Source organism: Paenibacillus sp. NPDC056579, assembly GCF_042793215.1.
GTDB lineage: Bacteria > Bacillota > Bacilli > Paenibacillales > NBRC-103111 > Paenibacillus_S.
Genome location: NZ_JBHTVD010000002.1, coordinates 1,029,861 through 1,087,531 on the forward strand (window position 1 = coordinate 1,029,861; position 57,671 = coordinate 1,087,531).

Annotated in this window: 41 protein-coding genes (2 of these 41 cut by a window edge); 30 read left to right on the plus strand and 11 right to left on the minus strand. The window is 51.1% G+C overall.

The window, feature by feature from the left end; translation table 11 throughout:
* The 4 genes in view from ACFQ88_RS12020 to ACFQ88_RS12035 are tightly spaced (at most 46 nt apart) and all read left to right on the plus strand, a layout consistent with a single transcriptional unit that may run on beyond the window.
* A protein-coding gene (locus tag ACFQ88_RS12020; RefSeq protein WP_379454289.1) for a sugar phosphate isomerase/epimerase family protein crosses the window boundary here: on the plus strand, positions 1-163 show its 3' portion. It extends 869 nt beyond the left edge of the window; 163 of the gene's 1,032 nt are visible here — the last part of the coding sequence; its start codon lies beyond the left edge, outside the window; the stop codon is at positions 161-163.
* A 46-nt stretch (positions 164-209) separates the two neighbouring features.
* Positions 210-1,082: a PIG-L deacetylase family protein gene (locus ACFQ88_RS12025; RefSeq protein ID WP_379454290.1), complete on the plus strand. Its 873-nt coding sequence runs from the start codon at positions 210-212 to the stop codon at positions 1,080-1,082.
* A gap of 22 nt (positions 1,083-1,104) precedes the next feature.
* Positions 1,105-1,947 carry a PIG-L deacetylase family protein gene (locus ACFQ88_RS12030; protein WP_379454291.1) on the plus strand — a complete coding sequence of 281 codons (843 nt, stop codon included), beginning with the start codon at positions 1,105-1,107 and terminating at the stop codon, positions 1,945-1,947.
* A gap of 9 nt (positions 1,948-1,956) precedes the next feature.
* Positions 1,957-2,976: a Gfo/Idh/MocA family protein gene (locus ACFQ88_RS12035; protein ID WP_379454292.1), complete on the plus strand. Its 1,020-nt coding sequence runs from the start codon at positions 1,957-1,959 to the stop codon at positions 2,974-2,976.
* A 443-nt stretch (positions 2,977-3,419) separates the two neighbouring features.
* Here the strand turns inward: ACFQ88_RS12035 and ACFQ88_RS12040 are convergent, their stop codons facing one another.
* On the minus strand, positions 3,420-4,244 hold the full coding sequence (locus ACFQ88_RS12040) for a helix-turn-helix domain-containing protein (protein ID WP_379454293.1): 825 nt from the start codon (positions 4,242-4,244) through the stop codon (positions 3,420-3,422).
* A gap of 125 nt (positions 4,245-4,369) precedes the next feature.
* On the opposite strand from ACFQ88_RS12040, the gene ACFQ88_RS12045 reads away from it, so the two are divergent.
* The 6 genes from ACFQ88_RS12045 to ACFQ88_RS12070 all read left to right on the plus strand — a co-directional run bounded on the left by ACFQ88_RS12045 (position 4,370) and on the right by ACFQ88_RS12070 (position 14,198).
* Positions 4,370-5,605, plus strand: a complete 1,236-nt coding sequence (locus tag ACFQ88_RS12045; protein WP_379454294.1) for an alpha-L-fucosidase — start codon at positions 4,370-4,372, stop codon at positions 5,603-5,605.
* Between the two features lie 172 nt (positions 5,606-5,777).
* Complete coding sequence (locus tag ACFQ88_RS12050; protein ID WP_239633783.1) at positions 5,778-6,803, plus strand: ROK family transcriptional regulator; 1,026 nt, start codon at positions 5,778-5,780, stop codon at positions 6,801-6,803.
* A gap of 13 nt (positions 6,804-6,816) precedes the next feature.
* Positions 6,817-8,046, plus strand: coding sequence for an MFS transporter (locus ACFQ88_RS12055; protein ID WP_379454295.1), 1,230 nt, complete (start codon positions 6,817-6,819; stop codon positions 8,044-8,046).
* A gap of 146 nt (positions 8,047-8,192) precedes the next feature.
* Positions 8,193-10,214 carry a LuxR C-terminal-related transcriptional regulator gene (locus ACFQ88_RS12060; RefSeq protein ID WP_379454296.1) on the plus strand — a complete coding sequence of 674 codons (2,022 nt, stop codon included), beginning with the start codon at positions 8,193-8,195 and terminating at the stop codon, positions 10,212-10,214.
* Positions 10,215-10,437: 223 nt separating this feature from the next.
* The gene (locus ACFQ88_RS12065; RefSeq protein ID WP_379454297.1) at positions 10,438-12,918 is read left to right on the plus strand and encodes a trypsin-like peptidase domain-containing protein; all 2,481 of its coding nucleotides are present in this window, start codon (positions 10,438-10,440) and stop codon (positions 12,916-12,918) included.
* 104 nt (positions 12,919-13,022) lie between these two features.
* Positions 13,023-14,198, plus strand: a complete 1,176-nt coding sequence (locus ACFQ88_RS12070; RefSeq protein ID WP_379454373.1) for a MalY/PatB family protein — start codon at positions 13,023-13,025, stop codon at positions 14,196-14,198.
* A gap of 50 nt (positions 14,199-14,248) precedes the next feature.
* Here the strand turns inward: ACFQ88_RS12070 and ACFQ88_RS12075 are convergent, their stop codons facing one another.
* Complete coding sequence (locus ACFQ88_RS12075) at positions 14,249-15,217, minus strand: GntR family transcriptional regulator (RefSeq protein WP_379454298.1); 969 nt, start codon at positions 15,215-15,217, stop codon at positions 14,249-14,251.
* A 181-nt stretch (positions 15,218-15,398) separates the two neighbouring features.
* Here ACFQ88_RS12075 and ACFQ88_RS12080 point away from each other — a divergent pair, with 181 nt between their 5' ends.
* The 6 genes from ACFQ88_RS12080 to ACFQ88_RS12105 all read left to right on the plus strand — a co-directional run bounded on the left by ACFQ88_RS12080 (position 15,399) and on the right by ACFQ88_RS12105 (position 20,400).
* Entirely contained in the window at positions 15,399-15,812 is a 414-nt protein-coding gene (locus tag ACFQ88_RS12080; RefSeq protein ID WP_239633788.1) for a nuclear transport factor 2 family protein, read from the plus strand.
* Between the two features lie 226 nt (positions 15,813-16,038).
* On the plus strand, positions 16,039-16,947 hold the full coding sequence (cyoA, locus tag ACFQ88_RS12085) for a ubiquinol oxidase subunit II (protein WP_379454299.1): 909 nt from the start codon (positions 16,039-16,041) through the stop codon (positions 16,945-16,947).
* 37 nt (positions 16,948-16,984) lie between these two features.
* Positions 16,985-18,967: a cbb3-type cytochrome c oxidase subunit I gene (locus ACFQ88_RS12090; protein WP_379454300.1), complete on the plus strand. Its 1,983-nt coding sequence runs from the start codon at positions 16,985-16,987 to the stop codon at positions 18,965-18,967.
* Complete coding sequence (cyoC, locus tag ACFQ88_RS12095; RefSeq protein WP_239633791.1) at positions 18,967-19,581, plus strand: cytochrome o ubiquinol oxidase subunit III; 615 nt, start codon at positions 18,967-18,969, stop codon at positions 19,579-19,581. The genes ACFQ88_RS12090 and cyoC overlap by 1 nt, the downstream gene beginning before the upstream one ends.
* Positions 19,582-19,914 (plus strand): cytochrome o ubiquinol oxidase subunit IV, encoded by a 333-nt coding sequence (gene cyoD, locus ACFQ88_RS12100; RefSeq protein WP_379454301.1) that lies wholly within the window; start codon positions 19,582-19,584, stop codon positions 19,912-19,914.
* 69 nt (positions 19,915-19,983) lie between these two features.
* Positions 19,984-20,400, plus strand: coding sequence for a FixH family protein (locus tag ACFQ88_RS12105; RefSeq protein ID WP_239633793.1), 417 nt, complete (start codon positions 19,984-19,986; stop codon positions 20,398-20,400).
* A gap of 132 nt (positions 20,401-20,532) precedes the next feature.
* On the opposite strand, the gene pdxR is transcribed toward ACFQ88_RS12105, so the two are convergent.
* Positions 20,533-21,972: a MocR-like pyridoxine biosynthesis transcription factor PdxR gene (pdxR, locus tag ACFQ88_RS12110; protein WP_379454302.1), complete on the minus strand. Its 1,440-nt coding sequence runs from the start codon at positions 21,970-21,972 to the stop codon at positions 20,533-20,535.
* 342 nt (positions 21,973-22,314) lie between these two features.
* Between pdxR and ACFQ88_RS12115 the strand changes: the two genes are divergently transcribed.
* From ACFQ88_RS12115 to ACFQ88_RS12150, 8 genes are all read left to right on the plus strand, one after another.
* Positions 22,315-23,265 (plus strand): carbon-nitrogen hydrolase family protein, encoded by a 951-nt coding sequence (locus tag ACFQ88_RS12115; protein WP_379454303.1) that lies wholly within the window; start codon positions 22,315-22,317, stop codon positions 23,263-23,265.
* A gap of 276 nt (positions 23,266-23,541) precedes the next feature.
* Positions 23,542-25,164: an extracellular solute-binding protein gene (locus ACFQ88_RS12120; protein ID WP_379454304.1), complete on the plus strand. Its 1,623-nt coding sequence runs from the start codon at positions 23,542-23,544 to the stop codon at positions 25,162-25,164.
* A gap of 56 nt (positions 25,165-25,220) precedes the next feature.
* Positions 25,221-26,177, plus strand: a complete 957-nt coding sequence (locus tag ACFQ88_RS12125; RefSeq protein WP_379454305.1) for an ABC transporter permease — start codon at positions 25,221-25,223, stop codon at positions 26,175-26,177.
* Positions 26,178-26,186: 9 nt separating this feature from the next.
* Positions 26,187-27,068 carry a carbohydrate ABC transporter permease gene (locus ACFQ88_RS12130; protein WP_239633798.1) on the plus strand — a complete coding sequence of 294 codons (882 nt, stop codon included), beginning with the start codon at positions 26,187-26,189 and terminating at the stop codon, positions 27,066-27,068.
* Positions 27,069-27,378: 310 nt separating this feature from the next.
* A complete protein-coding gene (locus tag ACFQ88_RS12135) occupies positions 27,379-33,390 on the plus strand; it encodes a CBM96 family carbohydrate-binding protein (protein WP_379454306.1) in 6,012 nt (2,003 codons plus the stop codon).
* A gap of 243 nt (positions 33,391-33,633) precedes the next feature.
* Positions 33,634-35,991 (plus strand): helix-turn-helix domain-containing protein, encoded by a 2,358-nt coding sequence (locus ACFQ88_RS12140; protein ID WP_379454307.1) that lies wholly within the window; start codon positions 33,634-33,636, stop codon positions 35,989-35,991.
* A gap of 27 nt (positions 35,992-36,018) precedes the next feature.
* Entirely contained in the window at positions 36,019-37,665 is a 1,647-nt protein-coding gene (locus tag ACFQ88_RS12145) for a type 2 periplasmic-binding domain-containing protein (protein ID WP_379454308.1), read from the plus strand.
* 128 nt (positions 37,666-37,793) lie between these two features.
* Positions 37,794-38,621 (plus strand): sugar phosphate isomerase/epimerase family protein, encoded by an 828-nt coding sequence (locus ACFQ88_RS12150; protein WP_379454309.1) that lies wholly within the window; start codon positions 37,794-37,796, stop codon positions 38,619-38,621.
* 133 nt (positions 38,622-38,754) lie between these two features.
* On the opposite strand, the gene ACFQ88_RS12155 is transcribed toward ACFQ88_RS12150, so the two are convergent.
* The 5 genes from ACFQ88_RS12155 to ACFQ88_RS12175 form a co-directional block, all read right to left on the minus strand.
* Positions 38,755-41,931, minus strand: a complete 3,177-nt coding sequence (locus tag ACFQ88_RS12155) for a S8 family serine peptidase (protein ID WP_379454310.1) — start codon at positions 41,929-41,931, stop codon at positions 38,755-38,757.
* Between the two features lie 278 nt (positions 41,932-42,209).
* Positions 42,210-43,331 (minus strand): GerAB/ArcD/ProY family transporter, encoded by a 1,122-nt coding sequence (locus ACFQ88_RS12160; RefSeq protein ID WP_379454311.1) that lies wholly within the window; start codon positions 43,329-43,331, stop codon positions 42,210-42,212.
* A gap of 24 nt (positions 43,332-43,355) precedes the next feature.
* Complete coding sequence (locus tag ACFQ88_RS12165) at positions 43,356-44,435, minus strand: Ger(x)C family spore germination protein (RefSeq protein ID WP_379454312.1); 1,080 nt, start codon at positions 44,433-44,435, stop codon at positions 43,356-43,358.
* Between the two features lie 25 nt (positions 44,436-44,460).
* Positions 44,461-45,924 (minus strand): spore germination protein, encoded by a 1,464-nt coding sequence (locus tag ACFQ88_RS12170; protein ID WP_379454374.1) that lies wholly within the window; start codon positions 45,922-45,924, stop codon positions 44,461-44,463.
* 301 nt (positions 45,925-46,225) lie between these two features.
* Entirely contained in the window at positions 46,226-46,729 is a 504-nt protein-coding gene (locus ACFQ88_RS12175) for an Rrf2 family transcriptional regulator (RefSeq protein ID WP_239633807.1), read from the minus strand.
* Between the two features lie 199 nt (positions 46,730-46,928).
* Here ACFQ88_RS12175 and ACFQ88_RS12180 point away from each other — a divergent pair, with 199 nt between their 5' ends.
* The 3 genes from ACFQ88_RS12180 (at position 46,929) to ACFQ88_RS12190 (ending at position 50,761) form a co-directional block, all read left to right on the plus strand.
* A complete protein-coding gene (locus ACFQ88_RS12180; protein ID WP_239633808.1) occupies positions 46,929-47,579 on the plus strand; it encodes an FMN-dependent NADH-azoreductase in 651 nt (216 codons plus the stop codon).
* A gap of 357 nt (positions 47,580-47,936) precedes the next feature.
* Complete coding sequence (locus ACFQ88_RS12185) at positions 47,937-50,054, plus strand: right-handed parallel beta-helix repeat-containing protein (protein WP_379454313.1); 2,118 nt, start codon at positions 47,937-47,939, stop codon at positions 50,052-50,054.
* An 89-nt stretch (positions 50,055-50,143) separates the two neighbouring features.
* The gene (locus ACFQ88_RS12190) at positions 50,144-50,761 is read left to right on the plus strand and encodes a nitroreductase family protein (protein ID WP_379454314.1); all 618 of its coding nucleotides are present in this window, start codon (positions 50,144-50,146) and stop codon (positions 50,759-50,761) included.
* 58 nt (positions 50,762-50,819) lie between these two features.
* On the opposite strand, the gene ACFQ88_RS12195 is transcribed toward ACFQ88_RS12190, so the two are convergent.
* A complete protein-coding gene (locus ACFQ88_RS12195; protein WP_379454315.1) occupies positions 50,820-51,725 on the minus strand; it encodes an NAD(P)/FAD-dependent oxidoreductase in 906 nt (301 codons plus the stop codon).
* Between the two features lie 203 nt (positions 51,726-51,928).
* Here ACFQ88_RS12195 and ACFQ88_RS12200 point away from each other — a divergent pair, with 203 nt between their 5' ends.
* Complete coding sequence (locus tag ACFQ88_RS12200) at positions 51,929-53,227, plus strand: stalk domain-containing protein (protein ID WP_379454316.1); 1,299 nt, start codon at positions 51,929-51,931, stop codon at positions 53,225-53,227.
* Positions 53,228-53,280: 53 nt separating this feature from the next.
* Here the strand turns inward: ACFQ88_RS12200 and ACFQ88_RS12205 are convergent, their stop codons facing one another.
* Positions 53,281-53,976 (minus strand): metal-dependent hydrolase, encoded by a 696-nt coding sequence (locus tag ACFQ88_RS12205; protein WP_239633813.1) that lies wholly within the window; start codon positions 53,974-53,976, stop codon positions 53,281-53,283.
* 198 nt (positions 53,977-54,174) lie between these two features.
* Here ACFQ88_RS12205 and ACFQ88_RS12210 point away from each other — a divergent pair, with 198 nt between their 5' ends.
* Positions 54,175-54,528 (plus strand): DUF2500 domain-containing protein, encoded by a 354-nt coding sequence (locus ACFQ88_RS12210; protein WP_379454317.1) that lies wholly within the window; start codon positions 54,175-54,177, stop codon positions 54,526-54,528.
* 686 nt (positions 54,529-55,214) lie between these two features.
* On the opposite strand, the gene ACFQ88_RS12215 is transcribed toward ACFQ88_RS12210, so the two are convergent.
* On the minus strand, positions 55,215-57,083 hold the full coding sequence (locus tag ACFQ88_RS12215) for a DUF2264 domain-containing protein (RefSeq protein ID WP_379454318.1): 1,869 nt from the start codon (positions 57,081-57,083) through the stop codon (positions 55,215-55,217).
* 311 nt (positions 57,084-57,394) lie between these two features.
* Here ACFQ88_RS12215 and murB point away from each other — a divergent pair, with 311 nt between their 5' ends.
* Positions 57,395-57,671 carry the 5' end (the start) of a UDP-N-acetylmuramate dehydrogenase gene (murB, locus tag ACFQ88_RS12220; protein WP_379454319.1) on the plus strand. It continues 635 nt past the right edge of the window, so 277 of the gene's 912 nt are visible here — the first part of the coding sequence; its start codon is at positions 57,395-57,397; its stop codon lies beyond the right edge, outside the window.

The following is a 57,671-nucleotide window of genomic DNA, read 5'->3' on the forward strand; positions in this document are numbered from 1 at the left end:
CGAGCTGTTCCGTCATGCGAAGCGTTGCGAGCAGCGGATCTTGAGCGGAGAGCTGATGGATCCGGCACTCTATGAACGGTTCAGCTATCAGGAGCAAAGAAATCAGCGTTTGGCCGCGTCGAAGAGTCATTTGTTCTCGGTCGTTCGGCAGCTGGTTCCGTAGAAAACAAAGTAGAAATCCAAATATGGGATAAAGGCAGGGGATAAGCATGACGAAGCAGCTAACAGGGGATAAAGCATTACGTATCATTGTAATCGGAGCCCATCCGGATGAGCCGGATATTTATGCAGGAGGCACAGCAGCGCTATTCGCGGAGTTAGGACACAAGGTCAAGTTTCTGTCCTTAACCGACGGCTGCGGGGGACATCATGAGATGGCTGCGGATGAGCTTGTGCGCAGGCGGACGCTGGAGGCGAAGGAAGCGGCGAAGCGTCTTGGCATCGAAGAATACGAGGTGCTGACCGAGGTTCACGATGGAGATTTGCTCCCGGATCTGCCTATGCGCCAGGAGGTAATCCGGCAAATTCGCCGCTGGCAGGCGGACATCGTGATTACGTTCCACCCGGACGGGGGCAGCCATGCCGATAACCGGTATGCCGGCAAGGTAGTCAGCGACGCTGCATCATTTGTCGCGCATGTTCGCAACGTCGTGCCGGAGGTGCCTGCGCTGAGCCGATCTCCATTGTACCTGCTGATGCCGGATTATTCGATGCGCAGCCGGTATACCGCCGATATCGTCATCGACATTGCCGATGCGCTGGAGAAGAAGCTGCTCGCTTGCGATGCCCACGGCTCGCAGTTTTACGAGTTTTCGGCGTGGGGGCGGGATATGCTTCATGAGGTGCCTGAGAGCTGGGAGGATAAAAAAGACTATTTGCTGCGAGGCTGGGCCCAATTCTTTGATACTTCCGAGGAAATGCTGCCCGCATTGATCAAAGGCTATGGAGCGGAGCGCGCGGGACAGATCCGTTACGCGGAGCCGTTCGAGATTGCGAGCTATAGCCGCAGGCCGGATGATGAGGAGCTGAAGCAACTTTTTCCGATGCTTTGTCCTTCGTCTGGCGGCATAAACCATCAATAAGAAGAGAGGAGCGTGCTTCGACGTGACGAACCATTTGGATCAGCTGCGCGTGCTGATGATTTGCGCGCATCCGGATGAGCCCGATATGTATGCCGGAGGATTGGCCGCACTGTATGCAGAACGGGGGCATCGGGTGAAATTTCTTTCCCTCACGAATGGAGATGCAGGACATTTCAGCTTGCCGAAGCAGGAGGTTGCTGCGAGACGCAAGCAGGAAGCAAGGCTTGCGGCGCAGCGCCTCGGAATCGACGCCTATGAGGTGCTGGATCATTCGGACGGCATGCTGGAGCCGAGCCTTGCCCTGCGCCACGAAGTGCTGCGGCACATTCGCGCTTACGAGCCGGATGTGCTGGTTACCTTCCACCCGGAGGGCGGAAACAGCCCGGATAACCGGTATACCGGCAAAATCGTCAGCGATGCGGTTCCTTACGCAGGGCTGCCCCAGTATATGCCGGACCCGGATGCCCCTTACTTGAAGAAGAAGCTGTTGGTGCTGCTGATGCCCGATATGTCGCTGCACAATGACTATAGACCCGACGTTGCTATCGATGTGAGCAGCGTCATTGAGAAAAAGCTGCTCGCCTGCGATGCCCATGCGACGACCTTCTACGATCTGATCCCCTGGTTTAAGGGGACGCTCGATCAGGTACCGGTCGCGTGGGAGGACCGCAAGCGGTACTTGCTCGACAACTGGCCTACCACATTCTACGCTTCCCCTCGAATGCGGACTGCGTTGGAGCAAGCCTACGGAAGCGTGCGTGCGGGGGAGGTCCGCTACGCGGAAGGCTTCGAAATCGCCCGGTACAGCTTCAAGCCGGATGCCGAGCAATTGAAGCGGTATATTCCCATGCTCGGGGAGGGGTAAACGACTCGAATGAAACGTTTAGCCATTCTCGGCTGTTGGAATCCTTATCATGCTCTCGATTTCGTCAAAGAGCTGCGAAGCCTACCGGGTGTAGAACTATCGGCGGTCTGGGACGACGATCCGATCCGCGGCGAATCGTTTTGTGCACAGCACGGAATCGCATTCGAAGCGGATTTGGATAGGCTGCTCGCTAATGACATGCTCGATGGAGTGATCATCTGCGCTTCCGTGAATAAATCCGCACCACTTGCAGGTACAGCGGCGGCGGCAGGCAAGCCGGTGTTCTGCGATCATCTCTTGTCGGCATCGCTTCATGCCGCCGTGGAAGCTTCGGAGAGAATCGAGGCATCGGGGATTCTCTTCGGTATGGATTTGCCCTTGACCTATTGGCCGGTGAACCTGGCGGCCAACGAAGCAGTGCAATCGGGCAGGCTAGGGCCTCTGACCGCATTGCGCATACGCAATGCGCACGATGGAGCTATCGGCGGCCTGCCGGCAGCTTTACCCGACGCCGACTACGGCGTCGGTGCGGATTTAGGTGCGCACGGCCTATACTTGATGACGTGGCTTATGGGCACGAGAGCGGCATCCGTCTATGCCACGCATGGACGCTATTCCGGTAGTCCGTTTCCGGATAACGCTGCGTATGTATTCGAGTTCGCGAACGGAGCTGTAGCTGTGCTGGAATCGAGCTGGGCAGCGCGCCGTTCTCCATTCTCGATAGAGGTCTACGGCACGAAAGGCGCCTACCTCGGCAGGGGCGCTACAGGCAAGCATCACCGGCTGCTGCTTGCATCCGATGCCATCGTCCAATGCCATACCGACGAGCCTTGGGAGCCGGCTATTCCCGCTGCAGCCCGCGAATCGAACCTGTCACTCTGGTTGAAGAAGCTCGCCGGCGAGGCGTTGGATAAGCCGCTCGCAGGGCTCGCAGAGGGGCTGGAGCTCGCCCTGCAGCTGGAAGCGATCCGCCTTTCTGCGGCTTCAGGACGCAAGGTGTACTTGGATGAACTGGACGGGGCGGGTTAATCGGGGCCGAGACATAAGCAATGCCGGCTTGCGAGCCGGTGTTCAAGCGATCTTGCGCACGTTCGACTCTATAGGTGTGAGCACTTGAAAATCGCAACGCAAAGCAGCCTGTCGTTGAAGTTCGACAGGCTGCGAGCTGTATAGTCTGGTTGGCGTCCGCCCTTCAGCCAGGCTTACGAAGATCGGACAGGAGATCCGTTATTTCCTGAAATGATGCCGCTTTGGCAGTGCGATCGGACCGTGAGTCCGTTATTTGCTCCTTTTACCGGATAATACAGTGGGTTTCGGCCAAGTAAAGGATCTGTAGTCCGATCACCCTGCAAATGGAACCATTTTGGGTAAAATAACGGATCTGTTGTCCGTCACTGCTTGGGCCACATTTTTCAACGGACGGGCAGCTAACGAATTTGCGGCAGCCTTAGTCTCCAGTTCAACCTGCTCACTCACGCCTTCTGATTCAGCTTATACTGCTGCCTGAATTCATTGGGCGTGAAGCCTGTGAATCTTTTGAACATACGGGACAAATACGGTGTCTGCATGCCCAGCCGCTCTGCGATTTCAGCTATGGTCATGTCCGTATGGATGAGCAGCGCGTTTGCTTTTTGCATTCGCTTCTTGTTGATATAGACGATAGGCGAGACGCCGAGCATGGACTTGAAATAATGCAGAAAATATTTCGGATGAAAATGGACAAGCTGAGACAGCGTCTCGACCGTTATTTGCTCGGATAAATGCTTGTCGATATATTGAAGCACGATGTACAGCTTGTGGACCGAAGGAATCGACGCCGTCTGCAGCGGATCGACGGTGGACAGCTCGATAAATCGCGATATCATATGAAACAGCAGCGATTTGACGATAAAAGGCGCGGCCAGCGCATCGCTCTCATGCTGGTCGATCAGCTCTTGAAACTGGCTTTTTACCGTCTCGTCTTTGCCAAGGGCAATACGATGCGGGGCGATCAGCAGATCGAACAGATGATTTTCTCCGACGGTTGCGGTAAAATGGCACCAATATTGCAGTAAAGGAGCCGACTCGCTCGTTGAATAAGAAATGCGAGCGCCGGCTGGCACAAGAAACAGCTCGCCTGGGCGAGGATAGTATTCGATATTGTTGATCTTCAGCCAGCCTTCGCCGTCGAGGAAATAACAGAGCATGTTTTCCTTTTGAATCTGGTTGGTGCCGCTCCAGTCCGGCCTTACTCTCGTAAGTGCCCCTGTCGTCATGTGGATCTGCGTATTGGAAATGTAAGTGCGGGCCAAGTCCATCGGCTGGGTCACCTCTCCATAAAAATAGCTTACTATCGTGCAAAAAACACCTATTATTATACCTTCATTTCCCGCTATTCGCATCTTACAATGAAGTTACATTGTAATGGAAGGGGCATGTTTCAATGAATGAAGCCGTACTTGCAAAACCTACCGTGCAGCAGCTCCGGTGGCAGGATATGGAGTTGGGGATGTTTTGCCATTTTGGAATCAATACGTTCTGCGATCAGGAGTGGGGGGACGGCACCGATTCTCCGGAGCTGTTCAACCCGACGCAGCTCGATGCCCGCCAGTGGGTTCGCACAGCGAAGCAAGCGGGATTTGCTTACCTGATATTAACGGCCAAGCACCACGACGGCTTCTGTCTATGGCCGACGGCCACGACCGATTATTCCGTCAAATCGAGCCCGTGGAAACATGGACAAGGCGATGTAGTTCGCGAGGTGGCGGATGCCTGCCGGGAGGAAGGAATCCGTTTCGGACTGTACTTGTCCCCATGGGACCGTCATGAGCCTTGCTATCCGGACAAGGAAGCCTACGACGATTTTTACGCCGCTCAGCTTACGGAGCTGCTTACGCAGTATGGACCGCTGGTCGAGGTGTGGTTCGACGGTGCGGGCTCCCAGGGCAGAGAATACGACTGGCAGCGTATTATGGGATTGGTGAAGCAGCACCAGCCGGATGCGATGGTGTTCAATATGGGCACGCCTACGATTCGGTGGGTGGGCAATGAGGATGGCGTGGCGCCATACCCTTGCTGGAATACGACGGATTCGGCCAAGCTCAACATGTACACGGACGAAACGGCATCCTGGCTGCCGGAAACCCCGGCATGGGTGCCTGCCGAGTGCGATGTGCCGATCCGCAAGGACCGCTGGTTCTGGCACCCGAACGACGAGCATACGCTTCGCTCGCTGGACAACTTGATCGATATTTATTATCGTTCTGTCGGCCACGGCTGTACGTTATTGCTGAATGTGGCTCCCGATGACCGCGGGCTTATGCCGGAGGCGGATATTAAGCGTTTGATCGAATTCATGGACGAAATCAAGCGAAGATTTTCCAATCCGATAACCCGTACGGACGGAGCAGAAGGAGAATCCGTACTGCTCTCGTTGAACGAGGAGACCGATATCAATCATGTGATCACCATGGAGGATATTGCCCACGGCGAACGTATACGTTCTTACGTGCTTGAAGCCGAGGTGCAGGGACAATGGGTGGAATTGGTTACAGGCAGCGCTATCGGCCATAAAAAAATCGACCGCTTCGAGACGGTCCGCACAAGACAGCTTCGGTTGCGAGTGACGAACAGCGTGGACACCGCCCTGATTCGCAGCTTGGCATGTTATTGCTGCTAATTATGGCCTGTTAGGCTATCATTCATACTGCAGCTGCAGCCCTTTAAGCAATTTATTGCTTGAAGGGCTTTTCCCTGTATTGCCCTTCAATACAACATCTGCTAAGATGATCTTAACTTATTAAATCAGTTTAAAAAGTATCGTCACTTTTGGATGAAAGGCTTTGATCTACATGACGAATGTATTTAAGGCACCGAAGGAAATAAGGGAGCCGTTAATTTATCGCATCCGCGCGGGGCTCATCATGATGGGGAGCGCCACGAAAGCGGAGCTAAGCCAGCGCCTGGGGATTAGCTTTCCGACGATCAGCAAGTTTATGGCTCAGATGGAGAAGGATGGAGAGATCCGCTATACAGGCGATGACGATTCCAGCGGAGGCAGAAGGGCCAAGAGGTATACCTACGATCCGGAATACATGCTGGGATTAGCGATTTTTCTCGAGAAGGACGAAACCAATTATTCGATATTTAACTGTATCGGTGAAGTCAAAGAGCAGGGGACCAAGCCAAGCGTATTGCATCAAGAGGTGCAAATGCTGGCGGACCTTATCGAAGCGCTGATCGAGAAGTATCCAAGACTTCGTTCCATCGCTATCGGTGTGCCCGGTGCCGTCAACAATGGGAAAATCATCTTTATCCCGCCCTATCAGCAATTCCTAGACTATGATCTCAAAGAAGAGATTGAATCCCGATTCCAAATACCGGTCGTAGTCGAAAATGATATGAATGCATCGGTGCTCGGATATGCATCGAACCTCGAGATCGAGAATGAATCGCTGGTTTATTTGTATTTTGGCCAGAACGGGCCGGGCTCCGGCATTATGATCCATGGCGAAGTGCTGCGGGGCAGCACGTTTTTCTCGGGGGAAATTTCTTTCGTGCCCCAGTACGATAATCAGTCGTTCCTGCAAGCGCTGCAGACAAACGACCGCAATCGCCGGAACTTATTGGCTGGAGACAGCCAGATGGATGCCGTCGCTCGTTTAATCGCCACGTTCACCGCGATTCTCAACCCTAAAGCAGTCGTTTTTTGCGATGATGAGGCGGATGAAGCGCTTCTCGCCAGGGTCGCGGAGAGAAGCTCGGCTTATATCCCGCAGGAGCATTTGCCGATGCTCGTGATGAGCAGCTGGAGGCAGGATTACTTGACCGGCTTGCAGCAGTTAGCGCTGAATTTGATGATTACGGATTGCTGTTAGAAGGAGTTGTACTATGGCTACCCTGTTTTTGGTTATTATCTATATGGCGTTTATCAGCCTGGGAATTCCGGATTCTCTGCTTGGTTCGGCATGGCCAGTGATGCGGCTCGACATGGGAGCTTCCTTCGGCTTCGCGGGAATCTTATCCATGATTGTGGCCGGAGGAACTATTGTTTCCAGTCTGGCAAGCGGTACCTTGGTTCAGCGGTTGGGGACGGGAAAAATGACTCTGATCAGCTGCTGCCTTACGGCAGGGGCGCTGCTCGGGTTCTCGGTGGCGCCATCAATGATCTGGCTTGTGTTGTTGGCCATTCCTCTTGGTCTGGGCGGAGGCGCGATTGACGCGGCTCTGAATCATTATGTCGCTGAGAATTATAAAGCCCATCACATGAACTGGCTGCACTGTTTTTGGGGTGTAGGGGCTACGATGGGCCCTATCATTATGTCGTATTTTATCGCGGAGCATAACTCATGGAGAGATGGCTATTCAGCGGTATCGTTGATACAATTCGCTCTCGCGATGATTTTGCTAGTTACGCTCCCCCTATGGAAACGGATCGCCGAGATGAGAGCGGCTGAGCGGGAGAACCTTCATTTGTCACAAGATCAAGACGCATCTGAGCTCATCCAGCCTGTAAATAGTTCCACGGCAAACGTCCTCCGGATAAGAGGTGTGAGACCTACGCTGATCGCTTTTTTGTTCTATTGCGGGGTTGAATCGATGGTGGGATTGTGGGGAGCCAGTTATCTTGTAACTGCAAGAAATATGACCGCTGAGACCGCTGCCGGGTGGATCTCTTTGTATTATGGCGGAATAACAGCGGGAAGGCTCATTACAGGCTTTATTACATTGAAGGTCCACAATCGTGTGTTAATCCGGTGCGGTCAGAGCATAGCCCTTGCGGGCGGGTTGCTGCTGCTGCTCCCTTATCCTTCGTTGATCCTTGTTGGACTCATTCTCATTGGTCTTGGGCTTGCTCCTATCTACCCCGGGCTTCTTCATGAAACACCTTCGCGCTTCGGACGGCAGCATGCTGCCAAGCTAATGGGTTACCAGATGGCTGTCGCATACACAGGCACCACCTTTCTGCCTCCGCTCTTTGGATTGCTCGCTACACAAACCAGTATTTCGTTATTGCCTTTTATTGCGCTTGCGTTCATTTTATTGATGCTGCTGAGTTCGGAGAAAGTCAACCATATTTTGAGCAAACAAACGGAATCTAAGGTATCTTTAGAAAAATAAATATCGCAGCTTGGATCAACAGGGTCCATTATTCTGTTAGCTGACCGCCACATCTGCATTCCCAGTTCTTCCATGAATTTGTATGTTATAATGTCATTGAATTATTCGGAGATCCGGCGAAGAAAGTGACTGGTGATATATTAATTATGGATCAGGCTAACAAGCTGTCCGACCGCGAGCTTCGTTTCATTGTCGGCCGCGAGCAGGAACTTACAGTATTTGAGAAAATACTTGAGAAAATAAAAAAGAATCGTGATATGGGATTGTTTCATGTTTACGGAACGGGAGGAGTAGGCAAAAGCTCTTTTCTTCGTTTATGCCGACAAAAAGCACAGCAACTTGGTGCCGTTTATCTTCAGCTGCACAGCCGCGACTTTGTCCATACGGAGCAGGGGATCGGTGCAGCACTACTTTCGCAGATCGGTTTATCGGCAGAGAATGAAAAAGATCCCCTTCGCTACTTTGGCGAGCAAATTGCGCAACAAGCAGGCGAGCGTGTGGTTGTGCTTGCAATCGATACCTTCGAAGAAATGCAAGATATGGAGAACTGGCTCCGCGACCGCCTCATTCCGATGCTTCCTGAACGGCTTCTTCTCTTGACAGCGAGCCGCTTTCCACTTAGGGGAGGCTGGCTGTGGTCGCCGGTCTGGCGAGAGAGGATCTGCCAGCTCCCGTTAAAGCAGCTCGATCGGGATGAGTGTATTAAGTATCTTGATTTCTGCGGCATCACCGATGATTTTCAAATCGAGCAGATTTGGCGCAGAACAAACGGTCATCCGCTTGCCATGTCATTAGCCGCCGCATTCAATTTTTCAGAAAGTACAGTTCCTATTAAAGGCGGAGACTTGTTTAAACAGTTAGCCGCTTTGTGGCTTCAAGAGATACCCGATAGAGAGCTTAACCGTTTCGTTGAAGCGGCATCCGTCTTACGGGTTTTTGATCAAGAGAGGCTATCTTCAGTCTTGGAAGAGGAGGTGCCGACAGACCTCTTCGATCGGTTGATCGAGCTGTCATTTGTCAGACGGACTGAACGCGGATGGCAGCTGCACGATTTGATGCGTAAATCGATGAATAATCGTTTGAAGGAACGGCGACCTAAACGGCATCTGGAGTTGACGAAAAGGTGTATCGAATATTATGCGAAAGCTATTATTGAAAGCAAAGACCGAAGCGCTATTGAGTGGGAGGTCGGTGAATTACTTCATTATGCGGATATCGACGTCCTGCGCGCGTTAACCTTTGGGGACGATCTTAGTCATTACTGGGAAGCCGTGACTGAAACGACGCTGCGGGATGCACTGGCATATGCAAAATGGCGAGAAACAAACACGCAGCCCGTTTCGGGCTATGAAATTGACCCAGTAACGGGAAACAGCTTTCAATTCAATTATACGAAAGAACAGGTTCGTTATAATGCTGCACCGCTAGATCTGGAATTGTTGTTTAAAATGGAGCCGTCGTCAATCAAGCTGCTCCGGGACCCGAATGATCAAGCTTGCGGGCTGGCGGTATGGATACCGATTCATGCCGGGACTTTGCCTTGGCTGCAGAAGGACCCGTTATTCACTCCTTACCTCCATACGCTGACAGAGAAGGAAAGCAGCCTGCTGGTTACCCCTCGCGAGCAGCCTGCAGGCTGGTTCCTTCGCTCCTTTGATTTCGTCGATGTTCTCAGTCCGAAGGTACGAGCCGCAGCTATCCGACTCATCTATTCCTACTTATGCAGAGGCGGCCTAACCATCTGTACGCCGTATGATAGTGAGATCGGCCGTAAATCGTATACCGGTTTCGGTTTTCGTCACGTGAAAGGAGCGGATCATTACAATTATGATGGCCTGACGCTGACACCGACCTATGCGCTTGATACACGAAGCGAAAAGTTGGCCGCTTTCTTGATGGAGTTATTCCAACGGTCAGGCATCGATCTCGTCAATATCGTTAATTTCCCGATAGAACAACAGCTAAGCGAGCCAGCCTTAGTCGGATTACTAAGTGACAGAGAGCATGACGTTGCCAAGGAGGTTGCCGCAGGCTATTCCAATGCAGAGATTGCGGCAAGGCTTTTTGTAAGCGAATCTACAGTTAAGAAACATATGAAGTCTATCTATTCGAAGCTCGGCATTCACAATCGAGCGCAGCTAACGGCGAAGCTGATAGGTAAATCTTGATTACAGCGATTGACAATGGGATTTATACGAATTACTAATAACTGGAGCTGTTCCGATCACATGCTTTCGTGTGATTCGGGGCGGCTTCTTTTTATTCCCTTTTACCCGGCACATCGCAATCGCCTGCTCTATAAATCTAGTATTTACAAATTTTTCTTGCACTCTTACTGGAGTGAAAGGTATATTTTAGAAGATATGTAGACTGCTGATAGGGAGACAGACAATGAAAAGAATGAAAAGCTTGAGCAAGGGAGTCATGAAAGGCTCGCTATCCTTACTGGTGGCGGCTACGATGTTCGGAGCTCCGGTATACGCGGATGCGCTGCCGAATGGGGCGACGATTCCCGCATTAGTACAGAAAACAACCTCCTCCGTTGTGGCTATTATCGGCCGTCCGAGCAACGACAAAACCTTATCGCGGGCGGATAGGTACCAATTGGCTCACGGGACAGGGGTTATCGTCAGAAATGACGGATATATATTGACGAATGCCCATGTCGTGAAAAATATGCGCAACCTGACGATCGTGACCTCCGACGGGAAATCGTACTCAGGCAAAACGACGCACTATGATGAAGAGAGCGATCTCGCGCTTGTCAAGATTGAAGCATCGGGACTGACACCTGCTACGTTCGCGTCCTCTTCGGACATTCGCGTCGGCGAATCCGTAATGGCTATCGGAACTCCGTTATCTTTCGCGCTGCGAAATTCGGTAACGTCCGGCATCATTAGCGGGATGGAACGGTCCGTTCAATCCAAATATCGGCTGATTCAAACCGACGCGGCCATCAACCCGGGCAACAGCGGCGGAGCGCTTGTGAATATGAAGGGTGAGGTTATCGGCATCAACACGATGAAATATGTGGAGTATGGCGTTGACAGCCTGGGCTTCGCGATTCCTGTGGATACGGTGCAGTATGTGCTGGACCAGTTTTTTAAATACGGCAAGGTGAAACGCCCGACATTAGGATTGGAGCTTGCGGAAAGCTGGGAAGCGGTGGTCGGTCTCCCGTCAAGCAGCGGCCTCGAGGTAACGTTCGTAGAGCCGGATTCCCCGGCCGCCAAGGCGGGCATTAAGCAGGGGGACAAGCTTCTATCCATCAATTCCGACTCCGTACATAGTATGGTGGAATACAACGAAGTGCTTAAAAAATACTTGCCCGAAGATAAGGTAAATCTAACGCTGCAATCCGGGCTCGACACGCGAAAGGTCGATCTGGTACTTAGTGAAGACAAGTCGGGAAGCGTTGCGGTTATCCAGGATTCGGACGGTTCTTACATCGATGCCGACCAGGGGAAGACGATGATCGGGGACAGCCACTTCGGCTGGTCGATGAAATATCCTACGGGGCTGGTCAAGACGAATCAATCGGCTAACGGCAGCATGGTTACGTTTGCCGATGCCAAGGGCGGTTATGCTATCACGATACGCATTCAGGAGAAGCAGAGTCCCGACATGACGCCTTATGGATTGATGAAAAAGCTGGACAGGGAAGATATGGTCGATACGATTTTGGAGAAGCGATATGTCGAGGGCGGTCCGGATTCTCCGTCGTATGCCAAATTGGTAGGAGAGATGGGAAATGAATTGTATTTCCAGTCTCGCGCCTTTTTAAAGGAAGACAAGGTGTATTATGTTACTCTTATGGTCAATACGAGCGACAGCAAGAACAGCGCGGCTCAGAGTAACAGCATTGCCGATGTGCTCGATTCATTTAAACTGGAGTATGATGCGAAGAGCAGCTCGTTAAAGGACATTACGGCTTATCAAGATAAGAATTCGGTGACGACGGAATACGGGGTGGCCTTTGATTTGCCGCAGGATTGGAAAGCGGTCGGCGGCGATCTCGATTATGTGAACAAGGACGGTGACCAAGCGGTCACAATTCGCGTAACCTCCGCAGTCTCAGGTGATACGTTGGCGAGCTGGGCGGCAAGAGAGGAAAAGGAATTTACTGATTCTTATGCGGAAGGCTATCGTGAGACCCAAGGTGCGAAGGAAGTAACCGTCGGCGGCGTCACAGCGATGCAGAACTTGTACAGCTGGACAATGGGGGATAAATGGAAGCAAACCTATGCTTACTATATTATTAAGGATAAATATAAGTACGAGCTGACTTGGACTTATGAGAAAGCATCCGGCGGCGAGACGCTGGAGCAGCATATTGCCGATTGGACCGGCACGATACATTTCCCTAAAGACGCGCTGAACCGCTCGTTAAGCGTCATTCAGGATGAAGCGGATCTGATCGATCCGAGTCGGACCATCACTTATACCAATAATAAATACGGTTATTCGCTGCAGCTTCCGGAGCGCTGGTACGATGGAGGGAACGAGAGCGCCATCGACGCAGCGACGAAGACTTTTTCATCCATGGGGGCTAACCTGTCGATCCTGGCGGATGACCGTTCCAGTCTGGAAGAGGTGCTGAATCGAACCGAGCAAGAGTATAAGAAGAATGCGGACAATGATGCGAATTACAAATATTCCGAGACGGATGAATCGATGTTCGACACGGATGTCAAGAAATTTGCGGTTCAATACAAAAGCAGGAATATCCCGTACACGCTTCACGAATACGTCTTTGCGAAGGATGGAATTGTATATACGGTTCGTGTGCGGGCCAACGAAGCCGTAAAGACGGACAAGCTGTGGAAGCAGCTGAACGATGCTGTGCAGTCTATGGATTTCACGGTGAAATAATCTCATCTGTGCCGGCTCCCGGAAGGGAGCCTTTTCTTTGACATGATGATTAGGTACAATGAGATTCAATAGCAGCTCTAGAACATAAAGAAGAGGTGGTTGTCCTGAATTATTCATTTGATCGTATCATAGACCGTCGCAACACTCGTTCTTACAAATGGGACCAGAATGAAAAGCTGTTCGGAGAACCCGACGTCCTCCCGTTATGGGTTGCAGATATGGATTTCCCCAGCCCTCCGGCCGTTAAGGAAGTGCTGAAACAACGGGCCGACTTGGGGATGTATGGCTATGCGATCCGCACGGATTCGTATTTTGAAGCCATCGTCAACTGGTTCCGCGATCGGCATCAGTGGGAGATTCAACCGGATTGGATAACGGATTCTCCCAGCATCGTGACCTCGTTAAGCTTGGCCGTGGAGCTGTTCAGCGAACCGGGAGCACCTGTCGTTATACAGACGCCGGTCTATTATCCGTTCTACGATGTTATTGAAAGCAACGGGCGAAAAGTAGCCAAAAACTCGCTCCTGCTGCGCAACGGACGCTTCGAGATGGATTACGAGCATTTGGAGTCCCTGTTCCAAGAGGGAGCCAAGCTCCTGCTGCTCTGCAGTCCTCATAATCCCGGCGGACGCGTATGGGAGCGGGAGGAGCTGCAGCAGCTGGGTGAGCTCTGCTTGAAATATCAGGTGACCGTCGTTTCCGACGAGATCCATTGCGACTTGACCTTCCCGGGACATAAACATACCCCGTTCGCTACGTTGTCTCCGGAAATTGCCGACATTACCGTGTCCTGCCTGGCGGCAACCAAGACGTTCAATCTGCCGGGGCTGCATACCTCCTTCATCGTTGCTACCAATGCCAATCTGAGGCGGAAAATGGCGCGCAGACTGCAGACGCTCAGCTTGCATATGGCGTCGCATTTTGCCCAGGATGCCGTGGAGGCGGCTTACCGTGATGGAGCGGATTGGCTCGATGAGATGATGGCCTATGTCCAAGGCAATCTGGAATACGCGATCGACTATTTGGGATCGAATCTGCCGCAAGTCAAGCCGCTTCGCCCGGACGGCACCTACTTGCTCTGGCTGGATTGCCGCGAGCTCGGTCTGGATGCCAAAGGGTTAAAGCACTTGATGTACAACAAGGCCAAGGTAGCCTTTAATGAAGGCTCGGTCTTCGGAACCGAGGGTGCCGGCTGGCTGAGAATCAATCTCGCGTGTCCGAGATCCATATTGGAGCAGGCGCTGAAGCAGTTTTGCGATGCAGCGAATGCAAACGAATAAACACATAAAAAACAAACCGCAAAGACCCTTTAATGGGTTTGCGGTTTGTTTTATTGTTGGGGTGCAGCTGCTTCTTTAAGCAGCATCTCGCTGCTTTGTTCAAGAACCATGGGGTACAGCTCCACTTTGCCGGGCGCCATCGCCTTTAATTCGTCCAAGACGGCAGCGGAAGCGTACACCTTGTCGGCATGAACAAGGTTATCCTGCAGCTGCTCGGGATGATCCAAACCAACGCTCATGGCTTCGATTTGCGTAATCCCTGCAGCATCGACTCGCTTGGCCATCCATTGTCCGCCGGCGTTGCCCAAGCAGACGAAGCTTACTTTGCTTCCCGGCTCCAGCCTGGCAACGTCCAGCAAAAAGGACATTTCGATCGTAGCGCCAATGACCAGAAGTTTGGCATCCAAGCCGGCAAGCATAGCTTTCACCTCATCGGCATGATTCAAGGTGGTGACGATCGTATGGGAATGCTCCAATGCGGCAGCCAAAGCGCCGGGATTCCCCGCAAGATCCTCGAGAAAGACGGACACGACGTCCGCACCCGTGACCCGCTCGATTTCCTTACGGTAAAAAATATGATCATGCTCCTTGCATTCGATAAAAACAAACCGCAAAGGATGCGAGGCTTTCGTATGGTGCAGCAAAATGTAGGCAAGGGCAGCTGTGAAAAACTCATCCAGCGGAATTCCCAGCCGCTCGGCTTCCTGGATCGTTGCAGTCACCAGATCGTGCATAGGCTGACGAAGTCTTTGCAGCTCGTCGGTCTTCATATTCGTCATAACGGTCGTGCCGCGGCCTTTTTGCAAAGCCACAATCCCTTCATCCTGCAGCTGGTTATAGACGAGATTGACTGTATTCCTGTTCAACCCCAGAATATCCGCCAATTGATTAGCAGGAGGCAGCATGTCGCCGGGCTTGATTTGGCCGATCCCAATGAGCCATTTCAGCTGCTCTCGGATTTGGGTATTTACCGAAAACGTCAGCTTGGGATTTACCTTTAACATGAGCTGGCTTTCCATATCTATATCCCCATTTCACTAATTACTATATGTTTGGTACTTTAAATGTACTTTAACTAGAAAGGGAATGCAAGGCGTGATTATTAAGAGCATTTTCATGTTGACATTCCGAAAATAACTAGTATGATATGAATATAAATACCTATTCATTTAGTTATATTAGTGGGAGGGGAATGACAAGATGAGCAAAGATATTCGACCGCCGTTCACCATGGAGACCGCATTGGCGAAAGTTCAATTCGCTGAAGATGCATGGAATTCAAGGGATCCGGAACGGGTAGCTTTAGGCTATTCAGAAGATTCCAACTGGCGCAACCGTACGGAGTTTTTCACGGGACGCGAAGCCATTAAGGCGTTTCTGACCCGCAAATGGCAGAAGGAGCTGGACTATAAGCTGAAGAAAGAGCTGTGGAGCTTTACGGACAACCGTATCGCCGTGCGCTTTGAATACGAGTACCGGGATGCCGGGACGGGCCAATGGATGCGAACCCATGGCAATGAGCTGTGGGAGTTTGGCGAGGATGGTCTGATGAGGCGGCGGGATATGAGCGCGAACGATTATCCGATTCAGGAAACCGACCGGCGTTATAAATAAGAATACATTAAAGTGAGTTAGAGACATTCGTCATAGGACGGATGTCTTTTTGTGTTAGCCTCTAATTTCCAACCTATAAAGTTATGGACAAACAGTGTCCTTTTTGTTGCATTATTTTGAAAATGGACGGTCCAATAGGCTGACCAGCGGCTGGTGACACATGCAGCCTTCTCTTTTAGAGTTAGGGTGTACCAAGCAAGCATGCAGTCGATAGGAGCTGAGAGACATGAATTTACCCAAGGTACCCAGATGGTTCGCGTTATTATACGTGACGGTGTTGATGCTGTTGATTACCACCGGGTGCGCAGAAAACGTCATTGTGCTGAATCCCAAAGGCCCGATTGCCGAGCAGCAGCGGGATTTAATGATTGTTTCCACTCTGCTGTGCAGTGTTGTCATCCTGCCTGTGCTGATTATGACGGCTGTGATCGGCTGGCGTTACCGCGACAAAAAGGGGAGAAAGGCGAAATACACGCCGAACTGGGAGCACAGCACGAAGCTCGAGGTCATTTGGTGGGGGATTCCGATCCTCATCATTTTTACGCTGGCTGTGATTACGGTGAAGTCGACCTATGCGTTGGAGCCGTCCAAGCCCTTGGTATCCGATAAAAAGCCGCTGACCGTTCAAGTGACCTCCCTGGACTGGAAATGGCTGTTCCAATATCCGGAGCAGGGAATCGCCACGGTGAACGAGCTGATCATTCCGCAAGGCGTTCCCGTCCGCTTCGAGATCACGGCGGATTCCCCAATGAATTCCTTCTGGATCCCGCAGCTTGGCGGGCAGATCTATGCGATGTCGGGCATGGCCATGACGCTGTATTTGCAAGCCGACGAAGTGGGGACGTATTGGGGGTCCGGCGCCAATTTTACCGGGGAACATTTCGCGAAGATGTTCTTCAATGTACAGAGCATGAAGGAAGAGAGCTTTGAACAATGGGTGAACAAGGTCAAAGCCGATTCTCCCGCGCTTACCATGGATGGCTATAAGCAGCTGGCTCTGCCATCCGTTTCGGATCGCAGAACCTTCTCCGCGTTCCCCGTAGGCTTGTTCGAGATGACGGTGACGAAATATGCGTCGTCGCACCAGCATGGCATGCCGCAGAAGCATACGCATGAGATGATGCCGGAGAAGTAACGGTCCAATAGTAGAAAAGGGAAGGAGAGATGGGATCATGGGGGAGAAGCTGAAGACGTTCGCTTCGCAATTTTTCGTAACGGGCGATCCGTTGATCTATGGAGCTGATGTCACGATTGTCCTGACGATCGCGGCCATCGTGTTCGGTTTCACTTATTTGAAAAAATGGGGGTGGCTGTGGCGCGAATGGCTCACGACCGTCGATCACAAAAAAATCGGCATCATGTACATTCTGGCCGCATTCCTGATGCTGTTCCGCGGCGGCGTGGACGCACTTTTGATGCGGGCGCAGCTGGCGATGCCGGAGTTTCACTTCTTGGAGCCGGATCATTATAACCAAATATTCACAACTCACGGCGTGATCATGATTTTGTTTATGGCGATGCCGTTTATGTTCGGCCTGTTCAATGTCATCATCCCGCTGCAGCTTGGGGCGAGAGACGTAGCATTTCCGTTTTTGAATGCGCTCAGCTTCTGGCTGTTTTTCTCGGGAGCGATGCTGTTCAATCTGTCCTTCGTTATCGGAGGGTCGCCGGATGCCGGATGGCTCGCGTATCCTCCCTACTCGGAAAAGATGTTCAATCCAGGCGTCGGGCAGGACTTTTACATTTGGGGCATCCAAATTTCCGGGATCGGCAGCTTGATGACGGGGATTAACTTCCTGGTCACTATATTGAAAATGCGCGCGCCCGGCATGAAGCTGATGAAGATGCCTATGTTCGCCTGGTCGGTTTTGTCGAGCTGCATCGCCATCATCTTTTCGTTTCCGATCTTAACGGCGACGCTGGCGCTGCTGTTCTTGGACCGTTACGCGGGAGCGCATTTCTTCACCTTAGACGGCGGCGGCAACCCAATGATGTATATTAACCTGATTTGGATGTGGGGACATCCGGAGGTGTACATTATCGTACTCCCGGCATTCGGTATTTTTTCCGAAATTGTCGCTACGTTTTCCAGGAAAAAGCTGTTCGGCTACAAATCGATGGTGTACGCCATGATGATTATCAGCGTGCTGTCGTTTCTCGTATGGGCGCACCACTTCTTCACGATGGGCTCGGGTGCGGATGTCAATGCCTTCTTCGCTCTGTCCACGATGCTGATTGCCATTCCGACCGGTGTGAAGGTATTCAACTGGCTGTTCACCATGTTCCGCGGGAAAATTACGTTCGAAACGCCGATGCTTTGGACGATGGGGTTCATCCCCTGCTTTATTGTAGGCGGTATGACAGGAGTGCTGCTGTCGGTCGCTCCGGCTGATTTTCAGTTCCATAACAGCTACTTTCTGATCGCGCACTTTCATCAAGTCATTATCGGCGGCGTCGTATTCGGCTACTTCGCGGGATTGTACTACTGGTGGCCGAAGCTGTTCGGCTTCAAGCTGAATGAGCGCATCGGGAAATGGGCGTTCTGGCTGTGGAATATCGGCTTCTACATCTGCTTTATGCCGCAGTACGTGCTTGGCCTGATGGGCATGACGCGGCGGATCGTAACATACGGGTGGGACAAGGGTTGGTGGGAGCTGAATCTGGTTTCCACAATCGGTGCCGGCTTGATGGGTGTCGCCTTCTTGTTCCAGGTATGGCAGATTGCGCATGGCATCCAGCACCGCCGCAGCAACCAGGATACGACCGGAGATCCGTGGAGCAGCCGTACACTGGAATGGTCGATGCCATCTCCTGCGCCGCACTATAACTTTGCGGTTCTGCCGCAAGTAACGGAGCAGGACGATTGGTGGGAAACGAAGCTGCGCCGCGAGCAAGGACAGACGGATCCTGTAGTGTCAGGCAAGCTGGAGCCGATCCATATGCCCAAAAACTCGGGGATTCCTGTTATCATGTCGGGCTTCTGGTTTCTAGCCGGCTTCGGCTTCGTGTTCAACTGGCTCTGGCTCATCCTCCCGGGGCTCGCTGGCGTAGCGATATGTATGCTTGTCCATTCGTTCAACTACGATACGGATTATTATATCCCGGTGGAGGAAATTACACGCACGGAAGCGGCGGCAAGGAGGGAGACGGTCTGATGGTTCAAGCTACCAATGTTCACTCGGCCGGGGCAGAAGAACACCACGGGCATCCGGATATCGAAGGCATGCGCACATTCGGCTTCTGGATTTACTTGATGACGGATGTGATGATTTTCGGCACTTTTTTCGCAACATACATCGTTCTTAAAGGAAGTACCGCAGGCGGTCCCGGTCCTGCCGACCTGTTCGAGCTTGGCGGGGTCATTGCAAGCACGTTGATATTGCTATTCAGCAGCTACACCTGTGGACTCGCCTTGTTATCCATGAATAAAGGGAGCCTTAGAGCCTTGATCGGCTGGCTGGCTGTAACGGCGCTGCTAGGGACGATCTTCATCGGGCTGGAGATCAAGGAATTCGCTCACTTCGTTCATGAAGGAGCAACCATCGGTACCAGTGCTTTCTTATCGGCCTTCTACACGTTAGTAGGTACGCACGGCCTCCATGTACTGATCGGTATCGTATGGATGATAGCGTTGATGGTTCAATTGTCGCGTCAGGGAATCACGCCGGTTACGAAGCGTAAAGTCAATATCATCAGTCTGTTTTGGCACTTTTTGGACGTCGTCTGGATCTTTGTCTTCACGGTGGTCTATTTGATGGGGGTGAGCTAGATGGCACAGCATGAATTTGTTCATGGGAACGATGACGGTGAAGCACACGGCTCGTTCCGGTCATATACGGCAGGCTTCCTGTTATCCCTTGTATTGACCGCTATTCCTGTAGCTATCGTACTGAACGGATGGCTGGAAGGGATAAGCATCGCTATCGTCTTGATGGCTGCCGCTGTGCTGCAGCTGTTCGTCCAGCTGTTGTTCTTCATGCATCTGCGTGAGGAAAAGAAACCGCGCTACAACCTGATTTCCCTTCTTCTCGGCTTGGTTATTTTACTCGTTATCGTGGCCGGGTCGATGTGGATCATGACATACAATATGGTAGCTCAGTAAGCATTCCGATCTCTTGAAAACCGTGTTCAGTCATCAGTCATACTATAAAAACAACGGAGGTACTATGAGATGAAAAAAATGTTCACAGCTTTGGTTGGTGTTGTCAGTGTTGTCGGTCTGTTGTCTGTCGCAGCTTGCTCCAATCCAGCTTCTATCGGCTTGGAACAGGCCGAACCGGTTCAAGTCGAGGTAAGCACGGTGCAGGAAACGCTGCTGCCGGGACGCGCCATTTTGCTGGAAGCGAAGGTAACTCAAGGAAACGACAAGGTCGAGGACGCTCAGGAAGTGAAATTTGAAATTTGGAAAAAAGATCAGCCTAACCATCAAACCGTTACGGCTTCTCATTGGAAGGATGGCGTGTATCGCATCAAAACGATGTTCCCTGAAGACGGAACCTACAATGTCATTGCTCATGTTACAGCAAGAGACATGAGTGTGATGCCGCAGAAGGAATTGGTGGTGGAAAAGGTCCTTGGCACAAAATGATCCGACATGAGACCTTCATCGCCGGCTTCATAAAAAAAGTTCAACCGAAACCGAACTTGTTATAACTCAAACGAAAGGTGCATGAAAGCTTGCGTTCCGGGAACGAAGCTCTCATGCACCTTTATTGTTGCCTTATGATTGAAGCACGGCGCGAAGCGCTGCGGCAAATTTGGTGATGCCGGCCACAATCTCTTCCTTTTTGGCTCTTGCGAAGGTGAACCGCACATAACCGGAATCCGAACCATAGACGCTTCCAGGCACGAACACGACGCCTTGACGGATCGCCTCTTCGAACAGCTTGTTGTCGTTGACCTCGCCGTTGATTTTGCACCACAGATGGAGTCCTCCGTTGGGAACCGTAAAGCTGATCTCATTCGGCAGCTCTTTCTGCAGCGTTTCCACTACCAAATCCCGCTTGTATATGAGATTCATGCGCAATCGCTCCAGATGAGGCTGGAAGTAGGAGGACTGCAAGAACAGAGCGGCGACGTTCTGAGGTACGACGCTTAGCCCGAAATCCATCTGCTGCCGGGCATCGGCCAGCCGCTCGACTACGGAGTTCGGAGCGACCATCCAGCCGACTCGAAGTCCGGATGCCGCGATCTTGGAGAACGAGCCGATGTAGAGGACGGAGCCGAAGGAATCCATCGCTTTGAGCGGCTGCGGCGGATTGCCGTCATAGGCCGTCAGGCTGAAAGGATCGTCCTCCACAATCGGCAGGCCCAGCTCGCTCGCCACATCCAGCAGCTCCTTGCGGCGGTCCGTATCGAGCAATACGCCCGTCGGATTTTGAAAGTTCGGGTTCATGAACAGCATCTTGATGCGATGCTTTTTGTACAGGGTGCGAACATCCTCCGGGCGAATCCCTTTCTTATCGACGGGAAGACGGAATAAACGGAGCCCGGCCGACTGAAACATGGGCAAGGAGTAGCAATACGATGGATCCTCGATCGCTACGGCGTCACCGGGAGCCAACAGGCATTGCGTGATCAAATATAGCGATTGCTGGGACCCGGAGGTGACGAGAATCGACGAGTTCGTCGTTTGAATGCTTCTGTAGCGGCTCAAATAATGAACGAGCGCATCCCGCAGCGGGACAAAGCCTTGCGGATTATCGTAGCCCAAATAATCGGAATAATGGTTTTCCTTCATAATATGATTGATCTCTTCCACGGGAGATATATCGGGTCCAAGCTCCCCGCTCGCAAAATCAATCAATGTCGGGTCCAGCTGAAGCGCTTCGCGGATGCGGCGCAAAAAGGGCAAATTCGGCAGGAAGCCCCCACCTTCCACGTACCGGTGCCAATTGGGTGTGTGCTTCGGCGTAGCTCCCCATTTGAATTTGCTGACCCGCGTTCCGCTTCCCGACCGGCTCTCGATAATTCCGTGCGATCGAAGCTCGGCATAGGCCAAGATCACCGTGCTTCGGTTAACGCCTAATTGATCCGCTAATTTTCGTTCGGAGGGAAGCAAGCTTCCGGGCGGAAATTCGCCATAAGAAATTCTCTTCTCGAGATCGTCGGCAATTTGTTGATATAAGGGCTGGTTGTTTAGACGATCGGGTTTCCACATAACGCTACTCCCCCCGGTATATGTTCTGTTTGGAAGTGTCTTATAACGAATGGTGATTGTGATGTTCATCATACCACTGGAATGAATAAACTGCCGCTTCCCTTTGTAGCACTATGATGACAAATGTTTATCAATCTATTGAACATGGATGGGAAACGGGAGCGGGAATTGGATGGTCTGGTGGCAAAAGCCTGCCGCTTCCAGTATCGTCTTATCTTATACGAACCAAACGTCGGGAATGGATGGTATCCGTCGCTTGATTTTGGATGGTTACTTTTTCATTTGAACATTTATCATAGTGGATAAGTCGGGAATTCTTGATCATGAGGGAGGAATTAGTCTATGAATCAAAATCATGTCTGCGTTGCCGTTGTCCAATCTGCACCCGTATTGTTCGACAAGCTATCGTCTATAGACCTGATCGTGTCGAAGACGAAGGAAGCTGCTGAACGGGGAGCGCAGCTTGTTGTTTTTCCTGAAGTTTTTATACCTGGCTATCCTAGAGGATTGACGTTCGGGACCCGGGTGGGCAGCCGGAATGATGCAGGAAGAAGCGACTGGGCGCGTTACTGGGACAGCGCGATCGACATACCTGGAGCGGAAACCAAGCTGCTTGGCGATCTGGCCCAAGAGACCGGCGTCTATCTTGTTGTAGGCGTTGTGGAGCGGGACCGGGATTACAGCCAAGGGACGCTGTACAATACCATTTTATATATCGGACCGGATGGACAAGTTTTGGGCAAGCATAGGAAGCTCGTCCCCACGGGGTCGGAGCGGCTTCTATGGGGTCAAGGCGATGGGAGCACGCTTACGGTTATCGATACGCCCTTCGGAACCGTCGGCGGACTTATTTGCTGGGAAAACTATATGCCGCTTGCCCGTATGGCAATGTATGCGCAAGGAGTCGATATTTTCGTCACCCCTACGGCGGACTCTCGCGACACCTGGCAGGCTACGCTGCAGCATATTGCCTGTGAAGGAAGGTGCTACGTCATATCGAGCAACCAATATGTGACCAAGGCGTCCTATCCCGCCGATTTGGCCTGCTATGATGATATTGAGCATGACGACGTTATTTTGTGCAGAGGAGGCAGCGCAATAGTCGGCCCGCTTGGGGAGTATATTGCCGAGCCTCTATATAATGAAGAAGGCATCTTGCTGGCAACACTGGATTTGTCCAGGATCGTGAAGAGCCGCTTTGATTTCGATGTGGCAGGCCATTACAGCAGACCCGACGTGTTTCAATTAACCGTCAACACAGAGCGAAAGGATATTGTTGTCTTCGGCAAGTGAGCAGCATTTCCAATAGAATATGTAACGGTAAACTGCCCTTCATGTAGTTATTGACTACGGAAGGGCAGTTTTTGTCATTTGACACGGTAATCATGCGGAAAATCGTCGAAAAAAGTCTGAATTGATCAATGGAAATGGAGAAATTGCGCATCAAAAAGGGAGAAAAACGCCATCCGTTTCGACTCATTGTCTATGGGATTCTAACGTACGGCCCCTTACACTAACGAAGAGATGCATCTCATACAAGACATATCGGGGACTTGAGGAGGTCTGTACATGAAAAAGGTTATTATAGCTTCAACCCTTGTTACTACATTAGTCAGTATGGTCGGCTGTTCGACTGCGCCGTCCGCCTCTACTAATGAGAAAGCGAAGGAATCCAGCTCCAGTGCGTCGGGTCCGACTACATATCCTATCCAAACGGACAAAACGCTGACGTATTGGGGAGAATTAACGCCGAATATTGTCGGGGTCAAGCCGTCCCATAACGAGGTGCCGTTCTTCCAGGAGTGGCAGAAGAAAACCGGCGTCAAGCTGAAGTTTACGGCGCCGCCGGCCAACCAGGCGAAAGAAGCGCTCAACGTGATGCTCGCATCCGGTGATTTGCCGGACATGATTGAGTACAACTTCCTGAACAGCTTCCCGGGCGGACCGGAGAAAGCAATTAAGGACGGTTACATTCTCAGGCTGAACGATCTGATCGACAAGCATGCTCCGAACCTGAAGAAATATTTGAAGGAGCATCCGGAGATCGACAAGATGGTCAAGACGGACAACGGCAGCTACTATACGTTCCCGTTCATTCGCGGAGACGAGTATCTTCAAGTGTTCCAAGGCCCGATTATCCGCAAAGACTGGCTGGATGAGCTCGGTTTGCCGGTTCCGGAGACGATTGACGATTGGACGAAGACGCTGCGTGCCTTCAAAGAGAAGAAAGGCGCTGACGCCGCATTGTCCTTTACGAGTAAGCCGCGCTTCTTCAACGATTCGTATAACGGAGCTTTCTTGGGAGCGTTCGGGGTCAACCGCGGATTTTACATGGAAAATGGACAAATCAAGTTCGGACCTGCCGAAAAAGGCTTTAAAGAATATTTGACCCTGTTCAGCCAATGGTACAAAGAAGGTCTGTTGGATAAAAACATTGCTACAACAGACACCAAGGCGCTCGACGGAAGCATCGCAGCAGCCGAGACCGGAGCGACGATCGGCAATGCCGGAGGCGGTATCGGCAAATGGCAGCCGCTTGTGCAAAACAAAGATCCTAAAGCCTTGCTGGTAGCTGCTCCATACCCTGTACTGAAAAAAGGCGACACTCCGAAGTTCGGCCAAAAAGACAAGCCATTCTCCGCCGGAGGGATTGTTGCGGTAACTACTAAAGCGAAGGACCCAGAGCTAGCGGTCAAAATGCTCGATTACGGCTACAGCGACGAAGGCCGCATGTTCTTCAACTTCGGAACCGAAGGCGTAAGCTACAACATGGAGAACGGCTATCCGAAGTATACCGATCTGCTGATGAAAAACCCGGATAAGCTGGCGCCGGCTCAAGCCATGTCCCTGTACATTCGCGGCAGCTACAACGGACCGTTCATTCAGGATAAGCGGTATGCAGAGCAATTCTTTACACTGCCGACGCAGCGTGAAGCCATCGACGTGTGGAAAAAAACGGATACGGACAAATACAGCCTGCCGCCTCTTACACCGACACCGGAGGAAAGCTCCGAATATGCCAAAATCATGAACGACATCGATACGCTGGTCGACGAAATGACGTTGAAAATCATCCTTGGCGCCGAGTCCCCGGATCAATTCGAAAGCTATGTCAGCAAAATGAAATCGTTGAATCTGGACAAAGCAATTGAGATTCAAAAAGCGGCGCTGGATCGTTACAACAAGAGATAAATTGACGGACGCGGGGAGGGCTCGGCCCTCTCCGTCCATTCGAGAGAGGTGAAATGATGGATAACGCACAAAGCCTGGAGAGAGCCCGGAGCAGCGGAAAAAAGGCGTCAAAGCATATTTTTCTTCGAGATTTTGCAATGAACAAATATTTGTATCTCATGATGATTCCTGTACTGGCTTTTTATGTCATTTTCCATTATGCCCCTATGTACGGGGCGCTGATAGCTTTCAAGGATTATACGCCGATGAAGGGCATTATGGGCAGCGATTGGGTGGGCTTGAAGCATTTTAAAGATTTTTTCGGAAGCTACTATTTTTGGCGAATCTTAAAAAACACGCTTATTATCAGTCTGTATTCGCTGCTGTTTGAGTTTCCCGCGCCTATTATTCTTGCTCTAATGATTAACGAAGTGCGCAGCAAAACATTCAAGCGGGTAGCACAGACGATTACTTATATGCCTTATTTTATTTCGCTCGTCGTCATTTGCGGTATTATTACGGATTTCACGAATGCGGACGGAGTGGTTCACTCCTTGTTCAGAGCACTCGGATATGAAGGACAGGCCATGCTGCAGCAGCCGAATTTGTTTCGGCCGATCTATATTATCTCCGAGATTTGGCAGCGGATAGGCTGGGAATCAATCATCTATATCGCTGCGTTAATGAGCATCGACCAGGAACAGTATGAAGCGGCTCGTATGGACGGGGCCAGCCGTTGGAAGCAAATGCTGTATATTACGCTGCCCGGTATCATGCCTACCATTGCCATTATGTTTATATTGCGTATGGGCAACCTGCTCAACGTAGGCTTTGAGAAGATCATCTTGCTCTACAATCCGGTCACGTACGAAACGGCCGACGTCATATCGTCGTTCGTGTACCGCAAAGGCTTGCTGGAGTTCGGGTGGAGCTACAGCTCGGCTGTAGGGCTATTTAACTCCGTGATCAACCTGATTCTCCTCATCACCGCCAACTATGTCAGCCGCAAAGTCAATGAAAGTAGCTTATGGTGAGGTGTAATTATGAAAAAACAAACCGACCTGCTTGAAATCGCCTTCGATTTCGTCATTCACGCGATCCTTGTTCTGCTCGTGATCATCACGCTGTATCCGCTGCTGTATGTCGTCTTCGCTTCCTTCAGTGACGCCAATCAGCTCATTACCCATAAGGGTCTGCTGTACAAATCGCTCGGCTTCAATCTGGACGCCTATAAGGACGTAATGAAAAATCCTAGCATCCTGATAGGCTATCGCAACACGATCTTTATCGTTGTTGCCGGAGTTCTGGTCAATCTCATTATGACCGCCTTGGGTGCTTACGTCCTATCGAGGAAAAATGTGCTGTGGAACAAAGCGTTCATGATCATTATCGTCTTCACCATGTTTTTCCACGGGGGACTTATTCCGCTGTACCTCGTTGTCAAAAATGTAGGCTTACTCGACACGCTCTGGGCTACAATCATTCCGTTCTCGATCAGCACGTTCAATCTGATCATTATGCGTACAGCGTTCATGGGCATACCCGACAGTCTCGAGGAATCCGCCAAGATCGACGGGGCGAATCACTTTACGATCTTATTCCGGATCATTCTTCCGCTGTCGATGCCGGTTATCGCTGTTATGATTCTTTACTACGCAGTCGACAAATGGAACGGCTGGTTCTATGCCTCCGTCTTTATTAAGGACCGGGAGCTGTTCCCGCTGCAATTGGTTCTTCGCGAGATCTTAATCTCGAACTCGACGGAGACGATGTCGATGGGCGCAGATGCCGGAGACCGCCATCAGATTGGGGAAACCATCAAATATGCAACGATTATGGTAGCTACGGTGCCTGTGCTGTGTATTTATCCGTTCGTACAGCGCTTCTTCGTCAAAGGCGTTATGGTCGGATCGTTAAAAGGATAACTCCTAGGCGGCCATTCCATCACTAATAATTGCTCGGTTAATAAACCATTTGAAGACGATTCAGATGGTTTTTTTTCTATAAATAGGGTTCATTTTACAAATTGTTTATTGAAATGGACATTTTGTGCATATTCAATCTTGCCTGTAATGAGCAATAATAGCCAAGAACATCCAGCAAAAAGTTGTTTGAGGAGAGGGGGAGATCGAACGAATCCGTTTTTTGAAACCGCTAACATCGCAAGTGAAATGATCGGTGTTGAGGGGCATCAAGGTAATTTGTAACTGAAGTTCATTCAAAGGGAGGAAAGAAATGAAAACAACGGCTTCATACCCATGGAAGCATGCGAGACAAGCGCTGCAGCTTCTGCTGATTGTATGCCTGATCGCAAGCCCATTATGGGCATCGCCCGGCACGATCCGCGCGGCATTCTCTTACGGTACGCCTATGGCTCCAATTAGCGATGTGTCCGTGTATTCGAGCGGTTATTATATGAACTCATCGTTAATCGCCAATGAAGCGACCAACTACCACAAGGCGGCTGCCGACGGCGCAGCTCAGGATATCATGCGGGCAGGGCGGGACGAGGATGGATCGCAGGCCTATACTTATGTCAAATATGACCTGTCCGGGCTGCCGGCTCCGGGTGATTATGCAGAAGCCGCCTTGCAGTTTCAGGCTTCTTCCGCGGTAGCGGGTCCAATCAGCGTCTACGGGCTGCAACCTATGCAGACTGCAGCGGACTGGTCGGAGACAGCTGCCACTTGGAAAAACAAATTCACCCCCATGGCGGACTCCCTGGATACAATTCAAATCACCAACGAAGCGAAGCTGTACCGGTTCAACATTACCGATTACATTAAGTCCAAGCAAGCCGCAGGAGCAGCTTCCGTCTCCTTACTCATCAAGGCGGAGACGGCGTCGGCGGTCGAGCTGCGGGGACGCGAAACGACCGACGCTGACGGCGCCGTGCGAATTCCGTCCTTGGTCATCCATCAGCAAGCGAGCGGTCTGCCTGCTCCGCAGCCGTACACGCCGCCAGTCGCTTTTGCCTATGGCAAAAATATGCCTCCGTTGCACGACTCGCTTGTGTACAACCCTGCAACGACGAATAACAAGGATGCCGATAAAAATTATCACGGTACGAACAATACGGCTGCTATCGCCGACGGGATGACCGTGGAATTCAATAAAGCGTACGCTTATTTCAAGTTCGATATTTCACAGCTTCCGGAACCCGATAAAATAGGGAAAACCGTATTCTCCGTATGGGGCAGAGATACGTCCAAGAGCACAACGGCTCCAGCTACCTCCTATGTGCAAATATTCGGAACCTCCGGCAGCTCCGACTGGAAGGAAACCGACATTAGCTGGAATAACCGGCCGCAAGCGGATGCCGTTCCTCTTGCCGAGGTGTTATACAAAACAGCGAACAACTACCAAGATGCGGACATAACCCAATATGTGAAGCAGCAAAAACAAAACGGCGCCAAGACCATTACGGTCATGATGGCGGCCAAGGATCAAACCGGTATCTTCTATCACCGTGGCAAGGATACGAATGCGGGCGGACAATCGCCGCCGAGGCTCATGGTGTCTGATCCTGCAGAGACACCGGAGGATTTGACTCTGGGCAGCGACGGAAGGAGCCGTCTTTACTCTGCCGACTGGTATCCGGGATTCAAGGATGACAAGGGCCGATATTTGCACGATTTCTCTTACGCTGGCTACCATAGGGGCGAAACGGCTATACCGGCAGCGGATATGTCGCGACCTATCGACGTAACCAAAGCGCCATACCATGCCGACGCCACAGGCGGCAGCGATGCTACGTCAGCGATTCAGAAGGCGATTGACGACGCCGGAGCTCAAGGCGGAGGTGTTGTGTATCTTCCGGAAGGAACGTACCAGGTCAATCCTCCGGCAGGCAAGGATTATGCTCTCCGGATTGCATGGAGCAACGTTGTTCTGAAGGGCGCCGGCATGAACAAAACGTTCTTGTACAACGCCACCGAGAACATGAAAGGCAAGGATATCATTGAAGTAGGCGGCACCGATTGGAAAAAAACACCTGTGTCGACGAAGCTTAGCCGAAGCGTTACCGAGCCTACCGTGCTGCTGCCGGTTCAGGATGCCGGCTCGTTCAAGGTGAACGATTACGTGACGATCACGTTCGAAACGACGCAAGGCTTTCTGGAGGAGCTCGGCATGCAAAATAAATGGGCTTCCAGGCTGGGCAAGGTCGAGCCGTTGTTTTACAGGCAGATCGTCGGCGTCGACGCCGTGAACCGGACGATCACGCTGGACATTCCAACACGCTTCCCGATGAAGCTGCGGGATAACATTACGATCACGAAGACAGAGAATCCATTGTCGGAGATCGGGCTGGAGGATTTCTCCATCGCCAACGTCCAGAACTCCAAGAGCGGACTGGGAGAAGACGACTATAAGGTCGTCGGAACGGCTGGATATGAAAGCGATAATGCTAAGGCGATCAATTTGGTAGCAGTTTCCAACAGCTGGGTGCGCAATATTAGCACTTACAAGCCGGAAGGCAATGCAACCTACCATATTTTGTCCAAAGGCGTCATTCTGGACCGCACGAAAAATGTGACCGTCGATAATGTGACGATGCAGTATCCGCAGTATAGGGGAGCTAACGGCAATGGTTACTTGTATCAATTCATCGGCAACGACGATCTCATTACCGACAGCAACGCGGTTGCAGCGAGACACAGCTTCACGTACGCGAATTTTTCCGCCAACGGAAACGTGCTGTACAAGGCAAGCTCCGAAAAGCCGTCTTTGTTAACCGATTTCCATATGTATATGAGTATGGCGAACCTAATCGACTCGATGACGCTGAACGGTGACGCAATCTCTGCTATAACAAGAGACTACGGCTCCTCGGAGACGAACCGGCACGGTGTCGTAACTACTGAAAGCGTATTCTGGAACACGACCGGACTGGCTGCCCACAGCAGCAAAAATGGCATTATTATCGAATCGGAGCAGTTCGGCAACGGTTACATTGTCGGGACCAAGGGTGCGGTCTCGGGGGTTAATGTCAATATTACCGGTTCCATTGCCGACGCCAATACGAAGCCTTTCGATATGGCTGAAGGGGTCGGAGAAGGGGATAAGCTGACCCCGCAAAGCTTGTATTCCGATCAATTTGGCAGAAGGACTGACGGGACGAAGCTCGCCTTGCAATCTTTGCTCGTCAACGGTTTGCCTATCGCAGGAATGCAGTTTACACGGACAAGCTATACGTACACTCTTCCATACGGCACCACGACGGTTCCGAATGTACAGGCAGCGGCGTTATCGCCGGATGCAGCCGTTACAATTACCCAGCCTGCATCGACGAGCGGGAACGGTGTGATTCGAGTGTCCAATGGCGGTGAAGTAAAAGAGTATACCGTCCAGTTCAAGGTAGCGGCATCGCCCGTACTGCCGGTATCGATTACTTTGGCGCCGGACAAATCGGTTCCGGGCTGGAGAGCCGCAGGCAACGCAATCAGCGTAGGGAACAGCGGGAAGCTGAAGGCGATCCTGACGCTGGACAACGGGGAAACCGTCGATCTTGGATCGGGAGATTATCCGGTTGCCTACACATTGAACAATGAAACGGTCGCATCGATTCAAGGGTCCGTATTTAAGGCGCTGCTGCCGGGGATTACGAAGGTTACGGCCGAAATAACATGGAACGGCAAGACGGTGAAGTCTACCCAAACATTTGAAGTAAAAGAGCCGATGAGCGAGCCGGATGGCAAATTTGCGACGGCGGTCAAGGTGACGGCAAGCGCAGATGACGGGAACGTGCCTGCCAACGTGAACGACAGAGACCCTGATTCCCGCTGGTCGGCCGAGGGTACAGGCGGGCAATATTTGGTGCTCGAGCTGGACAAGGAAGTATTGATCGACAAAGCGAGTATTATGTTCTATAGCGGGAATCTCCGGTCGTCGACTTTTGATCTGGAGGTTTCCAGGGACGGCGAAACGTATCATAAGGTTCTGACCCGGGCGGTCAGCGGCAAGCCGAACCCTAATCAGCCCGAAACGTTTGGCTTTGACCCGGTTAAGGCCAAATACGTGAAATTTACCGGCTATGGCAACGAATTGAACGCCTGGAACAGCATTATTGAGTTTTGGGTGCATCTGGCGCCTGTCCAGTCGCCGCAGTCCATCACGTTGAATAAAACGTCGGGCACGTTGAAGGTAGGCGACACCGACAGCTTAACCGCCACTGTTCTGCCGGAGAACGCAACGGATAAAACAGTAACGTTCGAGTCGAGCAGTTCGGCTGTTACGGTTGGCGAGGCAGTATATCAGCCGCTCGAAGGAACGACAAGCGTCAGCTTGAAAGCAATCGCGGCTGGGAATGCCGTTATTACGGCTCGTACGGTCGACGGCGGACTTACCGCGAAGTACGAGGTGACCGTTACCGGAAGCGGCACAGGAGGCGAAGGCAATCCAGGCGGTGGAGGCAACAATGGGGGCGTTGAGAATCCAGGCGGTGGTAATCCGGGTGAAGGACCGGGTAATCCTGCAAGCCCTCCGAGCACGATAATCCATATGCCGGGCTCGGTTCAAGCCGGGCAGACGTTCCAATCCGTTATCGGCTTGGGAAGCGTAACGGGAAGCGTCTACTCGGCGGTGTATACCGCGGATATAACTTTAACCTACAGCGCCAATGCGATCGAATGGCTTTCGGCGGAATCGTTGAAGCAGGACTTCATCATTACCCGCAATGAAGTAACAGCACCAGGGCAGCTGCGTATTACAACGGCGAGCCGCAGCCCGGAAGGAGTCGTAACGAAGGACGGCGACCTGCTGCGGATCCAATGGAAAGCGTCTGCTTGGGTACCGCAGGCGACGCGGGCTCAGGTTGCCGTTACCAAGGCAACTGTTACCAACGGGCTGCAGCAAGCGCAGGATGCCCAGCTCACCTCGGCGGACATCCAGGTAGTTCCTGCTCCTAGAAGAGGAGGGTCGTCCTCCGGCTCATCCGGTTCGGCAGCCCCTGCACCCGCAACTGTTCCTCCGTCGGCAGTCAAGCCGGCAGTACCGGGGCAGCCGACAAGTGTGAGCATCCCGCTCGGAGAGCCTGTCAAAGAAACGGCGAAGGATGGAAGGCCGGTCTCCAAGGCGGTACTGGATGCCAACGCAGTCATCCAGGCTTTGCAAGGCTTGACAGCGGCACAAGCCAAAGATGAGATCATACTCCAGGCTGACGTCGCCGGAAAAGAAGACATCGGCATGATCGTTATTCCTGCGGGCAAGATCGCCGAATTCCTGGCGCTGGCTCCTAAAGCGACTCTTAGCTTTACGTATGACGGAGCACGATATGATTTGCCGCTTCAAAGCATAGATATCGCTGCATTAGCCAAATCGCTGAACAAGAAAGCGGAGGACATCACGCTCGTGATCCGAATCGAGAAGCTCTCTGCAGGAGATGCCGCCTCGTTGAGCGACAAGGCGAAGAGTCAAGGAGCGAAGCTGCTGCACGCCGGCTTGAACTTCCATGTCACAGCGGAGGCGGGCGACAAGCAGACGGTCGTCAGCGACTATGGACAGACGTATGTGCCAAGAAGCTTGACATTGCCTGGCGGCGTCGATCCGCAGCATGCGGCAGCCGTACGCTTCGATCCGGCGACCGGCGAGCTGACCTACGTACCGGCTCAATTCCACAAAGCAGCCGGCAGCACAACCGTCACGATATACAGTACAAGCAACAGCATTTATACCGTGGTGCAAGCAAGCAAGAGCTTCGCGGATCTTCGCGGTCACTGGGCGCAAGCATCCGTCGAATCCATGGCATCCCGATTCCTCGTCAAAGGAACGTCGGAGAATGAATTTGCTCCCGATAAACAGATTACGAGAGCGGAGTTCGCCGTTCTTCTGACCAGAGCCATGGGACTGGCTCCGCGTACAGGAAGCAGCTATTCGGACGTAGCTTCCGCAGATTGGTATGCGGGAGCGGTTGGAGCCGCATCCGCTGCCGGTATTGTCGACGGCATCGAGAACGGATCGTTCCAGCCGAACGGCTATATTACGAGAGAGCAGATGGCGGTCATGATTGCCAGGGCGTTGAAGCTGGCGCCTGCCGAAGAAGAGCTCCAGACGGATCCGGCCTTATTGGAATCCTTCTCCGATAATGCTGCGATTAGCGGCTACGCCAAAGAAGGAGTCGCACTAGCGTTGAAAGCGAACATCGTTAACGGCCAGACCGCAACAGCGTTCGTTCCTGCCGCCAACGCAACACGGGCGGAAGCAGCCGTGATGATAGAACGGATGCTCAAGCATATTGCTTTTCAATAATTGAAAAGCACGATTAGCCCCCTGAACAGCGGAGTTCAGGGGGCTTTTTCAACATGTTGACTTCGAAGCCAAAGCTCCACTTTACGGGGCTTTTTTATGCCGTTTCGCATAAATCGTCCATCCGATTGTAGTATTTGGGCATTCCTCTACAGCCGTTTTATGATTATAATTAGAATTCATGGAGAGGACCCTGCCCATTTTGACCTCGATTAGGAAGCTTTATATTTTCGGGAGGAATACCTTTTGAAATTGCGATATTTGTGGAGAAAACGAAAAAGCGTCATCGTGACCTGGCTGTTCTCGTACAGCGCTGTTTTGTTTGTGCCGATGCTCATGAGCATCATCATTTATTACCAATCCAGCGAAGCGCTGAAAAGCGAAATTCATCGCGCGAACGGCTCGCTACTGGAACAAGTCAAATATTCGATAGATACCCAAGTGGATTTGATGAAGCGGCTGAATACGGAAATATTGTGGAACAACAAGCTGCAAAGCCTCATGTATTCCACCAAAACTCCAAGCGACGCCCAGTTTCTGGCTTATCAGGTCGTACAGGATTTCCAGACCTACCAGACATCCTACGCATCGATCGACGAGTTTTATGTAACCTGGGAGCAGACCTCCTCTATTTTGCGGCCCGGCAATGTGAGAGACAGTAAAGTCGCCTTCGATACGATACATAATACCGGATCGTTGTCCTATAAAGACTGGCTCGATACGCTGACGCGGACTTCCAGCAGCCAGTTTCTGCTGCTGCCGCATGCGGATGCGGCTGCCCCCCAGTCCTCCATCGCTTATGTGACTCACATGCCCAAGAACCTGCAGGGCCGTTCTACCGGAACGATAGTAATCATGGCGGACACCGACCGGTTTCAGAAGGCTATTGAGAGCGTCGAGGGCTTCAGCGGCGGGCAGGTGCTCGTCGTAAATAAAGACAAACAGGTGCTCTTGTCCAATATGCCGATAGAGCACAATATGCAACCGCTTCTCGACACCATTACTGTCGGGGAAGACCGTTCGATGTCTACGCAAAGCATCAACGGCGATTCGGAGCTGCTCTCCATCCCGTCCGGCGTGTCGGATTTAATGTACGTCCTGGTTATTCCGAGAAACGTGTACTGGCAAAAGGCCGAATATGTGCGTCAATTTACGTATATCAGTATTTTTATCAGCTTTTTGGGTGCAGCGGTGCTGACTTGGTTCTTCCTGCGCCGCAACTATTCGCCGATCCGCAACCTGGTGCAATCTCTGTCGGATAAGAATGCCCATGAGGAGAGGACGGATTGGAATGAGCTCAGCTTCATCCAGAAGGCCGTTATCAACACCCGAAGCGAGAAGGAGCAGATCGCGCTGCAGCTGCAGCATCATCATAATCTGCTTCGCTCCAATATGCTGTCTAGGCTGTTAAAAGGAAAGCTGGACGGGCCGATTCCGATCCAAGAAGCGTTCAAAACGTTTCAGATCAAGTTCGAATCCGATCAATTCGCCGTGATCATGCTTGCCATTGAGAATATGGAGAATGTGTATACGAGCTTGTCCGGCATGGAAATTCAAGATAAACGGAAGTTTATCCAGTTCATCATTACGAATGTTATGGAAGAGCTTGTCGGCATTCGCTGCCATGAGGGCTATGTGGCCGAGGTTGACGATATGATGGTATGTCTGATCAATTTCGCCGAAAATGAAGAGGCTGACTATCGCGAGGATCTTCAAGAAATTGCGGCCGAAGCCCAGAAGTTTCTGACGCGGTTCCAGATGAATCTGACCGTATCGATCAGCGGCATTCACCCGATGCTGTCCGGCGTATCCCAAGCATATCAAGAAGCTATGGATGCCATGGAATACAAGATGGTGCTGGGCAAACGCGAGATTATCGCCTATGACGATATCCGTTTCGAATCGGCGGAGCTGCAAAAAGGGTATTATTATCCGCTCCATGTGGAGCAGCAGATCATTAATTTCATTAAAGCAGGCGATTTCGACCACGCCTCCCAACTGGTAGAAGAAGTAACCAAGCGGAATTTCGATAAGCCGGCCGTTTCCTTGACGCTGGCCCGCTGTCTCATTTTCAACTTTGTAGGTACCATGGTGAAAGCCATCAATGAGCTGGGAGATGCGGATCAAAGCTTCCTTGCAGACAACCCTCTCTGGATGGATACCATCATTGCCTGCGAGACGATCCAGGAAATGCAGGAGGAGCTTCAGCGCCTGCTGCAGACGGTGTGTACCGCTGCAGCAGCCAAGGTCGAATCCAATTTATCGAAAGACCGGGCTGAATCGCTGCGCAAATTGATCTCCGAAGTGACGCAGTACATTCAAGAGTGCTACCATGACTCGAATCTTAACGTTAATACGATAGGGGAACGGTTTCAGCTGAAGGCAAGCTATTTGTCCAAAATGTTCAAAAATATGACAGGGGAAGGGCTGCCCGATTTTATTAACAGCCTGAGAATCCACGAAGCCAAAACCCTTATAAAGCATAAGCAGATATCGATTACCGAAGCGGCCAAAATGGTAGGCTTCAACGAGGTTGCAACCTTCATCCGCGTATTCAAAAAGTACGAAGGAATCACACCAGGCAAATACAAAGAGATGAATTAATTCCTTGCAGGGAGGCTGAAGCTGGACATGCATACAAAAGCAAGGACATTATTGCTGCTCGTTTCCATACTCTCTATCGTCTCAGCCGGCTGCACCGGCCGTTCCCAAGACGCCAGATCGCCTCAAGCCGGCAGTATAAGCAATGCGAGCACCGCTGCGGAGGTCAAGCAGCAGCCGGGTGCGTATCCCATCCAGACAAGCAAGACGCTAACGTATTGGGCTGAGCTGAACCAGAACGCCGCCAGCGTAAAATCGACCTTTGAGCAGGTACCCTTCTTTCAGGAATGGCAGAAGCGAACCGGAGTCAAGCTTAAGTTCATTCAGGCGCAAGCCAATCAGGATAAAACCGCGCTGAATGTATTGCTAGCGTCGGGAGATTTGCCCGATATGATGGAATACGCTTGGAACAGCTTTCCAGGCGGCCCGGAGAAAGCGATCAACGACGGCTATATTCTGAAGCTGAACGATGTCATCGACAAGTATGCTCCCAACTTGAAACAATTTCTTAAGGAACACCCTGAGATCGATAAGCAAATCAAAACGGATGAGGGACATTATTACGTGTTTCCGTTTATCCGCAACGATCCTATGCTGCAAACCTTCCAAGGGCCGATTATCCGTAAGGATTGGCTGGATGAGCTCGGGCTGCCGATCCCGGAGACGATCGACGATTGGTATGTGGTGCTCAAAGCGTTTAAGGAGAAGAAGGGGATCGAGGCTCCGCTAACCTTTTTAAGCGTGCCGAACGTCTTGTTTGGAATGGACAACGGGGCTTTTATCGGCGCGTATGGCGTGAAAAAAGGCTTCTATTTGGACGAGGGCAAAGTCAAATTCGGCCCGATCGAAGGCGGGTATAAGGAGTTTTTGCGCACGTTCCACCGCTGGTATGAAGAAGGTCTGATCGACCGGAATATGGCGACGGTAGATATCAAGACGATGGATTCCAATATGATGCTGGGCCGAAGCGGCGCCAGTATATGGAATGCAGGGTCGGGTATCGGCAAATGGCAGCCAGCGCTCCAGGCCAAGGATCCGAAAGCCGTCGTGACCGCTGCTCCTTACCCGGTGTTGAAGAGAGGGGATAAGCCGAAATTCGGTCAAAAAAGCGAAGAGTACGTGGGCAGCGGGAGCGTAGCTATTGCCGGCAACTCCAAGAATGTGGAGGAAGCCGCCAGAATGCTGGACTACGGATACAGTGAAGCGGGGCACATGTTCTTCAATTTCGGCATCGAGGGGACGAGCTACAATATGGAAGGCGATTACCCGAAATATACGGAGCTGATCATGAGCAACAAGGAACAGCTGGTTCCCGCCCAAGCTTTGGCCATGTATAACCGCGCGAGCTATTTTGGACCGTTCATCCAGGACCGGCGCTACATTGAGCAGGCCTACACGCTGTCCCAGCAAAAGGAAGCGATACCGGTATGGGCGCAAAACGACGCCGAACGGCATACGCTGCCGCTGATTCACAAGACGGAGAAAGAGAGCTCGGAATCCGCGGCCATCATGATGGATGTCATGAATCTGGTGGATGAAATGTCCATCAAAATTATCCTCGGCGTTGAGCCGGTAGATGCCTATGACAACTATGTCGAGAAAATCAAAGCCTTGAACGTAAAGCGCGCTATAGACATCGAGCAGCAGGCGCTTGACCGTTATAATTTTAAGTCGTGAATCTCTAATGGTTCCCGCTCAGACATTCCGATGCTAATTGTAAGGCAAAGCAATGTCCAGTATAATTTTTCCATAGAAGGACTTCATGACCGCACATCATCCAATATGAAGCTGCAGGAGGAGAGACGATGTCTTATTTATCCGTAAGTACATGGAGTCTGCACAGACTGCTGGGTCCGCTCAGATGGACGCATTGGGATCAGGAGGCGGGTAGTCATTTTACCCGCGAGCAGGAGCAGCCGCAAGTTTTGTCCTTGCTGGAGCTGCCTGCCGAGGCTAGCTCCAGAGGCTACCGGGCCGTGGAGGTATGTCATTTTCATTTTCCGTCCACGGAACAGGACTATTTGCAGGAGCTGAGGCATCGGTTCGAAGCTGCCGGCATTTCCTTTGATACGCTGCTTCTGGATTACGGCGATATCTCATCGGCCGATGAGAAGCGCAGCACGGCGGATTACGCTCTGGTGCAGCATTGGATTGAAGTAGCGGCACAGGCCGGTGCGAAGCGAATACGAGTCATTGCGGGGGATTCTCCCGCAGACGATGAAGACGCTCTGCAGCGCGCAGCGCAGAGGTTATCCGAGATGCAACAATTTGCTTCCGGCCGTGGAGTTCAGATTGTCACGGAAAATTTCCGGCCATTGACCTCGACCGGAGATAACTGTGTGCAGCTGCTGGAGCGCGGACATCATTCGTTTCGGATGATTACGGATTTCGGCAACTTCAAAGGCTCCGCCAAATATGACGAGATCGCGTTGACGCTGCCGTACAGTGTGTCCGTTCACGCCAAAGCCCATTACGATGATGCCGGCATGCCTGACGAACCGGAATTCCGCAATTGCCTGGAGCAGCTGAAGACATCCGGCTATAACGGAGCGGTAGTACTGATCTATGACGGCCCAGGCGATATGTGGGAAGGGCTGGAGAGGATACGGCGAATTGTAGAGCCTTATTTGTAACCTTCCGTGAAGCAGTGCTTGTGGAATGCGTAAACGTGTTAGAACATACAAAAACCGTGAGGGACGAACGCCCTCACGGTTTTTAGTTTATCGATGGCTTTTGCTTACTTTGACGATCCAACTGAATAAGCAATTACTGGGATTGCAGCTTAGCCAGCATGCGCTGCAGCACTACGGCTGCTTGAGCTCGCGTGCTTTGATCGGAAGGGGCGAACGCTCCTCCGTCCGTTCCGTTCATGAGACCGAGCCCGGAAGCTGCTCGTACTTGCGTCCGCGCCCAATCGCTGATGGTTCCCTCATCCGAATATTTAACTTCCTGCGTAATCACGATATCACTTAGCTTCTTGCCGGTCTTGTACAAGTAAGCATTGACCATCATAGCCGCCATTTGCTCTCTCGTAACACTAGCTTCCGGAGCGAATTCCTTTTCGCTGACACCATTGACTATGTTCGCTTCATACGCAGCATATACGGCATCCTTGTACCAGGAATTGTTGGTAACGTCTTGGAATGCAGTGGCGCTGCCTTGATTTTTCAGTTGCAATGCTTTCGTAAGTAAAGTTACAAATTGGGCTCTCGTCATGCTGGCATCCGGAAGGAACGAGTCAGCGTCCACACCGTCGACAATGCTTTGAGCGATAAGCTGCTCAATTTCTTTTTGTGCCCAATGATTTTGAATATCCGCAAAGGTGGCGGCGCTTCCGGACGATCCCGGTTTGGAGTCGGACGAAGGTCTTTTCTCCAGTACCGCATATTTGGAGAAGTGCGCGAGCGGTGCCGTGATCGTGTTCGTACCGGCTAATGTGCCTCCTACGCGGGTCCAACTCCCTGATGGCTCGTCAAGTACATATAAACCAAGCGATTGAGGATCCTTCACCTTGCTGCTGTCATACAAGAACGAAGCTTGTATCGGCGTGGCAAACGATGATATCGAATTTCCTCTTTCCGTCAATGACAGGTCATAAATAGGTGAAACGGCAGCGTAATCGGTCATGGAAGGCGCCGAATCGATAGATTTTTTGAACACAACCGTACTGCCTTCATCCTTTACTTGAAAAGCTTTAGGTGGAATAGAAAAGGTTACGTCACTGGATCTAATGACAAGCGATTTGTCCTTGCTCCACAGCTTCGCAATCAGGTCGGCATCCACCTTCACCGTAAGGATATCGACTGCTACTTCCGTTGCGGCGTCTATCGTTACTTCTTTGGAGTCCGAATGTAACGATAAAAGCACGTCTACGCGCGGAGCCGTCACCTCGTAGGTTAGTTTGCCGTTGGCATCCATGGAAGGAGCGTATTGGGTACTGCCTCCGGCACCGCCGCCACCACCACCACCTCCTCCGCCACCACCGCCGGTTTTCGGAGGAGGTGTCTTAGGAGTAATGCGATAGGAATAAACCGCATCTTCACTAAACACATTGTTCTGGAGGAATGCGACCGTTAATACGGTATCCTTGGCAATTTTCAACGAACCGCCTTGAATATTGAAGCTGCCGCTTAAGGTTTGATCCGCATTTTGAACTCGATAAAGAATGATGCCCTCTGGAGAAGCGGTCGTGATCGTAACCGTCTGCTCGCCTTCATACGTTCCGGATTGCAGGCTGACTAATGGATTGGCAGGACGCTTCAGGAGCACATATGGATTGGAACGATGTGTGGCAGCACCGCTGCTCGGGTCAGCCGACCAGAATCCATAGACGTATACATGATGAATAAGCGGACTGCTGTCCAAAATAGCGGTAAGTCTTGCACGGCCTTCTACCAATGGCGAAACGGAAGGCACGGAAAATTTCGCATCTTGTTCCCGGTCCAACAAAGTTTCGTCATAGTACCTTGCTTCCAGATTCACGGAATAGATTGCTTTCACCACCGTATTATGAACGTCCAGCAGTGTCGCATCAAAAGCTACGGTCCGATCGGCAGGGTAATTGATGGATACCGGCTCAATTTTCAATCTCGGTGTTTCAAAAGCCCGAATCCCTTGAAGCATACCTTCTCCGTACACCATTGTCCTGGAAACATGGTCGTTGGGAGCTTGCGTAAGGTTGGCATATTCTTGTTCTTTCAGGGCACTAAGACGGTTCTCTTGAGCAGAAGTTTGCAGAATGGTGCGGATGTCTTCCGCATCCAAAGCTTTGTTAGCTGCCTTCAACAGAGCGGACAGCCCGGCGACAAACGGCGTTGCTTGAGACGTCCCTGACTTATAAATGTAGCCTCCGCCCAAGGCCGTGCTGTAAATATTGACCCCGGGTGCGACTACGTCAACCTTCCCGACATTGGAGAAATCCGCAATAGCGTAAGATTGGCCGGTAATCTGCGCAACGGCGCCGACACTTATCACCTCGTCATAGGCGGCGGGGTAACTCGTTAACGTAATGTAGCGTCTCGTATCATTCAGAGGATCCATCTGTCCGGCTTCGTCCCGAACCCAATGGTTGCTTTCGTTGCCCGCAGCGGCAACAAGAACGATATGCTGGCCATATGCTTGCTTGATCAGCTCCCGAACCGCCCGGCTGTCTCCGGCAGTGCCAAGGCTCATATTAATAACGTCCGCTTTATTCGTTATGGCATACTGCAAGGCTCGAACGATTTGCTCCGTATCCCCCTCGCCATTGCTGTCCAGGACCTTGAGCGGCATGATTTTGACGCCGGGAGCGATCCCGTAATCGGTGCCTGCCGCCGAATTCGCTGCAATAATTCCCGATACATGGGTGCCGTGGCCATGATCGTCTTGGGCGATGTCGTCATTATTGACGAAGTCGTATCCTTTGACTATCGAGCTCTTAAGATCCGGATGCGTCAGATCGATCCCGGAGTCCATAACGGCTACGGTAACCTGCTGATTTTGCGCTTCAGTAGAATAGGCGCTCATATCGTCCAAATCCGCTGCCTGCTTGCCCCATTGCTTCATATATTCCTCAGGTCCGGAGTACACGGATTGGGACACCGTATCGCCGGAGGATGCTGCAGCGATCAATTGTGTTTTGTAGACGGGCTCGGCATACTCCACATCTGGATTGCTTTGAAGCTCCAACAGTTTGGCTGTAACGGAGATAGGCTCATCATAGGATAAAACGGAAAAGGACGATGGAGAGAAGGAGCTGGATTGCACCTTCTTCAGCGCATTCTGCTTGTACTTAACGATGACTTTCCCCGGAACAATGTCGGCTTCTTTGAAGGTAGGCATCTCTGCTGACTGCAGAGAAACTGGCTCGGCAAGAACCGGTCCTTGAGCAGGAAATCCCAGTTGAACGGCAGTGACTGCAGCGATGACATAACTTATCCATTTTCTTTTCGATTGTTGAAACATGGCGTTCCTCCTCGTAATTTAGCGACAATCTATGTACTATCAGGTATCCTACCGTATTTTAAAAGATTTGCAAGCTTCTTTTTGTCGAAATATGTAAATGGTTTATATTTATTTTGATAGGCACTGCCTGAATCCTATGAATCTAGCACTATGAATTATCCAAGTACATAAACAATTAATTGCACAACAAAAAAGAGCTGGCACACCGGCCCGCTCTTTCTGTTAACACAATATAATATATAAAAACTCGAGGTCAAGGCCTCGATACGGTTTTCTCATTACTGCGACGGCTCCGCACCAGTCAGTCTCGTACGCAGCTTGCTTCTGATCTGCACCCACACGAACAGAACCGGAATGTAGACGTATATAAAATAATATCCGACGTTGGAGTACCATTCGATCAATTGCTTCGATCTTCCGCCCTCGTTAATAACGATTTGCAAGGCAATAAATCCAATCATGAAAGCCAATAGACTAACGGACATCTTCATATTCCACGCCTGCTTGGCGCCGCGGCATGCGGCCCAGATCGTCAACGCGACGTTAGCGGCTATTTTTATAAACAGCACCGAAATGACAAAGTACTCCAGACGCTGAAATAACGGCAGCTCGAGAATCATAATCAAGTGAAGCGTCGGCCAAGCTATCTCGGACAGCTGACCTTGGGTATAAAACATGAAGGTGACCAGCACGATCATCAAATAAAATATCGTCGCGGTAAGCAGGGCGCCTTGCGCCCACTTTTGCGCTTTCGCCTGCGAGGGCACCAAAGGATAATATAACATGAGGGTCTCGATCCCGAGGTATTGAAAAATCATGCATTTGAAGCCGTTATAAATCTCAGCCGGAGTACGTTCGTACAAAGGAAGCAAATTTTGCGGATGTAAATACGGAATGGCCAGGAAGTTCAGCGGAATGACGAAAAGGAAGGAGCAGACCACTCCCCAGAAGCATAATCCGGCGACTGAACGCAGCCCGCCCGATACCGTATAACAAATGAGCACAGCGATCAGGATGGTCACAGGAAGCATGTTCATATCGGGAAACAGCCATACTTTGACAATGGCCATATAGCCTCTGAAGGTGACAAAAGCCCCCAGAAAAAAATAAACGATGATCCCGAAATTTATCACGCTGCCGAGCATTTTACCGAAGCATGAACAGTTGATAGACATAAGATCTGCAGGTTGATCGTGTAAAATTTTACACATCATCCACAAGACGACATGTATGCTGATACCCGATAATAACATGGAAATCCATGCATTATATCCGGCAGCTTCGCTTAAATCCCGCTGAAAATCCAGAACTCCGACCCCTACCATACTGACGTACATTAGAAAAAAAACGAGATAAGGGGAAAGGGTATAGCTCTCCTTGCTCTTGGATGCAGGCTCCACAAATAATTCCCCCTCTTATTAACATCAGAGACTGACGCCAGTCTCGACAATTTTCAATTTCACTGTGACCTGCGTCTGCATTTGCGGGTAGCTGGCTTGAAACTCTTGTTCGTTCCATCGTATGGATCGGCTCCGAACGAAATCTCCTAGGCCGGCCGGATCCACGTTGTGTTTCTTGCACAAGGACAACAGCGCTTGAAGCACTTGCTCGAAATACGAGCCCAGCTCATTTTCCAGCATGGAACGGTGAGCGGAGGAGGTCGGATCGATCCAGTCCGGAACGTACTTGATCTGAGCATCCATATGTACGAGGACCGACAGGGAAGGCTGGGGGCGCAGCCTATTGAGGCTATATTTGACCTTGGAGCTGATGCTGTGCAATAAAACAGGACTGGCACTCTGCTGCTCCGTTGCACGGATGGAAGCCAGATAAGTGCCGTTATCGGAGTTCTCAATAAGCATTTTTAACAAAAAGGCTTCCTGCATATTGATTTTGGTTACATATTTGTCGTCTTTGAACAACGCCAGCCCATCTACAACGATCTTTCCTTCAGTCAGCTTCAAATACGGCAGAAATAGATCCCTGCCTTTCCCGTAATAGTTAAATAGTGCAATTTGCAGGTTATTATGGGGCAATGTTCCGTTTTTTATATGATGTTCAATCATGTCGGACAGGAAATAGGATTCCTCGGATTGTGCAACGGCAGCCAATATATCCGAAGCTTCCTTATCCGTAACACCAAGCTGCATCCGGGTGGATAGTTTGGAATCATGGCACAAATTTTGCATCATATCGGCTATTCCTTTCCGGGAGTACTCCTTTCCGTATAGAAGCATCCTCAGCTGGCCGTACTCAATAGGGTTTCTCGTTTGCGCATTGATCCTCGACATCATATCCAGATTGGTATCGGATTTCGTCCCGAGCAGTTGTACGCCTGACTCTCCTTTCTTCTTGTAATTGCCTGCCAGCATAGTGCTCTTCACGCTTTTTCCGGATAGATCGACCCCTATGGTTTGAATGAGCTCAATCTTGTTTACAATTTTCGTTTTGCTGCATGAAGCGATCAGCAGACAACAAGCGACTAGCAGAACGATCTTTGCCAAGCTTATACCCACGCTTTCTGTGCAATTACTGTTCTTCATGATCCTCATTGCGTCGAGCCGTCGGTTTTGGAATATACCGGAATAAAGCTTTCGGTCTCAAATAACGGGGGCGCATATTCGACGACTGATAGGAGGAGCGGATGAAGCTGTCTTTTAAATCCTTGAATCTCAACGGGTACACCGGGACAGTGTAAGGGCTGCCCAGCGATTCCAGACGGGTAATATGGACGATCAAGAAGCAAATCCCGATAAACATGCCCAAACCGCCCCATAGGGCTGACAGCACAATGAACGGAAACCGCAAAAAACGTATCGTATTGGACATTTTATAGATCGGCGTAGCGAACGAGGCAAGAGCGGACAACGAAACGATAATGATGAGAATGTTGCTGGTTAACGCCGCTTCGACGGCGGCTTGGCCGACGATAATGCCGCCGACAATGCCCAGTGTTTGGCCGATCTTGGTAGGCAGTCTTGCACCGGCTTCACGCAGAAATTCGATGGTTAGCTCGAGGAACAACACTTCGAGCACGGGCGGGAACGGAACGTTGAGCCTGGAAAAGATAAGGGGGCCAAGCAAGCCCTTTGGAATCACCTCATAATGATAAGTCATTATCGCAACATACATGGACGTGGCAAACAGCGAGAAAATGACGCCGAAAATACGGATCAAACGAAAAAAGGAGCCCAGGATCCAGGGCAAATAATAATCCTCCGGGGAAATGAAAAAATCGAACAAGGTTGAAGGACCGGTAATAAAATACGGCGATCCGTTGCTAATGACGGCAACCTGCCCGCTAATAAGCGCATACACGACCCGGTCTCTGCGTTCCGTGCTTACAAATAGAGGGAAGGGCGACAAGCTGTTGTCGGATATAATTTGGTCCAGCTGGGAAGAATCAAATACAACCTCGAAGTCGATATCGTCAAGTCTCTGTTCTATCGTCCGAACCGTTCTTTCATTCGTGATGCCGTGTATATAGACGATCGCTACTTTGGTCTGGGAAATGCTGCCGATTGTGATCTCCTTGACGATCAGGTTCGGGATATTGATTTGTGAGCGCAGCAAATGAATATTCGTATCCAGATCCTCGACAAACCCTACTTTGGGTCCGACAACGCTAAATTCATTTTCAGTATCGTTATTTTTCCGCAGTCCTTGCTTGCTTGCGAATGGAATTAACGCAACCCGGGATTCGTCTGCACCGAACCGGACCATAATGTGTCCTTGCATCAGCTTCGATTGGATGGCGGCCGGATCGTCCGTAATTTCCATATCCTCGATAGGGAGCCATTTCCGAATAGCCTCAAGATCGTCGAAGGCAGCATCAGCCGTTCTATGCTGCATGGTGTGCAGAAGCGTATCCTGGAGCAGCTTTTCATTAATTAACGATTTGTAATAGGAGACCGTCTGCTTCTGATTGGCTAGCGAAATCGAGACCGTCTTGAAATCGGCGGACAGCTCAGTCAATTCCTTCAGTTGATCCATGCTATCCACCGTGCTTTGCAATAAGGAGCCGGCCTGCACTTGCTTGGGCTGATGTTTGGGCTTCATGATTATGTCTCCGAAAACGTTTGGCTAATATTGGGCGGTTCTGTGGTATTTTTTGTAGAATGCCGTTTTTTTATGCACAAAAATACCCCCACAAAGTGGAGCTTAGGCTTCGAAGTCCATCAGATACTTTGCGGGGAGCACCGATTACAAATTCTATATATGCAAAAGGCTCCACGCTATGAAAGCGAAGAGCCCTTTACATTTTTTATGGCATGGTTTGAGCGGTGAAGCGCGGTCAGGTGAAGCTTTTGGCGAAATAGCTGCGTGTTTCCGTCCGGGATTGGTTCGGCAGCACGCGATCCAGCTCGTCGTTTAACCAGGACAAGGTTTTGCCGCGCAAATAGTCCCGCATGGTTTCTTCGGCTTGAAGCATGACTAAGTTAATGGTGCAGGATGACGAACGGGAAGAACAATCCGTCTCTTCTTTATCCCGGTAAAGCAGACTGTTGTCTTTAATATTTTTGCAATGAAAAATGGGCTGAGGGCCTTCGACAGCCTCTACGACATCCCAGAAGCTGATTTCATCCGGGGATTTGGCCAGCCGGTATCCGCCCTTTACTCCGGGAACGGATCGGACGATACCGGCTTTACTCAATTTTCCGAAAATTTTGGATAAATACGTTTCGGAAACACCCTGAAAGTAGGAAAGCTCTTTAATCCCAATCGTAGAATCCGGAGGAATATCTATTAAATAAACAAGGCAATGCAGTCCATATTCGACCCCGATACTATACTGCATAAGCGTACCTGCTCCTTTGCTACAAGCTATCGTCTATTAATCTTAGGAGGATTCGGGCTTCTTGTCAAACGGCGGATTGGTGTGAACGGCTGCCACGAATTAGGATTTGACAGGTGTCATGGTAACGGTTATATTGTAGATATAGTTAATCGTCGATTAATATTATCGACAATAAAAACAAAACAAGGAGAGACCCATAATGGACAAACTGCTTATTATCAACGCTCATCCGAAAGTGAAATCCTCAACCTCCTTCAGCTTGCAGGTGTTAACCCGTTTCAAAGAAGCTTATGCCTCGTCGAATCCGAATGGAGCGGTTGAACAAATCGATCTGTACGAGGATCATGTTCCGATGATTGATCGTACGGTGTTAAGCGCATGGGAGAAAGCGGCCAAGGGAGAGACGCTCTCGGAGGAGGAGCAGCTGGTTACGAATCGGATGACTGAAATACTCCGCCAGTTCAAGAGCGCCCATAAATATGTTATCGCCATGCCGCTGCACAACTTTAACATTCCGTCGAAGCTGAAGGATTATATGGACAATGTTCTCATCGCCCGGGAAACGTTTAAATATACGGAAAACGGATCCGTCGGATTGCTCAAGGACGGCAGGAGCCTCGTGGTCATCCAAGGCAGCGGCGGCGTATACACGAATAACGACTGGTATACCGAGGTAGAGTACTCGCACAAATACCTAAAGTCCATGTTCAATTTCTTGGGAGTGGAGGATTACCGGATTATTAGAGCCCAGGGGACGTCGATTATGAAGCCCGAAGAAGTGTTGGAGCAAGCTTATCAAGAAGCGGAGGAGGCAGCGCGGCACTTGTCGCTTGTTTCTGCGAATGGTTAATGACGATCCAGAGAACCGATGAATTCGGTTCTCTTTTTTTACATTTACTAACAGGGTACAAACACCTATAATTCGATCGGATTTGGGTACATGGTACGATGCTCGTTTGCAATGATTTCGTGAAGGATGCATATTTAGGCCTTGGCTATCTTGTAAACCATTCCACAATATGACAAAATCTGCTGTGAGCTTATTGTACAGTAAACTTCATAGACAGCACAGCATGGAAGGATGGTGGTGTATGGCACAAGGCTGAACGTTCGTATGAATTCTATAACTCATGAATATAATGCTTCTTTCTCCATCAGGAACGACTCAATGGAACCACAATTTTAATGAAAAATGGTGAGACGGACAATGAAAATGAAATGGGTTGGACTGCTGCTTCTGCTGACCGCGCTGCCGATTCAGGCTGCCGCGGCCGATGTTGCTCCCAGCAATCAAGCCGTGACAGCCGAATCCGCACAAGCGGCCCCTAACGCCAGCAAAGTATACCAGCTGGTGCCGAAGGATTGGGGCATCTATAACGATGGAACCCATCCGGTGGAAACGACCAAAGGATTCAACGACGCTCTGCAATGGGCGCATGCCAACGGCATGACGACGTTTAAAGTCCCGGCGGGCACGTACACGATCAAAAAGCAGGATCCGAAGCTGTGGCTGGATACTACGGCACGCATCAATATGGTTCCCAATATAACCTTCGAGCTGGACCCCAATGCGGTTATTCAAAAAGAGGCGAACGGATTTGCCGGGTATCAGACGCTGCACATCGGCTATGGTGCCAACAATGTCACGATCAAAGGCGGGACATACAAGGGTGACAAGGACTCGCACGATTTCTCCAGCAAGGGTACGCATGAAGGCGGCTACGGGATCATTACCGAAGGAGCCGTCAACGTTACGATTGATGGTATAAAGGCGATTAACTTTACAGGTGACGGTCTGGCTGTCGGCGGGAAAGGCACGATGGTAAAAGATTTGTACGCAGCGAGCTTCGTATCGGGCTCGATTGACGATAAAGGGAAGCTCATCCCCGATTCGAGCAAAATCCGGGTGAAAGAGCCGCTGAACTTCACGAGCCCGATCTTTAAGACGGAGCGGGAATTCGAATTTTCGAACGGCCAAAAGCTCCTGCCCCAATTTGACTTATTCTTTTACAAGCAGGACGGGACCTTCATCACAAGCATGAAAAACACAAAGCTGCGCCAAGTGACGCAAATTCCTGACGGCGCAAGCTATTTCTACGTTGTGTTCAATCAACCTATCAGCACCGGAGCGTACATTGAGTTTTGGCAAAGGGCCGTTTCCAAGAACGTAGTCGTTAAAAATTCGGAATTTGCGTTCAACCGCAGACAGGGCATTACGATCGGCGGAGGCGATAACATAACGGTTATCAACAACGTGATCCATGATATTAAAGGCACGGCCCCTCAGTCCGGCATCGACGTAGAAGGCGGATACGGCGAGAATGGGCAGATGAACAGCAACATCTTCATTAGAAACAACAAGTTTTATAATAATGCGGCATATGACGTTATTCTGTATGATGGCCACGATGCGACGGTGGAAGGCAACCATTTGGCATCCAAAGGCAAAATTGGTCTTGCCGTTTCTCCTCCGTTCACAGGTGCGCTAATAAAAAATAATCATTTTGACGGCACAAGCATTTATGCTTATCACGATGTGAAATTTGAGGGCAATCAAATGAACGACTCCTTTACCCATTTGGAAGGCCCTAATTTAAGCATCGACGGCATGACGTTTACCGATTCTAAATTTGTCATCAGCAGCAAGGATCCGTTCGGAATCACCGCCTCGAACATAACGATGAACAACCAGAAGGGAGGCTCCGAGTTCTCGCTGTGGGTGAATCCGATTCGCGTCACGAATTTGACCATGAACGGCGGCAGCATCTCCGGCGGCGTTCCGGAAGGCAGCATCATCGACAACTTGAAGGTTAGTGAGCCTGCCAATCTGAATATGCCTCCAGCTACGTATTCCAACTGTCAGATTAGCTCGACGACAAAGGGATTGACCTTGGACGATACGGGCAAATATGTGTTCAACCAGTGTACGCTGAACATGTTCGAGGGCGCCACAGTCACTAATCCCGGCGCTGACTTTACGATGACCAATTCCACTTTGAACATTTTGGACAAACGATTTGCTCTGAAAGCGGTCAAAGCCAAAAAAATCGTATTTGAAAAAAATATCATCACGGCGAACAAAATGGCGAACCCGACCGACTACTCGATCATGATTGGAGACTATTGGACCCGCAACAATCCGTACGCGGTTAATGAGGCTTCAATCAAAGGCAATACCATCACCTCCAATGTCGCAGCCGAAGGCATTTCCACGATTTATGCGGGTGTAGGGGCGCCTAAGTACACGATTCAGAACAATACGTTAATCAATGCGAAGCTGAAGCTGCGTCCCAGCGATGTCCAAAGCAACAATATCGAGAAGTAAGGCTAGCTGAATAAAAGCCCCTCCGGCAGGTACACACTAACAAAGTTGCAATAGCTTAACTTACCATACCTAACGGAGGGATCATCGGCATGGCTGGAACAGTAGGCACCGGGAGCAATTTTATGGCAGCGGTTCGCGAGCGGCGCACCATCTATGGAATCAGCAAGGAATCGTCCGTAGCGGACGAACGGATTGTGGAGCTCATTGAAGAGGCGGTGAAGCATACGCCGTCCGCATTCAACTCGCAAAGCGCACGGGTCGTCGTGTTATTCGGGGAGCACCATAACAAACTGTGGGATCTTACCAAGGAAGTATTGAAAGGCATGGTCTCCGCAGATCAATTCGCATCGACCGAGCAAAAGCTGAACGGCTTCCGTAATGGACACGGAACCGTGCTGTTTTTCGAAGACATGACGGTTATCGAAGGACTTCAGTCGAGCTTTCCGACGTACAAGGAGCATTTCCCGGATTGGTCGATGCAATCGAACGGCATGCTGCAGTTCGTTATCTGGACGGCGCTGGAAAGCGAGGGGCTGGGAGCGAACCTCCAGCATTATAATCCGTTGATCAATGATAAAGTGAAGGACGAGTGGAACATTCCGGGCTCGTGGAAGCTGCTGGCTCAGATGCCTTACGGCAACCCGACGGCTCAGGCCGGGGACAAGGAATTCAAGCCATTGTCCGAACGAATGAAAGTGTTCAAGTAATACATGCAAAAGCTCTCTGTCGACTGAAGGATCGTCGTTGACAGAGAGCTTTTTTCATTCAAAGAAAGGCTTCCTCGGATAAGTCCGTGTTGATTCCGATGGCGGCACGGCTGCCTTCGGCTGCGGCGATGATAAGCTGGGAAGGCGCGACGACCGACGTATCCCCGGCTGCATAAACGCCTCTCACATTGGTTCTTCCGAAGGAATCGGTGACGAAGCCGTTCAAGGAGTTGGTCAGACAGCCTAGCTGCGCACCGAAGGGAGCTGCCTGATACCATTGGGGAGAAACGAAGCCTCCCGATCTGGCGATACTGGAGCCGCCTTCGAACACAACGCGTTCCAGCAAGCCATTATTCCCTTCCAATCGGGCGATTCGTTGTTCCATAACACGGATTCCTTTACTGTTCAGCAGGTGGAGCTGCTGCGGATTCAACACCCGATTGCCGTTGCTGCAAAGAATAAGGTCGCGGCTCCAATTCCATATAATCCTCGCCGAATGAAACAGGTTCGGCCCTTCGGCTATGACGACCAGCGGCTTGTCTCTAAGCTCCCAGCCGTCGCAGTACGGGCAGCTGAACAGGCTCTTGCCGTAACAATCATGGATTCCCCTAACCTCGGGAAGCACTTCCCTCAGGCCGGCGGCGAGCAGAATCGTCCTGGCATCGAATCGTTCGCCCGTTCGGGTTGCGAGCCGGAAGGTATGTCCCATCCTTTCCACGGATACAACTTCCGTGTCATTGTGAATTTGAACGGAAGGGTACCGGCGGATATCCTGCTGAGCGTAGCTGCGAAACTCGCCCGGCTTTACCCCGTCCCGTGTTATAAACCCGTGAGAGTGCCGGGTTACTGCGTTCCGCGGTTGATTGCTATCGAATAATATCACTTGTCTTCGGGCTCTGCCCAGCACCAGTGCCGCGTTCAAGCCGGCGGGGCCGCCTCCGACAATAGCGCAATCCAGCAGCATCGGGAATCACTCCTTGAATGGCTCATAATCATTTTATAGATACTTATTGCCCGTAACCGTGGAATATGAACTGCTGAGCTTTTTACCCATAGGATTTTTCTGTTCAATGGTTATACAACGGGAGCAATGCCTATAGAAATAGAAGTGATTGTTCAAAAACTTGGGTTTTCCTTATGGGAATACCTAAAGAAGGAGTGTCATCGATGAAAAAAGGAATGACCGCATTGCTGGCGGCCGCTTGCCTAACCCTGGCGTCTATTCCTGTCGGGCTGACGGCGGGTCCCGAGAAGGCGTTTGCTTGCTCAAAGGGGGAGACTACGACCCCGGAATATGATTATTCCGTATCGAGCCACGTTCTGTACGGAATGGTTTCGAAGCTGGAGAACGTGTATTACAAGGGCCAATTGTACAAGATGGCTACGCTCATTAACGATAGCCAGCTGAAAGGAAGCTTCACCCGGACCGTGCTGACCGCTGCGGATAGCGATCAATGCGGGGCATCGCTGGAGGTTGGCCGTGACTACTTGCTCTATGCCAACAACCGGTTAGGGCGGCCTGCCGTATCGGTATTCGATGTATTCGAGGGAGAAGAGGCTGCAAGAAGGATAACCGCTCTGAAAAACATGGACATGGTACCGGAACCCGAGCCTGGTGTGCATACGGTTACTCTATATCCGGGATCGAATGTGAAGCTGACATTGGACGGCTCGATGGTTCCGGTAACGGCCACTCCCTTGTTCTTCAAAGATTCGCTTTATGTTCCGATGACGTTTTTCCGGGATATTCTCGGCTACGTAACCGTCTGGAACAGCGATCCGAACCGGTTCGAAATATTGCTCCGTTCGGAATGGGCCGGCATAGCCGCTCAGGGCAATCCGTCTCAATCGGAATTCAAGGACTCGGTGTCCGGCATACCGGTCGGCAGCGAGCCTTTCGAAGCGGCCGTTTCCTACTCCAATGTGCAGGTGAAAGTGGACGGCAAGCTCTATGCTCCCGAAGGGCAGCCCTTCTCGTATCGCGACGTCGTCTACGTGCCGCTGCGGGATACGTCGGAGAAGCTCGGGATTAAGGTGAATTGGGATCCCGCCACCTATACCGCACAGCTTAAAGACGGACGTCCAATCGACCCCTTGGAGCATCCGGCACTCATAATGAAGCTTTCTTCAGGCAGGGAAGGGGAGCGCGATATCATCATTGATCGCTTCGAGAACGACAAGGCCGTCTACCACTATGACGAGGAAGTTCCTTACGGGCAAACGGTGACGCAATGGACCGCTGAATTGTCGGATGTCCTCAAGCAGACGGGCGGAACCGAGGAACGCAGCATACGGCTGTTTTTGAGCAAGGGAGAGAGGGAATACGAGCTGATTATTACGGAGGGGCTTAGAAACGCTTTGCTTACAGACTCCGCCGTGCGCAAGTCCATAAGCTATACGTTAGGGAAGGATCTGTACAACTGGCCGGAAGACGGCGTTATCGGGATGCTGCATATCCGCTCCTAATGTCGGAAAAGAAAACAGGCCTGGTTTTATCAGGCCTGTTCTTTGTTACGCTCTTAGGACAAGGAGAGCTTCTCACCGGGCTTCAGCGCCTTCCCTTGGATGCCGCGGGTGCTCAGAAGATCGACGAAGGCAGGTCCGTCCTGCCGGATCAGCTCGAAGGTGTCGTAATGTACCGGAACGACCTGCTTGGCCTGCAGCCATTCCGCTGCGGTCGCTGCATCTTCCGGTCCCATTGTAAATAAATCGCCTATCGGCAGGAAAGCGACGTCAATGTCGTTTCTTTCACCGATCAGCTTCATATCGAGGAACAGATTCGTATCCCCTGCATGCAGAATCGTTTTGCCATTCCAGCGGATAATGAATCCGGCCGGCATTCCGGCATAGACGATTTGCTGTTTGTCGTGATCAATAATCCCTGAGCTGTGGAAAGCTTGTACCATCTGGAGCTCGGCAAATCCGAGAGAGAGGCGGCCGCCGATATTCATATCTTTGGTCTTGACGCCTTGCCAGCTCATATAGGTAGCCAGCTCGTGAATGGCAATAATGGTCGCATCGTTGGCGCGGGCGATCTGGGCTGCGTTGGCAATGTGGTCTGCGTGAGCATGCGTCAGCAGCACGTGTTGAACGCGAATGGATTCCGGATCTACGGAAGCCAGCGGATTGCCTGTCAGGAAAGGGTCAATAACAAGCGAGTGCTCCCCGTCCGACAGCTGAATGCAGGAATGTCCGTGATATTCGATCGTTAACATAGCAGTCACCTCTTATCCGAATAGGTAGTATTTTCCCATCCTTATTATACCGGAGCAGGGAGAGAGCATACAAATGCTGCCGCAGTTTTAGCCGGCTGACAATGAAGCCCTTCTCCCGAGCCACTCCCTAATCGTTACAGATAGAAGGGGATATGGTATAATGTTCCTGTTTTATCGCAATGGTAAGGGGATGATGGAATGCACACAGGCTTTGGACCGCCGCCCATATTCAGCTTCATGTTCGGACTGGTAAGCTTCTTAATCATTGGAACGATCGTCTTTGTCGTTGTCCGTGGACTAACTACTTGGACCCGCAACAACGCAGCGGATGTAGTAAGCGTACCGGCGCGCATTGTCTCCAAACGAACCAATGTATCCGGCGGATCCGGAGACACCAGCGCGACTACAACGTATTATATTACTTTTGAATTTGCCGACAAGGAACGTATCGAGCTTCAGGTACGAGGGAATATGTACGGTTTGCTGGTCGAAGGGGACGAGGGAACCCTTGTTTATCAAGGCACCCGGTTTCATGAGTTTCAAAGGCAATGATCGCATAATAAGCCAAAAGGAAAAGAGAGCCCCGGGGAGTTCCGGGGCTCTCTGAGCTTATTTTGAAGCCTGGTTCACTCAAACATGCTAATGTTGGTTAGGTGGTATGTCCAGGAGTATCTCCAGGAGAAGCGACAAGGTTCCGTTTGTTTTCTGGAAATTGACGTTGGAAAGCGATGAAAACAATGCTCTACGGAAGGAAGTAGCTCGTCGGGATACCGTTGTACCTTTATGTTCAGCTACTTAGGTCTTTCAATAAGCCAATTCGCGAGGTGCCTGTAACGCTGGAGAGCATAGTTGGGCCGGATCGGACCGTAGATCCGTTATTTCATCAAAAACGGACCTTTTTGCAGGGTGATCGGACAACAGATCCTTTATTTCGAGAAAATACACCGTTTTTTTCGGTAAAATCAGCAAATAACGGATTCTCTGTCCGATCACTCTCCAAAAGTAGTCTCATTTCAGAAAATAACGGATTTCCTGTCCGATTCTCATTAGCTTGGCTGGAGGGAGGTACACCACCAAAGACGTCTGGTGGTCATTTTCTTAAAAACAAAGGCGGTCGCTTAAGAGTTTTCCGTAGGACAACTGGCATCGTAAGTGGAGAGACCCACCCACCTTTAGCATTTTTGATGGAATCGGTGTTCTAAACAAGCTTAGAGCCCCGGGGAGATCCGGGGCTCTGCTCATGAATCCAAACGAATCTGGAATAGCGGCTCCTGGGAGCCGCTTCCCATGATCTGCAGCTCGTCTCCATTCAAGCGGACGGATGGGCACGACTTCAGCCAATGCTCCGCATCGGCCTGGCCGGGCTGCCCGTAAACGGCGGTTACAAGCCAGCTTACCCCCGGTTTCATGCTCATCCGAAGCGTCGGAATGACGGTGCGCGGATACATCACATTCGTATTCGCATTGGGATAGATCAGCTCCGCTTTCCCGGCTCCGTGCAGTAAAACAATACCGCTCGCACCGGCGGAATTGGCGGCACACGCTGTTACCTCCCCTTCATCGGTCCGCAGCGGACTTGTACCGCATCGGCCTTCGTCGATACCGAGAGCGAAGCCTCCATCCGCCAGATCAAGCGTTCGTTCCGAGGATATGCGGTGTACCCTTACATGCCACGGCGTCCCCGGAATGATCCACGTTTGGACCTCGACATCATTCCAAGGCTTCCACCGTGCATGGATTCTGCCGTTGTCGTCGATGGAGGTTTCCTCGCACTTGCGTTTGACCCGGTACAGATTGTCGCCTTCGCTGATCGCCAGCATCGAATCGAATGCTCCTTGACTCAATCCCCATTCGGCGCGCGGCACACTGAAGCCGAACCGGGTCGAATAAGCGAACTTCTCATATTTGGCTGACGTGTGAGTGTGCTCGTTCGTCGACAGATGACCCGCATTGAACGCAACGATATGTGAAGCTGCTGCGTCACGGCAAATGACGAGATGCGGCTTCTGCTGAACGCTTTGAGGCGCCAGCCTCGGCATAGGGAGCTCCTCTGCTGTCCAGAACGGATGATCCTCCGGAAGAGCCAGAGGCAAAAAGGATTTCAGCGCCCAGTACGGCGAACCCGGCGAATTGTAGTTTTCCGCCATAACCAGATTCGGGTAGGCGTAGCCGATCGACAAGGTACCGTCCGGATGAAATATCGGCTGGCGGAACCACCATCGCAAATGTCTCAGCATAATGCCCTTCATGACCCCCATCGGGAAAGGCTCCACGCCGGCATAGACCAGCGCGCCCCAAAAGGCGGCTTGTGAAAAACGGTACGTCAGACTCCGGCCATAAGGCAAAGCCGCGCCATCCTCATCGAACCAATGAATGAAGGAGTGAGCGAATTGCTCCGCTCTTTGTTTGTACAAACGGGATCGTTCCGGATCCTCCTCTTCCATCAGCTTGGCATAAAGCAGCCCGTAAAAGTGAATGGCAAAAGGCACATAATAGTCGCTGTGCCCGTTAACGCCGTCGGCATACCAGCCTTCTCCCAAATAAAAGCGCTCCATCGCGTCCAACGTTTGCTCCAGCAGCTCTTGACGGTAAGGAAGGCCGGCCTTTTTGAAGCCCATTTGGACCAGAACCAGAAAGAACAGCCAATTGCAATCCCACAGTTTACTATGACTAATGGGCTCCAGCCAGTCGTAGAGACGCTGAAGCTCCTGAGCGGTAAAGCTTGCTTTGATTTTATCCGGGATCAATGCAAGCGCGAAGCCGAAGGCGGCCATTTCCACTAGACGCTGGTCGTAATCGGTGACAGCACCCCAATATTCATCATGGGAAGGATCCGTGCCGTTTTTTATCCCCTGAACGTAGGTCTCCCACAGCTCGCTGTCGCTCCCGTCCGCCATGTACGGAACGAGTCCCCACAGTACTCTTGAGAAGCCCTCGATCCCAGCAATATGATCTGGATAGCTTGCTCCGGTGTTGCCGATATGAAGACGCGAGGAGCCTGTGCTGTAGTACGGCTTCAAAGGATCCGTAAGCTGCAAAAAGGCACGGCGAAGATCGTCTCGTGTTATTAGCGGATTAAGCGTGATCGGTAAATCCCAGGGTTTCATGAAAATGCCTCCGTGTCGTAGATGAAATGAAATTGCTTCGATTATACCGCGATTTTTAGTCCGGGGAGCGTTTTGCAGCCAACAAGTCAAGATTGTAGAGAAACAAATCAAAATACCGTTATGACCCATTGCCTTACCAATTAGTGGGTAGACCCTATCGAGGCCTTTCTATGGAGGATGAGAAAAGCATTCAGCATCAGCTTCCGATGAAACTATCGCGATAGGAAGCGGCAGTTGCGGCTAGTCAGAAGCAGGAACTAATACAAGGGAAATGGAATATATCAGGTGACTTTTATTGGCAGGTGATTAGCATGCGTGAACAAGTGATCTCGGAGCTTGAACGTACAGGAGTTCCATTTACCGTAAATGCGCCGATGCACACTTATACTACTTGGAAAATCGGTGGGCGATGCGACCTCATCGTCTTTCCGCGTACGATAGAGGAAATATCAGCAGCCGTTCGCATTCTTAATGCGGAGGCAGTACCCTGGATGGTCATTGGCAAAGGCTCCAATATGCTGGTTTCCGATGAGGGATTTCGTGGTGCGGTGTTACGTCTAGCAGGGGAATGGGACACGGCTTCGTTCA

Bases quoted from the DNA above. Each gene is read 5' to 3' on its own strand.
- ACFQ88_RS12025 (WP_379454290.1), top strand. From the start codon at position 210: ATGACGAAGCAGCTAACAGGGGATAAAGCATTACGTATCATTGTAATC.
- ACFQ88_RS12035 (WP_379454292.1), top strand. From the start codon at position 1,957: ATGAAACGTTTAGCCATTCTCGGCTGTTGGAATCCTTATCATGCTCTC.
- ACFQ88_RS12040 (WP_379454293.1), bottom strand. From the start codon at position 4,244: ATGGACTTGGCCCGCACTTACATTTCCAATACGCAGATCCACATGACG.
- ACFQ88_RS12045 (WP_379454294.1), top strand. From the start codon at position 4,370: ATGAATGAAGCCGTACTTGCAAAACCTACCGTGCAGCAGCTCCGGTGG.
- ACFQ88_RS12050 (WP_239633783.1), top strand. From the start codon at position 5,778: ATGACGAATGTATTTAAGGCACCGAAGGAAATAAGGGAGCCGTTAATT.
- ACFQ88_RS12055 (WP_379454295.1), top strand. From the start codon at position 6,817: ATGGCTACCCTGTTTTTGGTTATTATCTATATGGCGTTTATCAGCCTG.
- ACFQ88_RS12060 (WP_379454296.1), top strand. From the start codon at position 8,193: ATGGATCAGGCTAACAAGCTGTCCGACCGCGAGCTTCGTTTCATTGTC.
- ACFQ88_RS12065 (WP_379454297.1), top strand. From the start codon at position 10,438: ATGAAAAGAATGAAAAGCTTGAGCAAGGGAGTCATGAAAGGCTCGCTA.
- ACFQ88_RS12075 (WP_379454298.1), bottom strand. From the start codon at position 15,217: ATGGAAAGCCAGCTCATGTTAAAGGTAAATCCCAAGCTGACGTTTTCG.
- ACFQ88_RS12080 (WP_239633788.1), top strand. From the start codon at position 15,399: ATGAGCAAAGATATTCGACCGCCGTTCACCATGGAGACCGCATTGGCG.
- cyoA (WP_379454299.1), top strand. From the start codon at position 16,039: ATGAATTTACCCAAGGTACCCAGATGGTTCGCGTTATTATACGTGACG.
- ACFQ88_RS12090 (WP_379454300.1), top strand. From the start codon at position 16,985: ATGGGGGAGAAGCTGAAGACGTTCGCTTCGCAATTTTTCGTAACGGGC.
- cyoC (WP_239633791.1), top strand. From the start codon at position 18,967: ATGGTTCAAGCTACCAATGTTCACTCGGCCGGGGCAGAAGAACACCAC.
- cyoD (WP_379454301.1), top strand. From the start codon at position 19,582: ATGGCACAGCATGAATTTGTTCATGGGAACGATGACGGTGAAGCACAC.
- ACFQ88_RS12105 (WP_239633793.1), top strand. From the start codon at position 19,984: ATGAAAAAAATGTTCACAGCTTTGGTTGGTGTTGTCAGTGTTGTCGGT.
- pdxR (WP_379454302.1), bottom strand. From the start codon at position 21,972: ATGTGGAAACCCGATCGTCTAAACAACCAGCCCTTATATCAACAAATT.
- ACFQ88_RS12115 (WP_379454303.1), top strand. From the start codon at position 22,315: ATGAATCAAAATCATGTCTGCGTTGCCGTTGTCCAATCTGCACCCGTA.
- ACFQ88_RS12120 (WP_379454304.1), top strand. From the start codon at position 23,542: ATGAAAAAGGTTATTATAGCTTCAACCCTTGTTACTACATTAGTCAGT.
- ACFQ88_RS12125 (WP_379454305.1), top strand. From the start codon at position 25,221: ATGGATAACGCACAAAGCCTGGAGAGAGCCCGGAGCAGCGGAAAAAAG.
- ACFQ88_RS12130 (WP_239633798.1), top strand. From the start codon at position 26,187: ATGAAAAAACAAACCGACCTGCTTGAAATCGCCTTCGATTTCGTCATT.
- ACFQ88_RS12135 (WP_379454306.1), top strand. From the start codon at position 27,379: ATGAAAACAACGGCTTCATACCCATGGAAGCATGCGAGACAAGCGCTG.
- ACFQ88_RS12145 (WP_379454308.1), top strand. From the start codon at position 36,019: ATGCATACAAAAGCAAGGACATTATTGCTGCTCGTTTCCATACTCTCT.
- ACFQ88_RS12150 (WP_379454309.1), top strand. From the start codon at position 37,794: ATGTCTTATTTATCCGTAAGTACATGGAGTCTGCACAGACTGCTGGGT.
- ACFQ88_RS12155 (WP_379454310.1), bottom strand. From the start codon at position 41,931: ATGTTTCAACAATCGAAAAGAAAATGGATAAGTTATGTCATCGCTGCA.
- ACFQ88_RS12170 (WP_379454374.1), bottom strand. From the start codon at position 45,924: ATGGATCAACTGAAGGAATTGACTGAGCTGTCCGCCGATTTCAAGACG.
- ACFQ88_RS12175 (WP_239633807.1), bottom strand. From the start codon at position 46,729: ATGCAGTATAGTATCGGGGTCGAATATGGACTGCATTGCCTTGTTTAT.
- ACFQ88_RS12180 (WP_239633808.1), top strand. From the start codon at position 46,929: ATGGACAAACTGCTTATTATCAACGCTCATCCGAAAGTGAAATCCTCA.
- ACFQ88_RS12185 (WP_379454313.1), top strand. From the start codon at position 47,937: ATGAAAATGAAATGGGTTGGACTGCTGCTTCTGCTGACCGCGCTGCCG.
- ACFQ88_RS12190 (WP_379454314.1), top strand. From the start codon at position 50,144: ATGGCTGGAACAGTAGGCACCGGGAGCAATTTTATGGCAGCGGTTCGC.
- ACFQ88_RS12195 (WP_379454315.1), bottom strand. From the start codon at position 51,725: ATGCTGCTGGATTGCGCTATTGTCGGAGGCGGCCCCGCCGGCTTGAAC.
- ACFQ88_RS12200 (WP_379454316.1), top strand. From the start codon at position 51,929: ATGAAAAAAGGAATGACCGCATTGCTGGCGGCCGCTTGCCTAACCCTG.
- ACFQ88_RS12205 (WP_239633813.1), bottom strand. From the start codon at position 53,976: ATGTTAACGATCGAATATCACGGACATTCCTGCATTCAGCTGTCGGAC.
- ACFQ88_RS12210 (WP_379454317.1), top strand. From the start codon at position 54,175: ATGCACACAGGCTTTGGACCGCCGCCCATATTCAGCTTCATGTTCGGA.
- ACFQ88_RS12215 (WP_379454318.1), bottom strand. From the start codon at position 57,083: ATGAAACCCTGGGATTTACCGATCACGCTTAATCCGCTAATAACACGA.